General features: G+C 35.9%; 56 protein-coding genes (1 of these 56 only partly in view). 34 read left to right on the forward strand and 22 right to left on the reverse strand.

Features of this window, described 5'->3' with window-relative positions:
* Window positions 1–31: 31 nt before the first annotated feature.
* The 3 genes from ACQ76T_RS00315 (at window position 32) to ACQ76T_RS00325 (ending at window position 2,029) form a co-directional block, all read left to right on the forward strand.
* A complete protein-coding gene (locus ACQ76T_RS00315; protein WP_431341365.1) occupies window positions 32–454 on the forward strand; it encodes a hypothetical protein in 423 nt (140 codons plus the stop codon).
* A gap of 20 nt (window positions 455–474) precedes the next feature.
* Window positions 475–762: a hypothetical protein gene (locus ACQ76T_RS00320; RefSeq protein WP_431341366.1), complete on the forward strand. Its 288-nt coding sequence runs from the start codon at window positions 475–477 to the stop codon at window positions 760–762.
* Window positions 763–994: 232 nt separating this feature from the next.
* Window positions 995–2,029, forward strand: coding sequence for a L,D-transpeptidase (locus tag ACQ76T_RS00325; RefSeq protein WP_431341367.1), 1,035 nt, complete (start codon window positions 995–997; stop codon window positions 2,027–2,029).
* Here ACQ76T_RS00325 and ACQ76T_RS00330 read toward each other — a convergent pair.
* The 3 genes from ACQ76T_RS00330 to ACQ76T_RS00340 all read right to left on the reverse strand — a co-directional run bounded on the left by ACQ76T_RS00330 (window position 2,026) and on the right by ACQ76T_RS00340 (window position 4,638).
* Complete coding sequence (locus ACQ76T_RS00330; RefSeq protein ID WP_431341368.1) at window positions 2,026–2,553, reverse strand: hypothetical protein; 528 nt, start codon at window positions 2,551–2,553, stop codon at window positions 2,026–2,028. The genes ACQ76T_RS00325 and ACQ76T_RS00330 overlap by 4 nt on opposite strands.
* A 3-nt stretch (window positions 2,554–2,556) precedes the next feature.
* Window positions 2,557–3,876: a PDZ domain-containing protein gene (locus tag ACQ76T_RS00335; RefSeq protein ID WP_431341369.1), complete on the reverse strand. Its 1,320-nt coding sequence runs from the start codon at window positions 3,874–3,876 to the stop codon at window positions 2,557–2,559.
* A 123-nt stretch (window positions 3,877–3,999) separates the two neighbouring features.
* Window positions 4,000–4,638, reverse strand: coding sequence for an alpha/beta hydrolase (locus tag ACQ76T_RS00340; protein ID WP_431341370.1), 639 nt, complete (start codon window positions 4,636–4,638; stop codon window positions 4,000–4,002).
* A 247-nt stretch (window positions 4,639–4,885) separates the two neighbouring features.
* Between ACQ76T_RS00340 and ACQ76T_RS00345 the strand changes: the two genes are divergently transcribed.
* Complete coding sequence (locus tag ACQ76T_RS00345) at window positions 4,886–5,317, forward strand: hypothetical protein (protein WP_431341371.1); 432 nt, start codon at window positions 4,886–4,888, stop codon at window positions 5,315–5,317.
* A gap of 48 nt (window positions 5,318–5,365) precedes the next feature.
* On the opposite strand, the gene ACQ76T_RS00350 is transcribed toward ACQ76T_RS00345, so the two are convergent.
* Both ACQ76T_RS00350 and ACQ76T_RS00355 read right to left on the reverse strand, forming a co-directional pair.
* Window positions 5,366–6,004, reverse strand: coding sequence for a response regulator (locus ACQ76T_RS00350; RefSeq protein ID WP_431341372.1), 639 nt, complete (start codon window positions 6,002–6,004; stop codon window positions 5,366–5,368).
* Window positions 5,994–7,967, reverse strand: coding sequence for an ATP-binding protein (locus tag ACQ76T_RS00355; RefSeq protein ID WP_431341373.1), 1,974 nt, complete (start codon window positions 7,965–7,967; stop codon window positions 5,994–5,996). The genes ACQ76T_RS00350 and ACQ76T_RS00355 overlap by 11 nt, the downstream gene beginning before the upstream one ends.
* A gap of 216 nt (window positions 7,968–8,183) precedes the next feature.
* Here ACQ76T_RS00355 and ACQ76T_RS00360 point away from each other — a divergent pair, with 216 nt between their 5' ends.
* Window positions 8,184–8,591 carry a hypothetical protein gene (locus tag ACQ76T_RS00360; RefSeq protein ID WP_431341374.1) on the forward strand — a complete coding sequence of 136 codons (408 nt, stop codon included), beginning with the start codon at window positions 8,184–8,186 and terminating at the stop codon, window positions 8,589–8,591.
* Between the two features lie 74 nt (window positions 8,592–8,665).
* On the opposite strand, the gene tyrS is transcribed toward ACQ76T_RS00360, so the two are convergent.
* Window positions 8,666–9,961: a tyrosine--tRNA ligase gene (gene tyrS / locus ACQ76T_RS00365; protein WP_431341375.1), complete on the reverse strand. Its 1,296-nt coding sequence runs from the start codon at window positions 9,959–9,961 to the stop codon at window positions 8,666–8,668.
* 273 nt (window positions 9,962–10,234) lie between these two features.
* Between tyrS and ACQ76T_RS00370 the strand changes: the two genes are divergently transcribed.
* Window positions 10,235–10,795 (forward strand): RNA polymerase sigma factor, encoded by a 561-nt coding sequence (locus ACQ76T_RS00370; protein ID WP_422691284.1) that lies wholly within the window; start codon window positions 10,235–10,237, stop codon window positions 10,793–10,795.
* Between the two features lie 108 nt (window positions 10,796–10,903).
* On the opposite strand, the gene ACQ76T_RS00375 is transcribed toward ACQ76T_RS00370, so the two are convergent.
* The gene (locus ACQ76T_RS00375; RefSeq protein ID WP_431341376.1) at window positions 10,904–11,536 is read right to left on the reverse strand and encodes a hypothetical protein; all 633 of its coding nucleotides are present in this window, start codon (window positions 11,534–11,536) and stop codon (window positions 10,904–10,906) included.
* Between the two features lie 115 nt (window positions 11,537–11,651).
* Here ACQ76T_RS00375 and lipA point away from each other — a divergent pair, with 115 nt between their 5' ends.
* Window positions 11,652–12,518, forward strand: a complete 867-nt coding sequence (gene lipA / locus ACQ76T_RS00380; protein WP_142013988.1) for a lipoyl synthase — start codon at window positions 11,652–11,654, stop codon at window positions 12,516–12,518.
* A gap of 251 nt (window positions 12,519–12,769) precedes the next feature.
* Here lipA and ACQ76T_RS00385 read toward each other — a convergent pair whose 3' ends face one another.
* Entirely contained in the window at window positions 12,770–13,663 is an 894-nt protein-coding gene (locus ACQ76T_RS00385; protein WP_431341377.1) for an AraC family transcriptional regulator, read from the reverse strand.
* A gap of 183 nt (window positions 13,664–13,846) precedes the next feature.
* On the opposite strand from ACQ76T_RS00385, the gene ACQ76T_RS00390 reads away from it, so the two are divergent.
* Window positions 13,847–15,049, forward strand: coding sequence for an MFS transporter (locus ACQ76T_RS00390; protein ID WP_431341378.1), 1,203 nt, complete (start codon window positions 13,847–13,849; stop codon window positions 15,047–15,049).
* A gap of 85 nt (window positions 15,050–15,134) precedes the next feature.
* Here the strand turns inward: ACQ76T_RS00390 and ACQ76T_RS00395 are convergent, their stop codons facing one another.
* Window positions 15,135–15,515, reverse strand: a complete 381-nt coding sequence (locus ACQ76T_RS00395; protein WP_431341379.1) for an STAS/SEC14 domain-containing protein — start codon at window positions 15,513–15,515, stop codon at window positions 15,135–15,137.
* 116 nt (window positions 15,516–15,631) lie between these two features.
* On the opposite strand from ACQ76T_RS00395, the gene ACQ76T_RS00400 reads away from it, so the two are divergent.
* Window positions 15,632–16,837 carry an NAD(P)/FAD-dependent oxidoreductase gene (locus ACQ76T_RS00400; RefSeq protein ID WP_431341380.1) on the forward strand — a complete coding sequence of 402 codons (1,206 nt, stop codon included), beginning with the start codon at window positions 15,632–15,634 and terminating at the stop codon, window positions 16,835–16,837.
* A 52-nt stretch (window positions 16,838–16,889) separates the two neighbouring features.
* Here the strand turns inward: ACQ76T_RS00400 and ACQ76T_RS00405 are convergent, their stop codons facing one another.
* From ACQ76T_RS00405 to ACQ76T_RS00415, 3 genes are all read right to left on the reverse strand, one after another.
* Window positions 16,890–18,083 (reverse strand): VWA domain-containing protein, encoded by a 1,194-nt coding sequence (locus ACQ76T_RS00405; RefSeq protein WP_431341381.1) that lies wholly within the window; start codon window positions 18,081–18,083, stop codon window positions 16,890–16,892.
* Between the two features lie 18 nt (window positions 18,084–18,101).
* On the reverse strand, window positions 18,102–19,883 hold the full coding sequence (locus ACQ76T_RS00410; RefSeq protein WP_431341382.1) for a mucoidy inhibitor MuiA family protein: 1,782 nt from the start codon (window positions 19,881–19,883) through the stop codon (window positions 18,102–18,104).
* 243 nt (window positions 19,884–20,126) lie between these two features.
* Window positions 20,127–20,801 (reverse strand): SIMPL domain-containing protein, encoded by a 675-nt coding sequence (locus tag ACQ76T_RS00415; RefSeq protein WP_431341383.1) that lies wholly within the window; start codon window positions 20,799–20,801, stop codon window positions 20,127–20,129.
* A gap of 352 nt (window positions 20,802–21,153) precedes the next feature.
* Between ACQ76T_RS00415 and ACQ76T_RS00420 the strand changes: the two genes are divergently transcribed.
* Together ACQ76T_RS00420 and ACQ76T_RS00425 are read left to right on the forward strand one after the other, a co-directional pair.
* Window positions 21,154–22,917, forward strand: a complete 1,764-nt coding sequence (locus ACQ76T_RS00420) for a tetratricopeptide repeat-containing sensor histidine kinase (RefSeq protein WP_431341384.1) — start codon at window positions 21,154–21,156, stop codon at window positions 22,915–22,917.
* A gap of 11 nt (window positions 22,918–22,928) precedes the next feature.
* Window positions 22,929–23,654: a hypothetical protein gene (locus ACQ76T_RS00425; protein WP_431341385.1), complete on the forward strand. Its 726-nt coding sequence runs from the start codon at window positions 22,929–22,931 to the stop codon at window positions 23,652–23,654.
* A gap of 18 nt (window positions 23,655–23,672) precedes the next feature.
* Here ACQ76T_RS00425 and ACQ76T_RS00430 read toward each other — a convergent pair whose 3' ends face one another.
* The 6 genes from ACQ76T_RS00430 to ACQ76T_RS00455 form a co-directional block, all read right to left on the reverse strand.
* Window positions 23,673–24,503, reverse strand: a complete 831-nt coding sequence (locus ACQ76T_RS00430) for a GLPGLI family protein (protein WP_431341386.1) — start codon at window positions 24,501–24,503, stop codon at window positions 23,673–23,675.
* A 10-nt stretch (window positions 24,504–24,513) separates the two neighbouring features.
* Window positions 24,514–24,867, reverse strand: a complete 354-nt coding sequence (locus ACQ76T_RS00435) for a WG repeat-containing protein (protein ID WP_431341387.1) — start codon at window positions 24,865–24,867, stop codon at window positions 24,514–24,516.
* A gap of 10 nt (window positions 24,868–24,877) precedes the next feature.
* Entirely contained in the window at window positions 24,878–27,064 is a 2,187-nt protein-coding gene (locus tag ACQ76T_RS00440; RefSeq protein ID WP_431341388.1) for a peptidase domain-containing ABC transporter, read from the reverse strand.
* Entirely contained in the window at window positions 27,054–28,361 is a 1,308-nt protein-coding gene (locus tag ACQ76T_RS00445; protein WP_431341389.1) for a radical SAM protein, read from the reverse strand. Before ACQ76T_RS00445 ends, ACQ76T_RS00440 begins: the two co-directional genes overlap by 11 nt.
* A 182-nt stretch (window positions 28,362–28,543) precedes the next feature.
* Window positions 28,544–28,798, reverse strand: coding sequence for a hypothetical protein (locus ACQ76T_RS00450; protein WP_431341390.1), 255 nt, complete (start codon window positions 28,796–28,798; stop codon window positions 28,544–28,546).
* Between the two features lie 79 nt (window positions 28,799–28,877).
* Window positions 28,878–29,138, reverse strand: a complete 261-nt coding sequence (locus tag ACQ76T_RS00455) for a hypothetical protein (protein ID WP_431341391.1) — start codon at window positions 29,136–29,138, stop codon at window positions 28,878–28,880.
* Between the two features lie 309 nt (window positions 29,139–29,447).
* Between ACQ76T_RS00455 and ACQ76T_RS00460 the strand changes: the two genes are divergently transcribed.
* From ACQ76T_RS00460 to ACQ76T_RS00470, 3 genes are all read left to right on the forward strand, one after another.
* A complete protein-coding gene (locus ACQ76T_RS00460; RefSeq protein ID WP_431341392.1) occupies window positions 29,448–29,864 on the forward strand; it encodes a DUF6326 family protein in 417 nt (138 codons plus the stop codon).
* Between the two features lie 93 nt (window positions 29,865–29,957).
* The gene (locus ACQ76T_RS00465; protein ID WP_431341393.1) at window positions 29,958–30,692 is read left to right on the forward strand and encodes a LytR/AlgR family response regulator transcription factor; all 735 of its coding nucleotides are present in this window, start codon (window positions 29,958–29,960) and stop codon (window positions 30,690–30,692) included.
* 74 nt (window positions 30,693–30,766) lie between these two features.
* Window positions 30,767–31,309 carry a lipocalin family protein gene (locus ACQ76T_RS00470; RefSeq protein ID WP_431341394.1) on the forward strand — a complete coding sequence of 181 codons (543 nt, stop codon included), beginning with the start codon at window positions 30,767–30,769 and terminating at the stop codon, window positions 31,307–31,309.
* Window positions 31,310–31,403: 94 nt separating this feature from the next.
* Here the strand turns inward: ACQ76T_RS00470 and ACQ76T_RS00475 are convergent, their stop codons facing one another.
* Window positions 31,404–31,880 carry a hypothetical protein gene (locus tag ACQ76T_RS00475; protein ID WP_431341395.1) on the reverse strand — a complete coding sequence of 159 codons (477 nt, stop codon included), beginning with the start codon at window positions 31,878–31,880 and terminating at the stop codon, window positions 31,404–31,406.
* 113 nt (window positions 31,881–31,993) lie between these two features.
* On the opposite strand from ACQ76T_RS00475, the gene ACQ76T_RS00480 reads away from it, so the two are divergent.
* From ACQ76T_RS00480 to ACQ76T_RS00495, 4 genes are all read left to right on the forward strand, one after another.
* The gene (locus ACQ76T_RS00480; protein WP_431341396.1) at window positions 31,994–33,244 is read left to right on the forward strand and encodes a CinA family nicotinamide mononucleotide deamidase-related protein; all 1,251 of its coding nucleotides are present in this window, start codon (window positions 31,994–31,996) and stop codon (window positions 33,242–33,244) included.
* Window positions 33,245–33,623: 379 nt separating this feature from the next.
* Complete coding sequence (locus ACQ76T_RS00485; RefSeq protein ID WP_431341397.1) at window positions 33,624–37,022, forward strand: polysaccharide deacetylase family protein; 3,399 nt, start codon at window positions 33,624–33,626, stop codon at window positions 37,020–37,022.
* Window positions 37,023–37,098: 76 nt separating this feature from the next.
* A complete protein-coding gene (locus tag ACQ76T_RS00490) occupies window positions 37,099–39,156 on the forward strand; it encodes a M13 family metallopeptidase (protein ID WP_431341398.1) in 2,058 nt (685 codons plus the stop codon).
* Window positions 39,157–39,448: 292 nt separating this feature from the next.
* Window positions 39,449–41,548, forward strand: a complete 2,100-nt coding sequence (locus tag ACQ76T_RS00495; RefSeq protein WP_431341399.1) for a M13 family metallopeptidase — start codon at window positions 39,449–39,451, stop codon at window positions 41,546–41,548.
* A 60-nt stretch (window positions 41,549–41,608) separates the two neighbouring features.
* On the opposite strand, the gene ACQ76T_RS00500 is transcribed toward ACQ76T_RS00495, so the two are convergent.
* Window positions 41,609–42,655, reverse strand: coding sequence for a hypothetical protein (locus ACQ76T_RS00500; RefSeq protein WP_431341400.1), 1,047 nt, complete (start codon window positions 42,653–42,655; stop codon window positions 41,609–41,611).
* A 343-nt stretch (window positions 42,656–42,998) separates the two neighbouring features.
* On the opposite strand from ACQ76T_RS00500, the gene ACQ76T_RS00505 reads away from it, so the two are divergent.
* From ACQ76T_RS00505 to ACQ76T_RS00550, 10 genes are all read left to right on the forward strand, one after another.
* Window positions 42,999–43,445 (forward strand): type VI secretion system contractile sheath small subunit, encoded by a 447-nt coding sequence (locus ACQ76T_RS00505; RefSeq protein WP_431341401.1) that lies wholly within the window; start codon window positions 42,999–43,001, stop codon window positions 43,443–43,445.
* Between the two features lie 23 nt (window positions 43,446–43,468).
* Window positions 43,469–44,830 (forward strand): DUF5458 family protein, encoded by a 1,362-nt coding sequence (locus ACQ76T_RS00510; protein ID WP_431341402.1) that lies wholly within the window; start codon window positions 43,469–43,471, stop codon window positions 44,828–44,830.
* Between the two features lie 77 nt (window positions 44,831–44,907).
* A complete protein-coding gene (locus ACQ76T_RS00515; RefSeq protein WP_431341403.1) occupies window positions 44,908–45,369 on the forward strand; it encodes a hypothetical protein in 462 nt (153 codons plus the stop codon).
* Window positions 45,370–45,452: 83 nt separating this feature from the next.
* Window positions 45,453–46,487, forward strand: coding sequence for an A/G-specific adenine glycosylase (mutY, locus tag ACQ76T_RS00520; RefSeq protein ID WP_431341404.1), 1,035 nt, complete (start codon window positions 45,453–45,455; stop codon window positions 46,485–46,487).
* Window positions 46,488–46,531: 44 nt separating this feature from the next.
* Window positions 46,532–47,089 carry a gliding motility lipoprotein GldD gene (gene gldD / locus ACQ76T_RS00525; protein WP_422691313.1) on the forward strand — a complete coding sequence of 186 codons (558 nt, stop codon included), beginning with the start codon at window positions 46,532–46,534 and terminating at the stop codon, window positions 47,087–47,089.
* A 27-nt stretch (window positions 47,090–47,116) separates the two neighbouring features.
* A complete protein-coding gene (locus tag ACQ76T_RS00530) occupies window positions 47,117–48,040 on the forward strand; it encodes a PfkB family carbohydrate kinase (RefSeq protein WP_431341405.1) in 924 nt (307 codons plus the stop codon).
* A gap of 86 nt (window positions 48,041–48,126) precedes the next feature.
* Entirely contained in the window at window positions 48,127–49,494 is a 1,368-nt protein-coding gene (locus ACQ76T_RS00535; RefSeq protein WP_431341406.1) for a peptidylprolyl isomerase, read from the forward strand.
* A 107-nt stretch (window positions 49,495–49,601) separates the two neighbouring features.
* Window positions 49,602–50,102 (forward strand): hypothetical protein, encoded by a 501-nt coding sequence (locus ACQ76T_RS00540; RefSeq protein ID WP_431341407.1) that lies wholly within the window; start codon window positions 49,602–49,604, stop codon window positions 50,100–50,102.
* A 71-nt stretch (window positions 50,103–50,173) separates the two neighbouring features.
* A complete protein-coding gene (locus ACQ76T_RS00545; RefSeq protein ID WP_431341408.1) occupies window positions 50,174–51,163 on the forward strand; it encodes an NAD(P)H-dependent flavin oxidoreductase in 990 nt (329 codons plus the stop codon).
* Between the two features lie 14 nt (window positions 51,164–51,177).
* A complete protein-coding gene (locus ACQ76T_RS00550) occupies window positions 51,178–51,948 on the forward strand; it encodes an alpha/beta fold hydrolase (protein ID WP_431341409.1) in 771 nt (256 codons plus the stop codon).
* Window positions 51,949–52,004: 56 nt separating this feature from the next.
* Here the strand turns inward: ACQ76T_RS00550 and ACQ76T_RS00555 are convergent, their stop codons facing one another.
* On the reverse strand, window positions 52,005–52,625 hold the full coding sequence (locus ACQ76T_RS00555; protein ID WP_431341410.1) for an HD domain-containing protein: 621 nt from the start codon (window positions 52,623–52,625) through the stop codon (window positions 52,005–52,007).
* Window positions 52,626–52,649: 24 nt separating this feature from the next.
* The gene (locus tag ACQ76T_RS00560; RefSeq protein ID WP_431341411.1) at window positions 52,650–52,949 is read right to left on the reverse strand and encodes a rhodanese-like domain-containing protein; all 300 of its coding nucleotides are present in this window, start codon (window positions 52,947–52,949) and stop codon (window positions 52,650–52,652) included.
* A gap of 170 nt (window positions 52,950–53,119) precedes the next feature.
* Between ACQ76T_RS00560 and queG the strand changes: the two genes are divergently transcribed.
* The 6 genes from queG to ACQ76T_RS00590 all read left to right on the forward strand — a co-directional run.
* Window positions 53,120–54,064, forward strand: coding sequence for a tRNA epoxyqueuosine(34) reductase QueG (gene queG, locus ACQ76T_RS00565; protein ID WP_431341412.1), 945 nt, complete (start codon window positions 53,120–53,122; stop codon window positions 54,062–54,064).
* A gap of 353 nt (window positions 54,065–54,417) precedes the next feature.
* Window positions 54,418–55,101 carry a TIGR02117 family protein gene (locus ACQ76T_RS00570; protein ID WP_431341413.1) on the forward strand — a complete coding sequence of 228 codons (684 nt, stop codon included), beginning with the start codon at window positions 54,418–54,420 and terminating at the stop codon, window positions 55,099–55,101.
* Complete coding sequence (locus ACQ76T_RS00575) at window positions 55,102–55,749, forward strand: murein L,D-transpeptidase catalytic domain-containing protein (protein WP_431341414.1); 648 nt, start codon at window positions 55,102–55,104, stop codon at window positions 55,747–55,749. It abuts the gene before it with no gap.
* A 78-nt stretch (window positions 55,750–55,827) separates the two neighbouring features.
* Window positions 55,828–56,280 (forward strand): SRPBCC family protein, encoded by a 453-nt coding sequence (locus ACQ76T_RS00580; RefSeq protein ID WP_431341415.1) that lies wholly within the window; start codon window positions 55,828–55,830, stop codon window positions 56,278–56,280.
* A gap of 452 nt (window positions 56,281–56,732) precedes the next feature.
* Window positions 56,733–57,065: a hypothetical protein gene (locus ACQ76T_RS00585; protein ID WP_431341416.1), complete on the forward strand. Its 333-nt coding sequence runs from the start codon at window positions 56,733–56,735 to the stop codon at window positions 57,063–57,065.
* A gap of 60 nt (window positions 57,066–57,125) precedes the next feature.
* Window positions 57,126–57,671, forward strand: the 5' portion of a protein-coding gene (locus ACQ76T_RS00590) for an efflux RND transporter periplasmic adaptor subunit (RefSeq protein ID WP_431341417.1). Its footprint extends 543 nt past the window's final position; 546 of the gene's 1,089 nt are visible here — the first part of the coding sequence; its start codon is at window positions 57,126–57,128; the stop codon falls past the right edge of the window.

The following is a 57,671-nucleotide window of genomic DNA, read 5'->3' on the forward strand; positions in this document are numbered from 1 at the left end:
ATTAGTATTTTAGCTAGTAAACATAAGTGCCATGTCAAAAAGAAAATTTATTTTACTTTCAATATTAAAGACCAGCCTGCTATCTGTTTGTCTGTCTACTATTTTCCTGATTATATTCTTAGAGACGACCAGAAAGGTAAGGGCAGATATGTATGATCAGCCGGCAAGATGCGATATGAGTGGATTGGCGTATGTAGTGACACTATTTTGGCTGTTGTTTCTCAGTCTATTGTCTTTTAGCAGTCTTTTTTCTCTTCTGCCCAGGTTTCAAGGGAAAATAAGCCGTGCATTATGTTGGTTGTTTCTGCCTGTAGCTGCCTTATTATATTTATCTTTTACAGGTGGGATAATGAATGGAAAAGACATTGTATTTTATCTGATTCTCAACTTACCCTGGTTCTCACTTTGGCTGTTTTTTTATTACAGGTTCAATGTTCGTTATCCACGAGCTTAATCTCAGGATTTTAATCATTCATGAAAACACAATTCAAAAATTGGACGCTCTTCTTTGTTGCAGGCAGCATAGCAATTATTGCAGGACTTCTTGTTTCTATTATTCTAATGAATGGAGTTTCTGCTCCGGATGCTTTGTTCGGGATGTATATTTTGATGAGCCTACTTCCTCTCCTTTTGATTGTCGTTATAGACCGTATTCTCGTCTGGAAATTTGGAAATAAGCCGGTGAATAAAATTCAGTTTTCACTAGTGGCCTTTGCAGCCTTTTTATGGATGATAAGATTTGTGATGGATGTGATAGAGTGATTTGAAAATTTGATTCTAATAACGAACCTTTTAATTCACATGCAAATAACAGAAAGGTTTATGAAAGAGTCTTTTACTTTTCCCTTTAAAACCTATAAAAATTTATCATAATTCCGGTTTTTACCGTAGAAATAATTCCGTTTTTTTACGGTATTTTAGTGAATGCCTTTTGGGATTCAATTTTAGGTCTGATATTTGTACTGGGTAGCCAAACTAAATGATCGATTTATTTATGAAGAACATATCTGTGAAAAAAAACTTTCTATACGCACTTGTGTGCGCCGTTTTCCTGGTTTCCTGTAAAAAGGAAATAGAAAAAATTAACGATACTTTTAAAGATACCGTTACCACTTCCGACGTACCGGAAGCAGAAAAAGATTCTGTGAAAAAAGACTCTGTGCCTGTGGTAAAAAAAGAATCTGAACCTCCGGTAATGCAGGAGAATGGTTTTTATAATGCATTCGTTATTCCCAAAGATAAAAAGACAAGAGATTCTGTATATTCAATATTCAGTAAAAAATATAACGAGCAGGAACGTACTGCTATCTTAGCATTAAACAGATTAGATTCTAAAAGCAAATGGAATGCTGATACTCTTGTTGTTCCGGCCAAAATAGATACTACACTAATGTCTTATTCTCCGTTTCCTATGCAATTGGATATATTGAGCGGAGTGAAGAAGTTTGTCATATTTTCCTATCCTATACAAGCCTATGGTGTATATTCTAACGGGAGTCTTGTAAAGTGGGGACCTACAAGTATGGGGAAAAAGACAGCCCAGACAACCAGAGGTCTTACTTTTGCTAACTGGAAAAAGAAACTGTCTATTTCAACGGTTAGCAGCGAGTGGAAGTTACCTTATAACTTTAATATTCATAATATAGGTGGTATTGGATGGCATGAATATACACTTCCGGGATATCCTGCCTCTCATTCCTGCTTAAGGCTTCTTAGAAAAGATGCACAATGGCTGTATTCTTACGCAGATACGTGGATACTGAATCCGGGAGGAGCTACAACAAAGGCCAGAGGAACTGCCGTAATGGTATTTGGAGATTATAAATGGGGAGGAAGAAGACCTTGGAAGAAGCTTTTGGATGACCCTAATGCGAACAATATATCTGTTGAGGAGCTTACCAAATTATTAGAGCCGGACGTACCCAAAATGTTGAAAGAACAGGCTAACAGAGAAAAAGTAGCAGATTCTATCAAAACCGCAAGAGCGATGGCTACCCCTGCAGCGAGTGAAAAGCCTTTAGAACCTTAATTCATTATCTTTTCAAACTGTAAAGTAGATTCTTCTGCAAATCGTCTCAATTTAAGCATTTCTTCTTTCCCTTTATGTTGCCCGAACCGAGCAGCGATATAGGTAAGAAGAATTAGAAATAACATTACAAAAGAAGCGCTCAGTGCCCAAGGGTACTCGGCGCTTTTTATTTGCTTCTCTACGTAGTACATGGTAAAGAAAGTCATCCATAGAATAGAAAAAGAAAAGTAGAGGAACATAAAAAATGTCCATACTGCAGAGCTGGGGCCAAAAACACCTCTTATTACGGTATGCTCATCCTCAATTTCTGTACGCAATGCAAGGCGAGGCTTCCAATAGCTGTCATAGGTTGTTGCTACCCAGATGGTGGCTACTTCTTTATTGATATTACCTGCAAATTCATCTGTGTGCTCAGCAAAGTATTTTTTCAGATTTTCTGCATACTCTTCTTTGGTAAGATGAGTAAACATTTTGAATCTTGGTCTCGTTCTTATTCTGTCTAAGGTGGTTTCTTCGGTATTCATACGCTATTCTTGATAAGGAATCGGATCTTCTAAAGTAAAACGTAAGGTAAGCTCTTGGCCATTTCTTTGAATAAGCATACTAATTGTTCTTCCTTCATTGGATCTCATAAGTTCTACAATTTTTTCCAGGGTCATATCGGCCGTTCTATCTCCATTGATGCTGATGATTTTGTCATCTTTTTGCAGTCCGGCTTTATCAGCGGGTGAATCTTTTCTTACGCCTGCAATGGAAAATATAGGCTTTAAACTGAATTTGTACTGAAAATTATCTTTATATATTTCCGAAACGACAGCCGTTGACTTTTGGGTTTCAATTTTTATCTTGTCCTGTGCCCATTCCAGCCCGTCTTGTTTGAAATCTAATCCACTCATATTAAAATGAAAAGGATCGTTGAAATATTTGTTCTTTTTCAGGTATAACTTTTTATTGGGATAATCAAAAACTGCGGTAAAACGTTTCATAATTTCTCCACCTATGGAGCCTTTTCTGTCTTTCACCAAAGTAACGTGCTGTATAGAAAACTCATCAGGCATAGCAGTAAGCGGTTTTTCAAACTTGAAGCTTCCAAGATAAAAACTATGAATTCTGCTTCTTTTACCATAAATATCTCCATTGAATCCCCGCCCGAGAAAATCATCAATATTGGGTCTGTTATACACAAAATTTTTAATGAGAGTAGGGAAGAGCCATATTGCATCACTGTTTCCAAGGTCAATCAGCAGTTTAGAATCTTTCTTTTCTGAGGTCATTTCTACGTCAGCATGGAGATAAGGTTTGTCTCTTTCAATGGTGATGGGAAATTCCTCATACCTCCTTAATTTCTTTGTTAAAGGCTCAATATTCTCATAAACAGTTATTTTCTTGGTTACATAATCTATAAAGATGGGATGATCTTTGAAAAAATGATATCCAATTACTCCATTTACCGGAATACCTACATGGGGCGAAATATTAAAATTTTCATCAATAATAATATAGAGCGACATGGAGGTATTAACGATTCCATCTCCTATTTTTCCCAAATTACGGTCCGATTTCAGACCATCAATGTCCAAACTTCCTCCAAGACCTGAAAATTTGATTTTTTCGACATTTCCCAATTTGAGCTCCTTATTTTCAAGACTGAAAAGAATAGTTTCCGACACCCCGGAATCCAGTAGAAAAGTAAGATCGATACCGTTGACGTTAATCGGAATAAAGATAAGATTGTTGATATACTGAAAAGGAATAACCGCTTTTTTAGTGTTGATTAACTCAAAAGAATTCTGAGCATTAATGAAAATGCTTACCAATAATCCCAATAAAAGAAACTTGAATTTCATTTATTGAATTTACTGAATTTATCTGTATTGTGATAAAAAAAACATTCCAAATGCAGGAATGTTTGTATAAACTACAACAAAGTAGTGTTAATCGTTGAATGGATCGGAAAATATAATCTCGTGTTATTTTGAGAAAAATTCCATCAGATCCATATAATTTTTCTGGTTTACCCCATGTCCGCTCATATATTCTCTGAATGTGAAATAACAGCTAAGGTCATAAAGAAGATCTGCCGCTTTTCTTCCCCATTCAAGTGGAATAACAGCATCATCTGTACCATGAGAAATAAAGAATCTTAATTTTTCAAGCTTCTTTTTATCTTTTACGATACCATCCAGAATCTTATCTTCAGGATATGTACTTAGACAGGCTACATAATTAAAAAGATCAGGATATTTCAAGGCTAAAGCATAACAAAGTATTCCTCCCTGGCTGAATCCACACAAATGAGCTCTGCTTTCAGTCAGCCCATAATGGTTGATCAGTTTCAGGATACTTTCCAACACCGCATTCAGTGATTCTTTGGCCTGAGGGACATCGATGAAATTTTCAGGATCATTGAAGTTGATATCATACCATGAATATCCTTCAAACTGAGTATCTCTTGGTGCTCTGAAACTGATGATAAGCCAGTCGGTTGGAAGAGTTTCCCTGAAGCTGAAAAGATCCTGCTCATTGCTGCCATAGCCGTGAAGCATAAAAAGAACAGGAGTAGCGGGGGTAATATTTTCCGGCTCCCTTACTAAATAATCTAAATTCATACAGCAAATATAATTAATAAATTACATTGTAAATCAACTTTTATTATGCATGTAACGAACTTTCAAAACAGCCTTGTAGATATTTAACGAATGATTATTTGTGGTGTATTATTGAACTTTACAGATTAGTTTTTCTTTTTGCTGATTTGATATTGTTTGTAAATCTTTATTGGAAAATTTTCATAAAAATTATTTTTATATTAATAAAAAACTTATATTTGAAACATTAAAAAATCTATTTGGAGAAATGAAGCAATTTTACAATTCAAAAAGTTTACTTAGACTTTCTTTTTTATTCGTTTTATTATTTTCTGTAATCACCGTCTTAAATTCTTGTAAAAAAGATGACGATGATGAATTTCAGGATCATGTAGTACAATTCGAAGTGAAAACCAGCACCGGCGGAAAGATCATCAGTGTTGTAACTCAGGTAGGTACTACCCAAAATACAATCTACAATACAACGGCAACTCCTGTAACTTCGCCATGGACAAGTGGTGAGTTTTTCGTAAACTCCAGCCAGGCGCAGCTTAATCTGGATGCTAATGCAAATATGCCAGATGCTACTTCTGAATTGACCATCAATCTTTACATAGATGGTGAAGTAGCGAGAACAGTGAAGAAGGTAGGTAAAGGAGTATTGACTGCTTCTCTTGATTACAGCTTCTTAGAACCATAAAATATTGAATACCGATATACATAAAAACCGCTTTTACAGCGGTTTTTTTTATTCTTCAATCATACGTTGCTGTACAGCTATGTTGATAAGTTCTGTGGAATTTTTAGCCTGAAACTTCTGAAGTAAATTCTTGCGGTGGGTATCTACTGTCAGCGGACTTAGAAAAAGCTCTTCTGCAATGTTGTTGCTTGTTTTTCCCTGGGCTACCAGTTGAAGGATCTGTTTTTCCCTTTTAGTAAGTCGTGGAATAGGAAGAGTAACCGGAGATGGGCGGCTGATGATCAGCTTTGTTTCATTGCAGAAAACAATGTCTCCGGAAAGAGCTCCTTTGATGCAGATGACAAGCTCTTCAATAGAGGTGTTTTTGAGAAGATATCCGCTTGCTCCGTTTTGGATGGCCTGCATGATGATACTTCTTTCGGAGCGGTTGCTGAACATAATGACAGCGGTGTCTGGCGATGCTGTTTTAATTTCACGGCAAAGTTCTGTACCATTAGCATCTGGTAAGGTGATATCCAGAAGGATGATGTCAACTGTATTTGATCTTATAAAACTTAAGGTTTCCAACCCGGAAGTAAAGCTTTCTGAGACATTGAAAAACGGCTGGCTGTTCAACATCATTCTAAGGCCTTCAATGACAATAGGATGGTCGTCTACAATGACAATGTTTATTTTTTTATTCTCCATAGATATTCAGTTCTATATTGATTGTTGTGCCCTGGCTGTCGGAACTGACCTCCATTTTTCCTTTCAGGTAATTGACACGGTTTCTTAAATTATAAAGACCCATACTTTTAGAAGTTTTCTCGATATCCTTTTTAAATCCTTTTCCGTTATCTTCGATGGTTATGAGGAAATTTTTTCCAGACTGGGAGCATTGTAATAAAATATTGTCAGCGTGTGAGTGTTTTACAGCATTAGCTAACAACTCCTGTACAATTCTATAAATATTCAGCTGAATGTTTAAAGGCAATTTCTTTTCGATGTCAATAGCTTGAAAATCAATTTCGAGATCTTTTCGGATATAAAATTCGCAGAGATCATGTAGAGCCGTTTCCAAACCAAAGTTAAGCAAAGACTCTGGCATTAAATTTCTTGCTACATGGCGAAGTTCACCGACTGAGCGATCCAATTGCCCCAGAATTTTATAAAATTCCTGATCTTTTTCAGGCTGTAAATGATTGGCAGACCACGTTGAAAAGTTGATTTTTACTCCGGCAAGCATGCCTCCCAAACCATCGTGAAGATCTCTTGCAATACGCTCTCTTTCTCTTTCTTCACCGTCAAGAATAGCTTTTGTGAGTGATAATTCTTCTTTCTGCTTAATTTCATTGAGCTTTTGCTCATTTATTTTTTTGTTTTTTCTGAAAATGACGAAAAGAAAAGCCAGAAGGCACAAAGCCGATAATAAGACAAGACCCATTCCCCATAAATACGAGTTCTTTTTGTTTACCTCAAGGTCTTTTTGATTTTTTTCAGCATTTAAGAGAGCAATCTTTTTTTCTTTTTCTGCCGTGTTGAACTTAGATTCAAGTTTATTGATTTCAAGCTTTACATTTTCTGTATTCAGGCTGTCATTGAGTTTAGAATATTTTTTTTCCCATACCAGAGCTTCTTTGGGATTACCCATCTCTTCCTGTAGCGACGATAATTGTTTATAGATGGTTTTCCTGTTATTAAGATCCAGAGCAAGGGATTTTTCTGTTAAAATATCTTCCAATGCATTTTTTGCATCATTATACTTTTTTAGTTTTCTCAGAATATCATATTTATTAAAATAAAACATTTGAGCGAGAAGATTCTGATTGAATTTTTTTGCATAAAACAACCCTTTTTCAATAGATGGTAATGCCTCGGCATTTTTTTGTTTGGTAATAAAATAAAGCGTTTTACTATAATAAAAGAAGGAATTGACGGAAGCTTCAGGATAAGGATGAATCAGGAGTTCAGCTTTATCCAGAAACCTTTTTGCTTCATCTCCTTTAGCCTGATAACAGAAGTTGTTGGAAGAATTCAGATAGGTGAAAAATAACTCTGGAGAATGAGGGTATCGTTTCTCAAGAATCTCCAGTGCTTTGGTATTGTAATCTTCTGCTTTTTTAAATTCAGCATTATAAGTAAGAATAATGGCAAACTGTGTGTATAAGAATCCAAGATTTCTGCTATTCTCATATTTTTTGGCCAGCGGTATACTTTTTTCAAGAATTATTTTTACCAAAAAAGGATAGCCTTCCTTATCTTTTTGAGTGACCCCATAGCTGTACCATGACGAAGCCTGAAGAAGATCAGATTCTTCATTTTTAAATTTTGATAGCGATTGTATTGCTTTCTGATATAATTTTCCTGCCTTCTCTTTATTTCTGTCCAGATGATATTGTGCTTCATAGAAATTATATTTTGCAGAAAGAAAAGCATCTCCTTTGATCAATTTCTGTCCATTTTCCAGATATGTTTTGCTTAGCAAAGAATCAATATTTCTGTAATAATTGGACAAGAGAAAAGTGGCATTGGCTTTTGCAATATTACTTGCATGACCCTTAACAACATTTTGTAAACTGTCCAGATAAGGTTTTTCATTAAGAGGAATCACTTGCTGTGATCGTAAACTGAAAGATAAAAATAGGCTTAGCAGGATAAATAATCTCTTCATTAGGCGTTGGTACTGTAAAATATTCTTTTTAACCGCTCAATTTAATTAAAAAAAATAGTATAAAAAATACCTGAATATAGGTAGAAAAAATTACCTGTTTTTGAGGATTGATAGACATTCATGGCACGCATAGCTTTGCAGTTATCAAACCATTGTTCATAGAATATTCAATATAGTAACTAAAATTTAAACAAAAAGATTATGAAAAAAATGAAAATGAATCAACTGTTAAGAGGTGCATTCGTAGCCGTAATGTCAGCAATGCTTATAGGATTTGTTGCTTCATGCAGTAAAGATGATGACGACGATAACCATGTAAACGGTGCTAGTAAAAGCCATAAAGTTGTTTTTAAAGCAATCGCTTCTTCGGGAAGTAATATAAGTGTAGCGGCTTACGGGATTGATGGTGAAGTAACTACAGCAACCAGCCTAAGTGGAACAACATGGACCAGCCCTGAAATAACATCAGCACCTGGAGCCTATAACGCCAATGCTGCAGTAAATGCAACCGGACCCAATGCTTCCTCTACGTTGAAAGTTCAGGTTTGGGTAGACGGAGAACTGAAAAAAGAAGGAACCTCAAGCGGTCAGTATTTGTCAGCTTCTGCAGGTTATACATTTTAATATCAAATTATTTTAGGAAACAAACCGGCGCTGAGATTTATCTCAGCGCCGGTTTATTATAGAGTATCTAAAACTTAGATTACTTTCACAATAAAATAACTTTTCTTACCTTTTTGAAGCAATAGGAATTTGCTGTCAATAAGATCTGTTTCATTGGCTGTAAAAGTATCATTTACTTTTTGCTTGTTTACAGAAATTGAATTTCCCTTGATTTCTCTCTGTGCTTCGCTCTTAGACTTCAGAAATCCAGACTTTTCGGAAAGAAGATCAATAATACTTACTCCCAATACATCCGCTTTCGCTACTTCTTTTTGAGGAACACCATCAAAAACTTCAAGGAAAATCTCTTCATCCAGGCTTACCAGATCTTCAGCTGTAGAACGACCGAAAAGAATTTCAGAAGCTTTCAGTGCTTTTTCATATTCTTCTCTGCCATGTACCCAAACCGTTACCTCTTCAGCCAGCTTCTTTTGAAGTTTTCTTTCGTGAGGAGCAGTTTTGTGCTCTTCAATTAAAGCTTCAATTTCTTCTTTTCCTAAGAAAGTATAAAATTTAATAAATCTTTCAGCGTCTTCATCAGTAGCATTCAGCCAGAACTGATAGAATTTATAGGGTGAAGTTTTCTTTTTATCCAACCAATAGTTTTCTCCGCTTTCGGACTTACCGAATTTCGAACCATCAGCTTTTGTAATCAATGGAACCGTTAAAGCAAAAGCTTCTCCCTGAGCTTTTCTACGGATCAATTCTGTTCCTGTAGTAATATTTCCCCACTGGTCAGAACCACCCATTTGAAGCTTTACATTATTATTCTGATATAAATGAAGGAAATCATACCCTTGAATCAACTGGTACGTAAATTCTGTAAAACTCATCCCGTCTGCTCCCGATTCTCCTGAAAATCTTTTCTTTACAGAATCTTTGGCCATCATATAATTAACAGTGATGTTCTTTCCGACATTTTTCGCAAAATCAAGGAAAGAAATATTCTTCATCCAGTCATAATTGTTAACCAGTTCAGCTTTATTAGGCTCATTACCGTCAAAATTTAAAAACTTTGAAAGCTGGTTCTTTAAACAATCTACATAATGTAAAAGAGTATCTTCATCCAAAAGATTTCTTTCTGCTGATTTTCCGGATGGATCTCCAATCATTCCTGTTGCTCCTCCTACCAAAGCGATAGGCTTATGACCATGCTGCTGGAAATGAGCAAGGATTTTTATCTGAATGAGACTTCCGATATGTAAAGAATCCGCCGTTGGATCAAAACCAATATATGCAGTAGTTACCTCTTTATTCAGTTGTTCATCGGTTCCTGGCATCATATCGGCAAACAGACCACGCCATTTCAGTTCTTCTATAAAGGAATTCATTGATTTTTTTACTTTAAAATTTTATGATGCAAAGATAATAAATTCAGAAGTATGAAAGGCAAAATAGCTGAGAAAGCGAAGATCGTAAAGGAATAAAACAATGAAAATCGAACAGAAAAATGGATCCTGATATCTTTTCAACTTCAATACAATATTAGGGATATTCAAAAATATTCTTCCTTTATGAAGCCGGTTGAATATCCGAAATTTTCCATATTTTCATACATACGGCTTTTTTGCTTTTTAGCTTCAAATAATCTATATTTGTTATTAATGAACGACGAACAGCTATTCCTGCTCATCCAAAAGGCTAAAGATAAAGATCAGAAGGCCCAGACTAAACTCATCAATATTTTTTGGGTGGATGTTTTCTCTTTTGTCATGAAAAAAGTAAGAGATGAAAATGATGCAGACGAAATCACTGTGAATGTTTTTTCTAAAGTATTATCAAAGCTGGATATGTTCGACCCACATTTTCAGTTTAAAACCTGGATACTTACCATTGCTCAAAATACAGTTATTGATTTCTGGAGGAAAAAGAGCCGCGAAAATGAAGACTCCATTGAAAATTTGGACGAAGTTAAAAATCAGTATGCAAAATCTCCTGAAGAACTTCTGATCTCTGAAGAAGAACAAAAGAAAATTATCAAGACCATAGAATCTCTGGATGCCAACTATCAGGACATTATCAAACTGAGATTTTTTGAAGAAAAAAGCATCAAAGAAATTGCTGAAGAGCTGGGGATTTCCGTTGCCAATACCAAAGTAAGAGTAATGCGTGCCAAAAAAGTCCTTGCCGAATTATTGAAAAATAACGAATTCGAGGACAATTAAAAAATTTAAACAGAACTAATCGTAAATATAAAAGAACGGATGAAGGTCCGTTCTTTTTTGTATATTTTATATTGGTTTTGTCCAGTACATTAATCGTTTATCTGTATTTTAAAAATAAACCTCTTCTTTGGTTTTCGGAAGAACAACCTTTCGCTGCTTATCCTGATTTCTGTTTTGAAGATTGATTTTTACACCTTTCATGATGTAAGTTTCTTTCAGATATTTACCATATTCAGCGGTATTTTCAACGTCTTTTTTGTAATTCATCTGTCCTGTGGAAAGGTTAAAATCAGTTTCTTTCCAGTAATCTCCAGGTCTTCCTGCAGATGAAGAAGTACCGATTAATTCAAAATGGCCGTTCTGAAATCTATATTTATCAGTAACATCCCATTTCCAGCTGCTTCCACCCGCCTGAATAATGGTAAGAATTCCCTTCTGAATTTCAGTACTCTGGTAGGGGTCGCCCATCATACCACCTGCGTTACTTTCCATCACTGCATTTCTGGATTTTTCTAATAAAGTCCATTTTGTTCCCACTTTTTTCAAAATCTGAATCTCACGTATTTTACCCAGTTCTCCCTCATCTTTTGTGGTATATATAATGACTTTTTCAGGAATTTTATCACCATCCAGATCCCCATCTATGGTTTCAAGAATGCTGGAACCCGCTGGCTGAAACTGTTTCTGGGCCCAGCATAATGTACCGGCTCCTACAGTTAAAAGGAAAAATATTTTTTTCATAAAAATAATTTGAATAGATAAATATACAATGAAATTCTGAATTATCAGTTTCATCAATATTTGTGGTTGATGGTTTCCATTAAAAATTCCTTAACTTTGAACTTCAATTTTAGAAATGGAAAATTCAGTTCAAGACACTACCGTTCAAAAACCAAAATGGATCCGCGTAAAACTTCCTACCGGAAAGAATTACAGAGAGCTGAGAACATTGGTTGATAAATATAAATTAAATACAATCTGCCAAAGCGGAAGCTGCCCCAATATGGGAGAGTGCTGGGGAGAAGGTACGGCAACGTTCATGATCCTTGGGAATATCTGTACAAGAAGCTGCGGTTTCTGTGGCGTAAAAACAGGAAAACCATTGGATGTCAACTGGGATGAACCTGAGAAAGTAGCGCGTTCAATCAAATTAATGAAAATTAAGCACGCTGTTCTTACTTCTGTAGACCGTGATGATTTGAAAGATATGGGATCTATCCTTTGGGGTGAAACCGTAAATGCTGTAAGAAGAATTTCTCCGGGAACAACGATGGAAACTCTGATTCCAGATTTCCAGGGACTTACTAAACACCTTGACAGATTGGTAGAAGTAGCTCCGGAAGTAATTTCTCACAACATGGAAACAGTAAAACGTTTAACCAGAGAAGTAAGAATTCAGGCAAAATATGAAAGAAGCCTTGAAGTACTAAGATATCTGAAAGAAGCTGGACAAAGAAGAACAAAAACAGGAGTAATGCTTGGATTGGGAGAAACCAAAGATGAGGTTTTCCAAACCATCGAAGACATCAGAAATGCAAATGTAGATGTAATCACTCTTGGACAGTACCTTCAACCGACCAAGAAACATCTTCCTGTAAAAAAATTCATCACTCCGGAAGAATTTGATGAGTTTGGAGATTTTGCAAGAAGCTTAGGTTTCAGACACGTTGAAAGTTCGCCTTTAGTAAGAAGTTCTTACCACGCAGAGAAACACATTCATTAAAATACAAACCGTTCAGCAATGAGCGGTTTTTTGTTTTTTTAGGTAGAAGGGGTTAGGTAGCAGATGGTAGGGAAGAGTTTATAGGATTAGGAATTGGGCTTGATAGGAATAGTTTTATAATAGCGGCTTCCATCATTCCCCTCCCTTGGAGGGGTGGCAAAAATTCTTTGAATTTTTGACGGGGTGGTCTATACAACACTCATCAATGTATCAATAGAAGAAGACTTTAGTACGCTCCCATCAAAGCTCGCTTAGTATTTTGTATCCTTTATAATCACTCCAATCCGCCCATTAATCTCGATAGGCCTGAAATGTTTTTTCTTAAATTCAGACGGCGTTTCATGGGTGTGTTGCTTGAAGAGTTTATTAAAATAAGACAAACTTTCAAATCCAACCTGAAAACAGACTTCTGTTACCGAATAATCTTTCAGTAGGAAAATCTTAGCCTGATTGATTCTATAATTATTCACAAAATCAGTGAAAGTCATATTGGTTTGTTTTTTAAAATAGCGACAAAAAGCCGGAGTGCTTAGTCCTACAATTTTTGCGATATCATTCACATTAGGTTTTTTGTCATAATGATCATGAATGTAATCGTAAATCGTTCCCATTCTGATCTTGTCATTCAGAAACCATTTGATTCTTGTATCTTCTTTGTTGAGTTCCTTTACTTCTGTAGAGTCAGCGAGGATCTGTAGAATTTCAATGAGCCCCATCAGCGATTCAAAAGAGGTTTTATCCTTGATCAGTTGAAGTTTTCCAATCACAATATTTTTAGTCTCACCAAAAAAAGAAAGCCCCAGATAGGATTTTTCTAATAGATTTTTAATGTTATTGAACTCTGGAACAGGCAGGATAATATCCTGAAGAAAATTTTCCCGCATCTGTACTACCAGTTGCTTGCATTCGGTTTGAATACCATAATCAAAATTAAGATGAGGAACATTGGCTCCAATTAACAGGAGATCGCTGTCTGTAAAGGCGGAAATATCTTTTCCCACATGTCGGATTCCGTTCGTGGCCTCTACGTACACAAGCTCTATTTCAGGATGATAATGCCAGAAAAAACAGTTTTTAAGTGAAGGGGAGAAAAGTTTAAAAGATTTGCCGTTTTCAAATTCAATATTTTCTTTTTGAATTTTCATCTTGTTCTGTTTTGATTATTTATTGATTTAAAATTAAATAAAAAGGTTAATATAGAGCAAATTTTTATCATTCAAAGAGAAGTAAAATTCAATCTTTCTTTCGAATTTTGCACTTTCAAAATGATAGATGGTGAAACCATTCTCAAACTTTCAAAATTAATTCAATAAAAGAACTCAGATATAATGAAGATTGATAAAAGAATAATACCGCTGGCAATTGGCGGTTTAGGAATAGGAACCACAGAGTTTACCGTTATGGGTCTGCTTCCTGATATTGCAAAAACATTGCAGATCACCATTCCGCAGGCCGGACATTTAATTTCTGCTTATGCCATGGGGGTTGTGATCGGAGCACCCATTCTGATTGGTTATTCTGTAAAATTTCCACCTAAAAAGGTTTTAATCGCTTTTATGCTATTGTTTACCTTATTCAATGGGCTTTCTGCGATTGCTCCAAACTATACAACGATGCTGATCATCAGATTTATGTCAGGATTGCCTCATGGTGCGTTTTTCGGAGTTGGAACAGTGGTTGCAGCTAAAATGGCGGGCAAAGGAAAAGAAGCGTTTTACATATCGATGATGTTTACCGGTCTTACCGTAGCCAATCTGGTCATGGTTCCTCTGGTAACCTATATCGGTCATGCTTATCACTGGAGGTGGTATTTTGCCATTGTAGCTGTCATTGGTGTTTTCGCTTTATTGTTTTTAAAATTATGGCTTCCTAATATGGAATCTAATCAGAATACCCATTTCCTGGAAGAATTGAAATTCCTTAAAAATAAACAGTCGTGGCTGGTTCTTGCCATTACAGCCATTGGATTTGGAGGGCTTTTCACCTGGTTGAGTTACATCACTCCTTTGATGACGGTTGTTGCAGGAATCCAAAGTAGCCAGATGGCCTATGTAATGGTACTTGCCGGAGCAGGAATGGTAGTGGGGAATCTTGCCGGAGGATTTATTTCAGACAAACTGGGTCCTGAGAAAACCTGCGCATTATTGATTTTTCTGATGATGATATCTTTGGGCGGAGTATTTTTCCTTTCTGAGCATCAGAATATAGCATTTATACTCACTTTCATGTGTGGAGCTTTATCTATGTCTATTGCGGCACCTATCAATATTATGATGATGAAAGCAGCTCCTAAAAGCGAAATGATGGCGGCGGCTTTTATGCAGGCAGGCTTTAATATTGCAAATGCTATGGGAGCTTTTTTGGGAGGAATTCCTTTGGAGTATGGGCTTCCCTTTAATTATCCTTCGTTGGTAGGAGTAGGGATGACTTTCATTGGAGTTGTGATCAGTATACGATATATGTACCTGTATGGTTCCAATACCTCTGAGGCCGAGGAAACTGCAACAGAATGTATTTCATGTGACAAGTAAAAGGATTTAATAATTGCCTTTAAAAAATATACAAACAGCCTGTTTCAAATAAAGAAACAGGCTGTTTATATAAATAAAATTAGGTTTATGCCTCTACCTCATCGCCATTTTTACACCAGTAAAGGGCATTATATAAATTTTCTTTGGGGAAAGATTTAAATTCTCCCGGCATCAGAACACTGAAAATACTGGTAAAGTTCTGTATACCCTCTTTATCCGTAACTATTGCGGCACGATTCCAATTGGCTAGGTTCTTCAGACCTAAAAGCAGATCTTCAAGCCAGGCTCCCATGGTAAAATTATCCAGATCCGTATCCAAATACAATAAGTAATTCAGCTCACCGAACTGGTCTACTTTTTCTTTTACGCGGGGAATTACCAATTTTTCAAAATCCGCTTTCGTCACTTCTCCGGTTGCATTGAATGCAGCTACATTCTCCGGTGCTTCTGGAATAATCGTTATCATAATAAATATTTTTTAAGGTGGTTTGATTTTTTAAACTAACAATAACTACACCATAAGTTGATAATAAGTTGTTAAAAAAGGTATAAATATTGTTATTTTTAATATAAAATACTCATATGGATCTTAAATCAAACGAACCATTCTGGCTTTTGAAAAATGGATTAATGACTTCATATCCTTCCCTGAAATCCAATGAAGAATGTGATGTACTTATTGTAGGAGGCGGAATTACAGGAAGCCTTATCGCTCATCAGATGATAGAAGACGGTTATAGTGTCATTCTTATTGATAAGCGGGAGCTTTGCAACGGAAGTACCTCGGCTACTACCTCAATGTTGCAGTACGAAATAGATATTCCCTTATACCAATTAACAGAAATGATAGGGAGAAAAGGTGCTGTTGAAAGTTATAAAGCCTGTAGTGATGCTATTGACAGAATAGAGAAACTGTCTAAGAAAATAAGATCCAATGCTGGTTTTAAAAGGAAAAAATCACTCTATTTCGCATCTAAAAAGAAAGATGTAAAAGGGCTGAAAGAAGAATATGAGGCCAGAAAAAGTTCCGGCTTTAATGTGAAATGGTTGTCTGAAACTCAGATTTTAAAGGATTTCGGATTTGAAAATACCTATGGCGGAATTTTATCACAACAGGGAGCAAGTATCGATGCGTTCCACTTTGCGCATGAATTGTGTGAGTATAACGTAAAGAAAGGTCTGAAAATATTTGATAAAACTGAAATGATAAATGTTGAATATCGCAGAGGTTTTAATGAAGTTTTTGTGAACAGTGGTTTTAAGATTCGGGCCAAAAAAATTATGTACTGTGTAGGATATGAAAGTAAAAATCTGATCAAAGAGGATTTTGTAGACCTGAAAAGTACCTTCGCCATTGTCTCTGAAATAGAGCAGGAAACCTTCAAAAATATAGCAAGTACTTTGGTCTGGAATACAGACGATCCTTATCTCTATATGCGGACTACCGATGATGGAAGACTTTTGATAGGCGGTGGAGATGAAGATTTTTATGATGCAAAAAAACGGGATGCATTATTGGATAAAAAGGAAAAAGAAATTGTAAAAACCTTAAAGAAAATAAAACCGGATTACCATTTTTATACAGACTTTGTATGGGCAGGGACATTTGGAGAGACGAAAGATGGACTTCCTTATATCGGGGAACATAAAAAGTTTAAAAATTCGTATTTCGTGTTGGGCTTTGGCGGTAACGGGATTACTTTTTCAGTAACGGGAATGGAAATGGCTTCTCTGTTTATGAAAAACAAAAAACACTTGTTATCCCCCTATTTTAAATTTGGAAGATAACACTGACACTAATGAATTAACAAAAAAAAGCGGGTTTTATCCCGCTTTCATATTATAAATTATATCCGTTCTTTTTAGCCAATTCTACAATAGAACTTTCTATTGCTTTTCCAAGATCATCGGAGTTTGCCGTACCTCTTTTCTTCATTTCCCCATCAATGTAAGTTTGGCGCTTTCTGGACAATTCTTCAATTTCTTTTTGAATTTTGTTCCGTTCTGCAGATTTTGTGGCAATTGCTTTTTTTATTTCTTCCTTACTTTTCCCTTTCAGTTCGGAAGGAAGTTCACTTTCTTGGATGGAAGCTATAAATCCGGCATCTTTTTCAGCTTTGTCTACCAGATCCCAATGCTCGTTTTTGTAAGCATTCTTTTTAGATTTGGAAACCGTTCTTTCCACAAGATTGGAAACCGATTGAGAGGCTGCATTTTTATCCTGAGCCATTTGTTTCATCTTATATTCAGAGCCGTGATTGCCGTAGTAGATATAAGTGTCATTCAACTTGGCGTTACATTCCGAGATTCTGATATCATAAGGAGTTTCAATGTAGATTACTTTTTTATCGCTGTCGATATTAAAATATTTTCCGCCACCTGTTGTTGCTCCATTTTGCCAGAAACTTTGGATTCCTTCTTCACGGCTTCCACAGAAAATAGTATTAGTGTAAATGTTTTTATTCTTTGCTTTTGAAATTACATCCTTATAATCTATTCTTCCTTGGTTAAAAGGTTCATTGCCGGCAATGTAGATCAGTTTCATGCTTTTTTCATTACCATCCCAGTTGAGGTTGTTAGCGGCATCACGTATCACGGCACCACAATATTCACTTCCGCCGTTGGTTCTTAAAGCAAATAGCTTTTCAGAAACAAGATCGAGATCCTGGGTAAGGGGAGTAACCTGGCGAATGTAGTTTTCATCAGTGATTCCGTCATTACCATATTCATAAAGAGCAATTTCAACTTGTGGAGCTTTGCCATTGTATTGTAAGGTGGTTAAAGTATTCACAATATTCCAGAGTCTTGATTTTGCCTGATCAATCAGCCCGTCCATACTGTTGGAAGTATCAAGTAAAAGAGCAACCTGAATTTTGTTATCCTTTGTAGCCGTAATGGTTGGAACCGTGGAAGCATTTTGTACAGAAATTCTGTCATGGCCTACATCCGTTTTCGAACATCGATTATCGGAGAGAGTTCCGGAGCTTAGGAAAGCTACTCCTGCTGTGAGAGCTAAGATTTTTAAAGTGGTCATATTATTATTTTTTATAGGTTATCTGCTGTAATATTGAATTTGCATTTCTTTAGGATACTTTACTTCATAAGAGAAGCTGATCTTTTCCGAATTTCCGGAGCCCATCTTTTTGTTCCAGAGAATACTTCCGGTTTTTCCGTCGTAATCACCACCGCCAAGGTCAAGTGTTTTTACGGTGATTTTCGCGTTTTCACTGAGAGGAAGCTGATCCATAACTTCCAGCTCAATATTCTCCTTGGTATTGTTTCTGATGCTGATCTGATAAGATTCTGTTTCCCATTTGTTGGAACTGATTCCTCTTTGAGAGGTTTTATCTTCCAGTTTTATCCTTTTTACTGTAATTCTTTCGTCTACGCCAAGTGAAATAGGAAATTCATCTTTAATGTAATTACTGGTGATATGAGTTTTTCCGATATAATTATCTTCAAAGTAAATATTGGCTTCTCCATTAATCAGGTTGAGGTTTTGCCAGTTTTTCACGAAAGCCATCAGGAAGACCTGATTGTTGAGTTTCGGAACCGTGTGGTATTTGTAAGTGGCATCCAACTGTTTCTTGTCGAGAATAACATATTGCTCTTTTTCCTGACTTACAATATCCTGATTATAATTAAGCTCATAAATTACATTCATCTGGTTATCGGAAACTGTTGCCACAGGAATTTGGCTTGGTTTTGCTCTTGCATCGTCTCTCATCTGATAAGAATTGACTTCTTTGGCAGCTGCTTTTATTTTGTAATTTGCTAGTTCCTCCTGAGGATTGTAAGCATTATATTCAGCCACATAAAGAGGAGAGAGAATAGGTCTGTCCTGATGATAGGAAGGTCTGTAAGTAGAAACAAAAAGCTCAATATTTTTCCAGTCTTGACCTGTTTTCTGATAAATTTTCCCTTTATAAACCATTTCTAAAGGTTTTTTCACAGATTCTGCACGCAGATCATAAGAAGGAATCCAGCCCGCGTCCGATACCACATAACTTACTCCCAGGTTCAGATTGGTTTCATGGTCTGCAAGAATTTCAAGTAAAAGCTGTTTCTGATTGTTATTTTTATAGGTTTGTTCTTCTGCCGATTGATTATTAAGGCTCGCGAGATTTTCATCCAAAATATTTTTCTGTTCATTGAGAAGGAAGAGCTGATTTCCTATCTCCAACATTCTTTTTCTGTAAAAGTCAGTAAGCTTGATAAGCTGTTCCTGAGGTGTTGAGTGATGGCTGGTTGAAATTTTTAAATTATCATTAATAATATTCTGTTCACCTGCTAAATTCTTGATCTGTATGTTCAACAGATCTGTTTGTCGCTGAATTTTTTTCCTTTCATTCTCTGTTTGAATGGTATTCTGTTCCTCCGGCGACCTATGAATTTGAATAGTGAGCTGGTTAAGCTGTCTTTGCATTTGCTGTTTCTCATCATTCAGTTTTGAGGTATTTTCTTTGTTGGATGAGTTACTGATCTGTATATCAAGCAAACTGATTTGTCTTTGCAGTCTTTTTATTGCATTATCAAGTTTTCTTTCGTTATCAGATAAATCATTTCCTTTCACAAAATTGCTCACAGGAGTAATGGAGAGGAGCGTTGTATTTTTTTCAAGATTGATTTTATACGTATTTTCATCCAGAGTATTGGGCAGATTAATTATTCTGACCATGTTTCTGCCCTTTTGGAGATTCACATGGGTATTTCCGTAGACTTTGGCTCCCTGAAGATATACAGTGGCTTGCTTTACCTCAATTTCTTTCCGGATCTCCTGTGCTTTCAGTAAAGAGATCGAAAATGTAATCAATATGAAAAGATAATGTTTCATCGTTTATTATTTTAAATTCCTGAAGTAAAATTATTCGTATTTAAGGCTGAAAATGAGGAGACTTGGTGAATCGGAACTTTCACTTGGTGAACCTTTAGATTGAAAAATAAAAGGATACTTCTGAGTGAATGTATTCTGTGTATATGTTTTATGATCAGTTGTTCATGCTGTTTTTATAGGTTGGTTATTATAAAAAAAGACCACCTCAAACTGAGGTAGCCTTTCTATTTAAATCTGTTATTGTTATAGGATTTCGTATCGTGTTTTGATGCTGTATTTTAATTTGATGTTTTCAATATTATCAAATGAATAATCTACGGACCCATCTGCAGCTTCCATTTGAACATTGCTCATTCTGCTTTTGTAGGCAACGGGCATTACCATATCACTTGTATAGTCTTCTATTTCTACAATTTCAATGGCATTTCCTGTCTTTTTACCCATACTTTCCAACAGATAATCGGCTTTTTCTTTGGCTGCTTTCAAAGCATTGATCTTTACTGTCTTTCTGAAATCTGCAATCTTAGTGTTTTTTACCTCCGCAATGTTCAGGTTGCTTACCCATTTTTGGTTAAGATCTTCAAATATCTTACTGATGTTCGATTTTGTACTGGCTTTAAACTGATAACTTTTGGTGAATTTTGCTGTTTTCGAATATATATTCTGATACATCGATTTGAATTTAATGTCTTCGTTTTTTACTCCGGCATTTTTTAAAGCTTCGAACAGCTTCTTTTCATTATCAGCCAGATCATTTTTGTTGTCTGCTTTTATTCCGATGCTGAAGATAATTTCATCCGGTTCTATTTCCATTTCGGCAACTCCTGTTACTTCTATTGCATTCTTTTTAACTTCCTGAGCGTTTACAAAGCTTCCTAATGTTAAAATTCCGATTAATAAAAAATGTTTTAATTTCATAATTTCCTGTTTTAAATTTTTAATTCTGATGTAAAATTAGGCAGATCTGAAGCCGGAAATCAGGAGACTTGGTGAATCGGAACTTTCACTTGGTGAATTAGCAGTTAGGTTTATTTTAATCACTGATAATAGACAGATATAAGAATGATTCCATCTTTAATCAATAAAATAGGTAAATAGAGAAAGATAAAAGCTTTTTTATATTAAAAACAGTAACAACAAGATATACAGATGGTTTCAGTACTGAAACTTGGTGAAATAAGGTTTTGACTTGGTAAAGAATGAAAGACTATACATAAACTTTTAGTTACTTTGCACTAAAGATCTGAAATTCATGAAGCTAGTTTTAAAAATGCTGTTTATAATACTGCTGGCAATGAGCAATTGGCTTATTGCACAGGATAGTACGCGTGCTTCTAAAGCGCTTAAATCTGTTTCAAAACTGAAAAAAGCAGTAGACAGAAATGATAATAAAGGCGTAGCTGATGTGTATGTTGGAATGGCCAATGACTACTACAATCAGGGAAATTATGCTAAAAGTGAAGAATATCTGATTAAAGCCAGAAATATTTATCAAACCCTGAATGATAAGAAAAATCTTGAAACAACTACCCGTAAACTGGCCCAATCACAGGAAAAACAAAATAAAATAACACCTGCCATCAGCAATTACAGCATGGCAGCCCAGATGAGCTATAGCGAAAAAAGCAAAACTGAAAATACCAATGACGTGACCAGGCTTTCTTCTCCTGCTCCAGAAGTGAAGGAAGAGGCTATTCAGAGTAATATCAATCTTAAAAAAAGAGAAAATGAGCAAGCAGGTTTGGCGGAAAGTTATAGTCAGCTGGCCGATGTTAATATACAACAGAAAGATGTTTCCAAAGCGGAGGAAAATCTGAATAATGCTTACAAGATTTCTAAAAAAGAAGCTCCACAGCAGGCATTGGCCATCAATCAGAAGCTTGCGGATCTGTATGTTGAAAACAAAAAATTTGATAAAGCCATTGAAGCCAAAAAGACCCTACTGAAGGAAGATTTTGTGAAAGAAAATTCACAGGAAAAGGTCAATCAGATTCAGGAGCTGGCCGATATTTACATCAAAAATAATGATCCAGGGGAAGCCGTTAATTTATTAAAAAATGCCTACGGAATTGCGCTGGAAAAAGGACATACACTGGAAGCCCAGAGAAGTGTAAAAAAACTGGACAGTCTATATACGATCTCCGGAAATACAGATGCCTCGGTACAGTTATACAGAGATTTTCTGGGAAAATTGCCCAATCTCGTGTCTAAAGATAGAAGTCTGATCGATAATAAAATTCTGGAAGATACAGAGCAGCGAATTTCACAACTGGAAAAGGAAAAAGAACTGAAAGACGAGCTCATCCGAAAGAAAAATGTTTTCAACTACAGTCTGATAGGAGTTTTAATTGTACTGACAGGTTTGGTTCTCTTTATCTTCAGAACATTGAAAAAAGTGCAGATCAAGAATAAAAAAATTGCGCTCCAATCGCTTCGGAGAGAGATGAATCCGCATTTTATCTTTAACAGTTTGAATAGTGTGAATCATTTTATAGCGACCAATAATGAACTGGAAGCCAATCAGTATCTTACGAAGTTTTCCAAACTGATGCGTGGCGTTATGGAGAATTCTACAGAAGATTTTATTCCTTTTCAGCAGGAACTGGACCTTCTTCAGAATTATCTCGCCTTGGAAAAAACACGTTTTGCTGATAAATTTGATTATGAAATTGAGGTAGATGAAAATCTCAATCTGCAAAGCCAGATGGTTCCCGGAATGCTTATACAGCCGTTTTTGGAAAATGCTATTTGGCACGGACTCCGCTACAGAACGGAAAAGGGATTGTTGAAGTTAATGTTTGAGAAAAGTGATCAACATCTTAAAATTACTATTGAAGACAACGGAATAGGAATTGAAGAAAGCAAGAAACAGAAAACCCAGCATCAAAAAACGAGGGAAGGACGAGGAATGAAAAATACGCTTGAAAGAATTCAACTGTTGAACGATCTTTATAAAAAAGGGATCAACTGTTCTGTAAAAGATAAGGAAAACAGCAAAGGAGTGCTGGTTGTGATCACCATAAATCTTCTGTAAAAACTGATACAATGAATAGAAACGTATTGCTATTGATTTTAGTGAGTTCCCTTCTGTCCGGTTTTTTATCCGCTCAGGAAATGGATCGCAGCCGTCTGAACTCTATTTTGAAAAGTTTAGAACTTGATGCTGTCAGAATTAAAGAAGAGCTTTGCGTTGAAAAGAAAATACCAAATAAGGAGAATCGCTATATTGTTGTGATTCCAGTTTTGGTGGGAAAGGCAGAAGATGAATATAATTTTACGGTACAGAATTATATACTGATCACCGATGAGAAAGGTGTGATTGAAAATAAATATTTGGATCCCACAGAGCTTATTTCTGATGCCGTAGCTTTAAGACCTTTTACAATTGACACTGGCTTATATACGATCAGTACGAATATTCATGCATTTGGAGTAAAAACTACTTTTGTTGGAAGCAGCCGTATTTTCCCATACGAGTCTGAGAGGATTTCTATGTATTATCCGGAAGGAAAATCGTTGAAGAAAGTTCTGGATCAGTTTGAAATGGGAATGAATAGTGGAGAATGGGACGGGAAATGTAAGGGTGAGTTTAAAGACAACCACTCTTATATTATAGTGAACCCGCCCAAAATGAATACCTTTTCTGATCTTACGATTAAAACGGTTTCCGTTACAACTGTAAATAAAGAAGTAAAAGAAGACTGCGAAAATAAGGAGACTTCAAGTACAAGTTTTAAAACCTTACAGTTCAGAAACGGAAAGTACCAGTAGTTGATATCTCAACGTAGATTATTTATTATATGGAAAAGACTTGTCCAGTTCTATAGGATTATAGTACTGAAGAATATATTCCTGTTCTTCTTTTACGAGCTTGGCAAGTTCTTCCGGTTTATATTTTACACCATTGTATTCAAAAGATGATATTTTATTATTGCTAAACTCCTGTTTGATGTCGTTCAGAGGGTTGTTGAAGTATTCCATTGCTTTTTTTATCACCGTTTTTTCATCAGTGGGAATGGGTTTGTCTCCATATCTTACTTCCAGAACATTGGACGTGTCATAGGTTGATTTCAGGTTGATATTTTTGACGAGTTTAAACTTAAAATTGTCTTTAGTATCTTTTATTTCCACAATAAGTCCCGGTAATCCCTGAAACTTGTAAGGTCCCTGATTGAAAGGAATATCTTTGGTAAACCATGCTACCCATTCACGTCCTCCATAGTGGGTTGTAGCTTTTTGTAAATTCAGACCATTTTCCTGTTTTATTTCCTTTTCAAGATTCCATTCAACGTGATCATTGGTTGTGTAGGAATAAATATCATCTCCCACCAGTATATAATTGATGTTTTTCTCAGAATTCTTTTTTCTGGTGACAGGAATTTGGGTCGTCCAGGTTCTGTCCTGAGAACGATATACCTGATTTAAGGAATCTTTCTCCAAAAACTTATAATCATAATATTTTACCTGATCAGGGTTAATGTCAAGTACCATAAACTGTTTTTTATAATTGTTTTCTGAAGCATCCGGTTTATAATTCAGTTCATAGATGTATCTGTGAGTTTGCGAATGGATAAGGACGGTACTTAAAATGAATAGGATATGGATGATTTTGATTCTCATATTTCAATGGTTACTTGATGTATTTTTTATATAAAGAAGAAAAATTGTTTTTGATGTAGCTCAGTTCATATTGGGGAGGAATGATCTCGATTCCAGAACTGTTGATAAATCCATATGACCCTGATATATTTTTTACCATCGCCAGATCTTCAGAATACTCTCCGAAGGTATTAATTTTTGAATAAACCGGCTGAACGATGATTTTTCCTCCTGTATCCATAATTCCATAGGTTCCGGAAATGGTTTTTGTAAGTCTCCAGTCTTTATTTATTTTACTGATATCATTTCTCTTAGACAATTTCACCTGTGAAAAAGAAAAAGTGAATACAAATAAACATAGAAGGGTAATAAGTTTAGCTTTCATAGTGTTGGTTTTAGGTTGTTAACTGTAGCTGGTTTGATATTAATTTGGAATATTCAGACTGTTTGTAGAGCAGTTCATTATGGGTTCCTATCTCTGCAATCTCACCATTTTTCAATACAATGATCTGATCAGCATTTTTAATTGTGCTAAGCCTGTGCGCGATGATGATAGAGGTTCTGTCCTTAAGATAGGTATCCAAATTAGAAATTATTTTATTTTCATTAATAGAATCCAAGGAAGAGGTTGCTTCATCAAAGAAAATAAAATCGGGATCTTTATAAATTGCTCTGGCAATAAGTAGACGCTGTTTTTCTCCACCGCTCAGAGAAATCCCTATTTCACCTATTTTGGTGTAATGTTTCATGGGCAGGCTTTCTACTTTTTCATAAAGTTCAGCAATCTTGAGGGCAAGATTTAATCTTTCAAGGTCTGGGTTTTCGGTAGACATGGTTATATTTTCAAGAATGGTTCCGCTGAAAAGATATCCTTCCTGTAGAATTGCCCCACATATCTGTCGCCAATCTTTTATATTAACATCTTTAATGTTATTGTTTTCAATATAAATATCTCCGCTGGTAGGGTAGTAGAACCCAAGCAATAATTTCAATAACGTTGATTTTCCACTTCCACTTTCTCCTACAATAGCTGTGGTGGTATTTCTTTTAATGGTAAGATTAATATTTTTCAGAACGTCAAGCTCTGAATTGACATCATATTTGAAATTGACTCCTTTCAGTGTTATCTGGTCTACGGAATCAATCGTGTTATAGCTTACATTCTCTTTGATCTCGTTTTCTTTATTGTAAATATCCGTAAGTCTGTCGTGGGCCAGTTTGGTATTCTGAAAATTTTGAGTGTAATCTGTTAATTGCTGTAATGGAGCAGAAAGCTGACCCAATACATAACTGATCATCATCATTAGACCCAAGGTAATCTGTGACTCTATCACAAGATATGAAGTATACCCTATAAGGCTGATATCTCTTATTTTTGAGATAAATAAGTGGCCATCGTTCATATAAAAATTGATGTAAGCCAGCTTGGTCTTTAAGGTCTTTAATTTATTTTCAGAATTCATCCAGTTGGAAAGTCTGGATTGTTCCGCACTGTTGATCTTAATATCTGTAATACCCATGATCAGCTCATAAATCGTATTTCTGTTGGCCGATTCCAGAGCAAATAAAGAATAATCAATCTGCTTTTTCTTTTTAAAAAACAGAAGGATGTAAGCAAAAGAAATGATGCTGAACAACACAAAAACTAAAAATATTTTGTAATTCTGATAAATCAGCAGTAGGGAAAATACAATGATATTCAAAATACTGGTAGCTACTCCAATCAAACTGTAGGTGATGAAGTAATTTATTTTATGCTGGTCACTCAGTCCTTCTATCAGATCAGATTTAAACTTCGAATCGTGATAGCTTATAGGAAGTTTCAGAATTTTCAGAAAATAGAACTTGTTGAAGTCAATATTCAGTTCCAGACTTATTTTGGTATTGATTACCTCCGAAAGACTTTGTGAAAGCAAAAAACTGACGGCAAATACAAACTGAAGCAAAAGTAATTTGACGACGATATGCATATCTTTAGACAGAATACCTTTGTCTATATTTTCCTTCAGAAGAAGAGGCATTGCCCAATTAGCGGCTAAAGTAACGAGCGTAAGAAAAACGGAGAAATAAAACTTTTTCCTGTTCTTTTTTAAAATCTTTTTGACATTAGCGATAATTGGACTTTTTTGCTTTTCCTCTTTTTTATTGATTAATTCTATATTTTCAAAATCTTCTGACGGTTCAAATACAATTGCAATTCCTGCCGAACCACTCAACCATTTCTCACTGAAATCTTCCAGAGAAAGACTTACTCTTCCGAATCCCGGATCTATAATGTCAATGACTTTTTTGCCGACATTCTCAAGAATGATGAAGTGCCCATGTTTTAAATACAAGATCGAAGGAAGAGGCATCTCATAAATGTCTTCCAGTGTAATGTTTACCGTAGCACAGTTGAAACCGTTATTTTTCAGAAAAAGGCGGAGATCTTTGATGGAGATCCCCAGTTTTGAAACCGTAAGATTTTTTTTAATTTCTCTTAAAGTATGTTTTTTACCATAGAATGCACAAATCATTTGAAGACATGCGGGTCCACAGTCATTAGCTTCAAGTTGATGTGTGAATTTAATTTTACGCTTCATGGAAGAATAGCTTTTCCAGACGGTTCATGATTACTTCGTCTTTCTTTTCATTATCGTAGCCCATTTGGCATTTGTCAAGTCCTTTGGCTTCCAGGTTGATCTGGTGGCAGCCTCCTCCGCATAATGGAAGTATTCTACAATTTTGGCAGGCTTTAGACTGAATTTTTAACTCTTCCCAGGTAAGAATTTTTTCGTTCCATTCAATTTCTCCTTCGTCATTCAGTTCCCCGTATTTATTATCCTTTGTAAAATCTCTTGCAGTACATTTGTAAACATCACCGTTGTAATTGATAACGGCTTCGTTCTTTTTATCCGCATAGCAAGGATTGGCAAGACCTTCCAGAAGTTCTATTTCTTCTCCTTTAGGAATAAGATTATGTTTTTGATAAAGCTCCATTACTTCTTTTACCTTATCATCAATATTATTTACTTCTATATCCTGCCATACCTGATGAAAACTGATGCTCAGATAGCTTCTGTCTTCCTCATTAAGGTCAATAAGATCGTTTACAATTTCCTTCGTAGAATCAATATTTTCAGCGGTATAATTAATTCTTATAAGAACACTTATTTTTTCTCTGAGTAATCTCTTTATAGAATCAATAATCTTATCATAAGATCCTTCTTCTTTTTGGGCCACTCTCACTTTATTATGCTCTTCTCTTCCTCCATCCAATGTAATCTGGAAAAACTTACTGTCATTGTCGTAGGTAAGGTGGTTCACCATTTTATCATTAAGAAGATAAGCATTGGTTGTAAAAGAAATAGTAAAGTTGATGTGAGAATAATCTTGGTATTTGGTTCTGTAATGATTGATGATAGGCTCGGTAACCTTGCTGTAGTACATCAAAGGTTCTCCACCGAAAAATGAAAGATCGAATGAGTTGAGGTTTTGATTTTTTTCTAATGTCTTATCAATAAACTTGATGATCTTGTTGACCCCTACATTGCTCATCTTGGAACCTACAATGTGAGATTCATAGCAATACCAGCACTTGAAATTACAATTCATCGTCGGGTTAATGATAAGTCGGTATGTTTTATCAGAATAATCAACCTCTTTACTTCTCTGGATAACTTCCTGAAGCTCATTACGATTATGGTCAACAATGGCATTGATATCTAATAGATTTTGATAGATAGATGGGTGGTTTTTTTCCAGATCAAGAATTGGAAGCTTAAAATAGCCTTCTAAATCTCTCTTGATGACGATACATTTATCCTCTTTTGAATTGTATACTGCTGAAATAGTATCACTTAATGGAATGATAGAATTATACTTACTGAATTTATACATAATTTCTCTTTATATTATTGTTGGATTCGGGTTTGGATTGAATGTGATATATTTTGAACTACGGGTGTAGTTATCACATTGTTAGTCAGAATAAAATCTTCCTCAGCATCCAAAAGATTTTTTTCAATAACCTTTAAGAAATTTGGATAGTTTTTTATCTGGCATATTAGTTTTTTTATTTCTTATAAAATTCCTGTAGAAGGACTCAGAACGGTACATTTTCTCCCATTGCTGGAGTTGTCGCAACTGCTGTTGGAGCAGCGGGAATCATTAACGGATCCCTGGCAGGCAGAACTTCCGTTCACACATTGGTTGCCATTAACGACTATAAAATCTCCGGCCATTAAATTTTCATTGATTTTCGATAAATAAAGAGATTCACTGTCACTGGAGATCATCTTTTCTTCAATCATTTTTAAAAATTTTGATTTTTCCATGTTATAATTTGTTTTTAGTGTTTATAAAAAAGTAAGAATTACTATAACTGATTTTGATTTCTTTTAAAAAATTAAGTTGTTATGATATACCTGTTGAAGGGGTTAATACGGTACACTTTCTTCCATTAATAGAATTATCACAGTTTCCGTTAGAACATCTGGAGTCATTTATAGATCCGTTACAAGCAGAACTTCCGTTGATACATCTGCTGTCGTTTACACCAATGAAGCCTCCTTGGCTTTGCTCAGAAAAATTAGTAAGAATTAATGATTCTTGACTGTTATCTGTTAAATTGCGCTCTAGTTTTTCGATAAAGTTTGAAAATTTTGTATTTTTCATAGTGATTGGTTTTAAATGTTATGATTATAGTAATTCTTATCACTAATGTAAGAAAAATAGTATTATTCACCCTCTGGAGTGTTAATTTGTATTGATTTTAAATAAACTGTCACTTTATTGAGAATTATTAAAAATCGCCACATGTTGATCTTTAGGATTCTAAAAATTTGGTCCTATTGCAAAAACATGTAACAATTTTTATAAAGCAGTTGTCTTACAAGATGAAAACTTACAACATAATGATTCACACATCATCAATGTTAGAAAGACAGAGATCATCATATTCGTAAACATTTATGTATTAAAACCATGAAAAATACTACTAAACTGGAGGATATTAAAGTCAATGTGAAAATTATATTGGCCGGCCTTTGGGCCTCCGTTACCCTGTGCTATCTGTACGGGGACTATTTTGAACTTTATACACCCGGAAAAGCCTGGGGACTTGTAGAAGGAGACAACTTACTGAATTCTCCGATGAAACTTTTTACAGCCTCCGCAGTTCTTGCCATTCCTGCTGTTATGGTATTTCTTTCACTTATTCTGAAACCTGCGCTTAACAGAATACTTAATATCGTTTTCGGAATATTTTTTACAGCAATAATGTTACTTGTGGGAATTTCATCCTTTTCGGACTGGTATTTGTTTTATACCTTCCTAGCTGCATTGGAATGCATCATCACAATTCTTATTATACACTATGCCTGGAATTGGAAGAAAATATAAATTTCAGGGAGTTGGAGGTTTTACTATGAGATTGTAGAAACGATCAAATATTCTTAATTTGCAGCCACAATATGCAGCCTAATACCTGTCTCAATGAAAATAAAAGCCGTAATCGTAGATGACGAACTCATCGCAAGAGAAGTTCTCAGAAGTTATCTTACCAAATACTGTCCGCAGGTAGAAATTCTCGGAGAGGCAGAAAATATTAAAGAAGCAGCTCCTTTAATTGCTGAAAAACAGCCACAGTTGGTCTTTCTGGATGTGGAAATGCCTTTTGGAAATGCTTTTGACGTATTAGAAGCTACCAAAGATTTCTCCTATGAAACCATTTTTATTACCGCTTTTTCACAATATTCGCTGCAGGCATTAAATAAATCTGCAAGCTATTATATTTTAAAACCGATAGATATTCAGGAATTGATTCTCGCGGTAAATAAAGTGGCTGAAAGTCTGGAGAAAAAAGAAGAGCTCAACCGGAATAAAATTCTACTCGAAAATTTAAAATTAAAACCGGAAAAACAACAGCTTATTCTTCCTACTTTACAGGGCTTTGATGTCGTGAAAACCGAAGATATTCTAAGACTTCAGGCGGATGGAAACTTTACACAAGTTTATCTTACAGATGGTTCAAAGAAAATGGTCTGCCGTTTTTTGAAACATTTTGATGATCTTTTGGAAAGTCCTTTCGTGAGAGTTCACCGCTCTCATATCATCAATACCGCATTTGTAAAATCCTATCATAAAAGTGGCACCGTCATGTTGGCTGACGATACGGAAATTGAGGTTTCCGGAAGTTTTAAAGACAACTTTCTGAAAAATTTTTCGTAGAAATTATCTCGCCTCAATAGAGCAAAGGCATTATTTTTGAAGCTTTTATAAACATTACACCAAAAAATTCTGTTATGAAAACTCTTCACAAAATTATACTTCCGGTCTCTTTGGGAGCATTGGGACTTATTCTGTTCAATTCTTACTCTGTCCGAATTCCCAGAGGAGCAACAGCAGTGAAGAATTTTGATGCCCAAAAATATCTGGGTAAATGGTACGAAATTGCCCGTTTCGATTATCGATTTGAAAAAAATATGAATAATGTCACTGCAGAATATTCAGAAAATCCGGATGGGAGCATTCAGGTAAAAAATAAAGGATACGATTATCTTAAAAAAGTCTGGAGTGAATCTATTGGAGAAGCTCAATTCGTAAAAGATAAAACAGAAGCCAGGCTGAAAGTGTCGTTTTTCAAACCAATCTGGGCAGGGTATAATGTCATTGATATTGATGAAGATTACCAATATGCTCTTGTTGCAGGAAGCAGCCTGAAATACTTGTGGATCCTATCCCGAACAACTGATATTCCGGAAAGTATGAGACAGCGCTTCCTGGAAAAAGCCAGAAAAATAGGCTATAATACCAATGAACTGATCTGGATAGGGCATGATAAATAAGGAATAAAAAATAGAAAGTGAAGAAAATGTGTTGACGATTTGCTGTTGAGCCGGCAGGTCGGTGTTTCACATTTTCTTCACCTGTATTAGCTTGTTAGCTTCCAATATATTCCTTCCATTCTTCAAAACGATAATCAATGACCTTTTTCATCAGATCGTAATTTTCGTAGGTGTCTTCAATATGATAGAAAGTTTCGTATTCGTAGTCATTTTCTTCTGCTTTTGCATCAAAAATATTGACGAAATCATCAGCAAATGAGCTGTATTTATTTCCAAAATCGGTGTCATCTGCATAATAGTCTTTTGCAAAACTGTTCCCGAGATCATTCAGATCATACTCTGAGAATTTTCCGTCACAGCAATCCATTACAAATTCTGCACCTGTTATTTCTCTTCGCTTCACAAGCTCAATTCCTTCCTTTGCATCTTCTTTCAGTTCTTCAGAAATCATATCATGGTTGATACACCAGTTCAGGAACATCCCGGTATGAGTTGCTCCGTTTTTCTGAGGAAGTCCTTCAGGAAAATCACCACCATAATGCCATGAAGCATCATCATATTTAGACATCATCTTTAATTATAGTTTTAAACAATTTTTGTCAAAAATAGAAAAAATCATTTTATGTTGCCGCAGCCACCGATTTTTCCGTCATTTGCAGAGAATTTTTTTCAACAAATTGATATATGGAAAAAGCTGTTCTGATCACCATTGGTGACGAAATCCTTTCTGGAAACACGATAGATACCAACTCTAATTTTATTGCCTCCGAACTGAAGAATATCGGGATAAAAGTTTCACAAATTTTTACCATTTCTGACGAAATTGAAACCATTAAAAATACGTTGAGCACCGCCTTTGAATTAGGTGATCTGATTATCACTACAGGAGGGCTGGGACCAACCCGGGACGACAAAACTAAAAAAGCCCTGGCTGAGTTTTTTAATGATGAAATTGCCTTGGATGAGGTGACCTTCAATCATCTTAAAAACTATATGGAAAGAAGAGGGCGTGCAGATATTTTAGAAAGAAATAAAGAGCAGGCATTTGTTCCTACAAAATCAGTCGTTTTTCAAAACCATTATGGAACAGCACCTTGTATGATGATGGAGCTGGATGGAAAACTGTGTTATAGTTTACCTGGCGTTCCGTATGAAGTAAAACCATTAATCAAAGACCAGATTATTCCTTACCTGCAGGAAAAATTCAACCTTCAGTATATCCATACGAGAATTATATCTGTGGTAGGAATTCCGGAGAGCATTCTTGCTGATACTATTGAAGATTGGGAACTTGCCCTTCCTGAAAATTTGGCCCTTTCTTACCTTCCGATAGGAACCAGAGTAAAGCTAAGGCTTACAGCGTCCGGGGAGAATGAAGAAACGTTGAAAAAGCAGGTTGAGGATGAAATTCAGAAAGTACTTCCTTTATTGGGTGACCATGTGATTGCTGTATCAGAGGACAAAATAGAAAATATTCTTGCTGAAATTCTTACAGAAAGAAAACTGACGGTTTCTACGGCAGAAAGCTGTACGGGTGGAGAGTTGGCTAAAATGCTGACATCGGTTTCAGGAAGTTCAAAATATTTCCTTGGCGGAATAGTGCCTTATGCCACAGAAAAAAAGATCAAAATCTTGAATGTTTCAAAAGAAACGGTAGACCAGTTTACCGTTGTCAGTGAGCAGGTGGCCCGGGAAATGGCAAAAGGCTGTCAGGAACTGTTTGATACGGATATTTCTCTTTCTACAACAGGCGTTGCAGGGCCCGGGAGAGGAGAAGATGGTAAAGAAGTGGGAACGGTTTTTTATACTATAAGAATCAAAGATAAAGAAGTAACATCTACATTGTATATGCCGCATCTTGAAAGACTGGATTTTATGAGTTTTGTTTCTCAGAAGGTTATTCAGGATCTTGTATCATTGCTGGTAGCAGTATAGATTTTTATAGCATAAAAGAGACAGTTTTTAACGCAAAGAGAAGATTTATGTCGTCCTATTTAAGGAAAGCAAAGAAAGAATCAACAAGTTGATTTGATGAAGCGTGTAGCTTTGCGTAGCAGATGTATCTGCCTTTGCTCTCTAAAATATCCAATATTATATTTTTTAAAACTTTGCGCTTAAAAATAAGCTATACCTTATTATTTACAAATTCGGAAAAAGTCACAGGAGTTTTTACACTTTTGTGACTTTTTTACTTATATTAAAAAATTGTAGATAAGTTATTTACCTTAATATTTTGTTTTTTTAATTTTTTTTTAATTAATTTTAGAGTGCTTTTTCACACTTTTTGAAAACCATTCATTAAAATTTTAAAATCGTGGAAAATTCCAAACAGATTTTTCAGACCAACAGTAAAAAACGCTGGAAAAGTGTCAAGTGGGGCAGCCGTTTCTTTATCTTTATGGGAGCCTTGCTTTTTCTTGCTTTAGGTTTGATGATGACCCTGGACAGAAGTCCAAAAATTCCTTTTAAGGAAGACTATAAAGCAGTAATTACCGCCAACAAACCTTATCTTCAGGAAAATAGAATTTCTAAAGAATATAAAGGATTCAGAAGTTTTATTTCTGAAAAAAATATCCATACCAACCTTGCCAAGATAGAAAAGGCAAGAGAAGAAAGATATAAAAATCAAAACAGAAATTGGGCACAGTTTCCGGGAGGAATTCGCTCCGCATTTTATGTAGCCTGGGATGCTCAATCTTTAATGTCTTTAAAGAGAAATATCAGACATGTCAATCTGGTTTTCCCGGAATGGTTTTTTATTGATCCTAAAACAGGAGATTTGAAAACCAACGTAGACCCGGAAGGCTATAAAATAATCAAAAGAACAGGGGTTGCCGCAATGCCGATGTTGAGTAATAACTCAGACAGAGAGTTCCGGTCTGAAGGATTGGTAAAAGTGCTTAATGATCCTAAAAGAAGAACTGCTCTTATTCAAAAAATAACCCAACAGTGTAAAAGATACCACTTCAAAGGAATTAATATTGACTTTGAGGACATGAACCTGAATTCTGATGATAATCTGATTGCTTTTATGAAAGAGCTTTCAGAGACTTTTAAACAAAATCAGCTTCTGGTTACTATGGATATTATGACGGATAATGATGATTATAACATCCCAAGATTAGATCCATATGTAGACTATTTTGTACTAATGGCTTACGACGAGTATTCCGCTGGAAGTGATGCTGGTCCTGTTTCTTCACAGAAATGGATAGAAGCACAGGCCGGTAAAATGGTTAAGCAAACTTCCCCTCACAAGATTATTCTTGGGTTGGGAGCATATGGCTATGACTGGAGCTCCAATAAAGAGGACAATACCTCTGTAACGTATATGCAGGCCATTACAAAAGCTAATGCCAGTAAAGCAGTAATTGATTTTAATGACAATACTTTTAATCTGAACTATTCTTACACAGATTCCAAAAACCTTACTCATACAGTGTTTTTCAATGATGCAGCATCTATCTTCAACACAATGCGATTCTCTTCAGAGTATCCGTTGGCAGGAACTGCACTTTGGAGACTGGGAAGTGAGGACAGCAGAGTCTGGAATTTCTATGACAAAGATCTTACCTCTGCAGGGGTTTCTAAACTTAATTTGAAAAATCTGCAAAATGTAAAAGGGCAGACCATGGTAGATTATATCGGTGACGGTGAAGTGCTGGACGTACTGAATACTCCTCATGATGGAAAAATTGCCATAGAAATTGATCCGAAAGAGAAAATCATTACAGACGAAAACTATATTACGTATCCAAGTTCATATGAAGTAAAAAAATACGGAAGTGCTCCACAAAAAGAACTTGTCCTGACTTTTGATGATGGCCCGGATGAAACCTATACCCCTCAGGTATTGGATATCTTATCAAAATATCATGTTCCGGCAGCTTTCTTTTTAATAGGGTTAAATGCAGAAAAAAATCTTCCGCTTGTTAAAAGAATCTATCGCGAAGGACATGAAATAGGAAATCATACCTTTACTCATGAAAATGTTGCAAAAGTAAGCCCACAAAGAGCTTTGCTTGAAATGAAACTGACAAGACTTTTGATTGAATGTATCACAGGGCACAGTACCATTTTGTTCCGTGCTCCTTATAATGCCGATTCTGAGCCTACAACTTCCGAAGAGATTATTCCGGTAGCTTTGGCCAGACAGCAAAACTATCTGGATATTGGTGAAAGTATTGACCCTGAAGACTGGCAGCCAGGAGTGAAAGCAGATGAAATTGTAAAGCGGGTTATGGCAGGGATCAAGATGCAGAGAGGAAACATCATTCTTCTTCATGATGCTGGTGGAGATACAAGAGAAGAAACTATAAAAGCATTAAAAATTTTAATTCCGACATTACAGAAACAGGGATATCATTTTACCAACCTCAGAACCCTTCTTCATAAAAGTAAAAGTGAGCTGATGCCTGAAGTTCCCAAAACGAGATCTTATTATGTGATGCAGTTGAATTTGGTATTAGCCACCGTGATTTATGGAATAAGCCACTTTCTAGTAGCTCTATTTACAATTTTTATTGGTTTAGGATTAATCAGACTATTACTGATGGCATACTGGGCATTTAAAGAAAAAAGAAAAGAAAATAAACTGAGTGAGTTTCCTGTTTTGGAATCGTATCCTAAAGTTTCCATCATTGTTCCCGCTTACAATGAAGAAGTGAATATTGTATCTTCTTTACAAAATCTCCTGAAGCAGACTTACCCTAATTTCAACATCATTATGGTAGACGACGGAAGCAAAGATTCTACCTATGAAAAAGCACAAGAAGCGTTCCCGAATCACCCGGACCTTAAAATATTCACCAAGGCAAACGGAGGGAAAGCCACAGCCTTGAATTTCGGTATTTCACAAACGGATGCAGAATATGTAGTGTGTATAGATGCTGATACCAAACTACAGCAGGATGCTGTAAAATATCTGATTGCGAGATTTTTAAATGCTTCTCCAGAAGAAAAAATTGCAGCAGTGGCAGGAAATGTGAAAGTTGGAAACAAAGTAAACTGGCTTACAAAATGGCAGGCTATAGAATATACTACTAGTCAGAATTTTGACAGACTGGCTTATGCAAACATTAATGCAATCACTGTAATTCCGGGTGCTATCGGAGCATTTAAAAAAAGTGTAATTAATGAAGTAGGAGGATATTCCTCAGATACGTTAGCTGAAGATTGTGATATTACCGTAAAAATCCTGAAAGAAGGATATACCGTAGCCAACGAAAATAAAGCGGTTGCTGTGACGGAAGCTCCCGAATCAGTAAAACAGTTTTTAAAACAACGTTTCCGATGGACATACGGAATTATGCAGATGTTCTGGAAACAGAGACAGACGTTCCTTAACCCCAGATATAAAGGACTGGGAATTTGGGCAATGCCGAATATTTTATTATTCCAATACATTATTCCATTTTTCTCGCCATTGGCAGATGTGATTATGCTTTTTGGAATTCTGTCCGGAAACGGCAGCAAAATATTCTCCTATTATCTGATCTTCTTATTGGTGGACGCTTCTTTAGCATTAATCGCATTTATTATGCAGCGTGAGAAACTCATCAATCTGCTGTATATCATTCCGCAGAGATTCGGGTACAGATGGCTGATGTATATTGTATTATTTAAAAGTTTAAGAAAAGCATTGAAAGGCGAAATGCAGTCCTGGGGCTTCCTGAAAAGAACAGGAAATGTAAAAGAGATAGCAACTTCTTAATATTTGTTTAAATTTGTTTTATCGAAAAGTAACAAATAGTTAATTCATCATACATATTATATAAATTGTTATCATAATGAAAAAAATAACGCTTTCTTTGTTTTTAATAGCAGGGATCTGCACTCAGAATACTATGAGCGCACAAGCAAAATCGGTGAAAACCGCAGTTAACAACACAGACAAAGGCTTAGACCTTAGCTTGATGGACACTTCAGTGCGTCCACAGGATGATTTTTATAACTATGTGAGCGGAACTTGGATGAAAACCGCTAAAATCCCATCCGACAAGCCAACTTGGGGAAGTTTTAACAAGTTAGGAGAAGATACGGATAACAATTCCATGACGATCCTGAACTCTCTTTTAAAGGATAAATTTGCTGACGGAAGCGAAGGTAAAAAAATCCAGGATCTATATGCAACGTATATGGATATGAATAAGAGAAATGCTGATGGTATCAAACCTATCCAGGATCACCTGAATAAAATTGACGCCATCAAAAACATGACGGATCTTCAGAACTATCTTACTTCAGTAACAAAAGAAGGTGAAAATATCTTCTACGGTTGGGGAGTATACGCAGATTTAAAGGATTCAAACATGAATGCTGTTTACTTAGGTGAAGCATCTCTAGGTTTAGGAAGAGATTATTATCAGAAAGTAAACGATAAAAATACAGAAGCTATTGCTGAATATCAGAAATATGTAGCTTCAATGTTAAAAGAATTAGGATACAAAAATGCTGACGAAGCAGCAAAAGGTATCGTTAATTATGAAAAGAGCATTGCTCAGACTTTATTGACCAACGAACAAAGTAGAGATAATACCCTTCAGTATAACCCTCAGACTATGGCTGAGCTTTCTACTCTGGTAAAAGGAGTGGATCTTCCTTCATATCTTAAAAAAGTAGGAGTAAATACAGACAGAGTAATTATTGGAGAACTAGGTTTCTACAAAAACTTTGATAAATTAGTAAACACTCAGAATCTTCCGGTGATTAAGGATTACCTTAAATTCCACATGATCAACGGAAGTGCTTCTTACTTAAGCGAAAAGTTAGGAGACATGAAATTTGCTTTCTTCGGAAAATACCTGAGAGGTCAGCAGGAACAAAGAGCTCTTAACAAAAGAGGATATGAGTTGATCAACAGAAACTTAGGAGAAGCTTTCGGAAAACTGTATGTTGAGAAATATTTCCCAGCAGAAGCTAAAGCTCAGATGGTGGAATTGATCGATTACTTAAAGAAAAGCTTTGCAGTTCACATCAACAACCTGGCTTGGATGTCTGCTACCACTAAGGAAAAAGCAATGCAGAAGCTGAACAAGTTTACAGTAAAAGTTGCATATCCTGATAAATGGAAAGATTATTCTAAATTGGTCATTCTTCCTGAAGATAAAGGAGGTTCATTATACAAAAACCTTCAGAATATTGGTGAATGGCAGTATAACAAAGATTTGGCAAAAATCGGGAAACCGGTTGATAAAACAGAATGGGGAATGACTCCACAAACGGTAAATGCTTACTACAATCCGGTATTTAACGAAATCGTATTCCCTGCAGCAATCCTTCAGCCGCCATTCTTCAACCCTAAAGCTGATGCCGCAGTAAACTTTGGAGGAATTGGTGCTGTTATCGGTCACGAAATGAGCCACGGATTTGATGATTCAGGGGCGCAGTTTGATGCAGATGGTAACCTTGTAGACTGGTGGACTCCGGAAGATAAAGCTAACTTCGAAAAAGCAACAAAAGCTCTTGCTTCACAATATGACAAATATGAGCCTGTAAAAGGAACATTCGTAAACGGAACTTTCACAAACGGTGAGAACATTGCCGATTTAGGGGGAGTAAACATCGCATACGATGCTCTTCAAATGTATTTAAAAGATAAAGGAAATCCTGGAAAAATCAGCGGATTCTCCCAAGATCAGAGATTCTTCCTAAGCTGGGCAACCGTTTGGAGAACTTTATCAAGCGAAAAATATATGATCAATCAGGTTAAGACAGACCCGCACTCCCCTGGATATTTCAGAAGTTTCGGTCCGTTAATCAACGTTGATGCTTTCTACAAAGCATTTGATGTGAAAAAAGGAGACAAATTATACAAAGCTCCGGAAGACAGAATCAAAATCTGGTAACAATAACAACCGCTCAGCAATGAGCGGTTTTGTTTTTTAAGGGGTAGGTGACAGGTAGTAGGTTTTAGGGATTGTGAGACTGAGCCGAAGGGATAATATTTATAACAACGGTCTCCATCATTCCCCTTCCTCGGAGGGGTGGTAAAAATTCAAAGAATTTTTGACGGGGTGGTTCCATGCATAATAACGTCGAACATTAAACATTAAACACTCATATATCAATTATCATTCATTACATATCATTAAAGTTTGTATATTTGGTAAGTTTGTGTAAAATCAAAAATTATCTTTAATGAAAAAGCTAAATATTGGAATACTGGCCTTATCAGGTATAGTATTTCTCAATTCGTGTGGAGCAGCAAAGACTGCAGGGACAGATACTAAGACTGAGGCTGCAAAGGTAGCCGTTGAAAAACCGGTGAAAGAAGAAGTAAAAGAGGAGGGGATCAATTTATCTTATATGGATACCAATGTCCGTCCGCAGGATGACTTTTTTAGCTACGTGAACGGAAATTGGGTGAAAAACACTCAGATTCCTTCGGATAAAGCCAATTGGGGATCTTTCAATGCCTTGAGAGAAAATGTAGATGATGCTTCATTAGATATCCTGAACAAAATTCTTACAGAATCATATCCTGCAGGTTCAGAAGGACAGAAAATCCAAAACCTGTATGCTTCATTTATGGACACTGCAAAGAGAAATGCAGAAGGACTGGCTCCAATTAAAGGAGATCTTGCAAAAGTAGATGCTATAAAAAACGTTAACGATCTTCAGAAATATCTTTTAGATGCTACCAAATTAGGAGATAATTCTTTCTATGGCTGGAGAGTGGGAGCAGATATGAAAAACTCTCAGATGAATGCTGTTTACCTTGGAGGTCCGGATCTTGGTTTAGGAAGAGACTATTATCAGAAGGTAAACGAAGCCAATACTAAAACATTGGCGGAATATCAGACTTATGTCGGTAAACTGTTTGGTGTTTTAGGATACAAAAATTCAGCACAGGCAGCACAGAATGTTGTTACTTTTGAAAAGCAACTGGCAAATTATTTATTAACTCTTGAGCAGAATAGAGATGCCAATTTAAGATACAATCCTAAAAATGTATCCGAACTTTCAGGGCTTGTTAAAAACATTGATCTTGCAAAATATCTGAAAGACGCTGGTGTCAATACAGACAGAGTTATTATCGGAGAACTGAAATATTACCAGAATATGGATCAGTTCATCACTCAGAAAAACCTTCCGTTATTAAAAGATTATCTGAAATATCATATTATCAACGGAAATGCAAGCAATCTGGATGACAGCTTAGAGCAAATCAGATTCGATTTCTATGCTAAATATTTACAGGGTCAGAAAGAACAGCGTCCAATGAACAAAAGAGGACTTACTCTTGTAAACGGTGTTCTTGGAGAAGCTTTTGGTAAATTATATGTAGACCAATATTTTACGCCTGAGGCTAAAAAGCAAATGGAAACTTATATAGATTACATTTTAAAATCATTTAAAAGCCACATTGCCAATATAGATTGGATGTCTCCTGAAACAAAAGTAAAAGCTCAGGAAAAATTATCCAAATTTACCGTGAAAATTGCTTACCCGGATAAATGGAAAGATTACAGCCAACTGAAAGTAGAATCTCCAAAACAAGGAGCAACACTATACTCTAACCTTCAGAATGTTGCGGCGTGGCAATATCAGAGAAGTTTAGATAAAGTAGGAAAGCCTGTTGATAAAACAGAATGGGGAATGTCTCCACAAACGGTAAACGCCTACTACAGCGGATCAAACAACGAGATTGTATTCCCTGCGGCGATTCTTCAACCTCCTTTCTATAATCCTAAGGCTGATGCAGCTGTTAACTTCGGAGGTATTGGTGCCGTTATCGGACACGAAATCTCTCACGGATTTGATGACAGTGGTTCCCGTTTCGATGGAGATGGTAACCTGAACAACTGGTGGACAGATGGAGACCGTAAGAACTTTGATGCTAAAGTAGCTCAGCTGGCTGCTCAATACAGTGCTTACGAGCCTGTAAAAGGAAGTTTTGTAAACGGAAAATTCACAAGTGGTGAAAATATTGGTGACTTAGGGGGAGTAGCTGTTGCGTATGACGCGCTTCAAATGTATTTAAAAGACAAAGGAAACCCTGGAAAAATCAGCGGATTCACTCAGGATCAAAGATTCTTTATGAGCTGGGCAACTGTTTGGAGAACCAAGGCAACCGATCAGTATATGATCAATCAGGTGAAAACAGATCCACACTCTCCGGGAATGTTCAGAGCATTCGGTCCGTTGGTTAATCAGGATTCTTTCATCAAAGCATTCGATATCAAACAAGGTGATAAACTATACAAAGCACCTCAGGATAGAATAAAAATCTGGTAATTGTACCCGAAAATTGTTAGAAAAGAAAGAATCCGTCTCAATGCGAGGCGGATTCTCTTTTTAATATTCTTTTTTATAATTCTTAAGAACAAACTTGATCCCGGTTTCTATAATATCTCCCATCGTTTTACAATATTTGAAATTGACATCATAAGTGAGTTTTTGTAAAGCTGTTCTTAATTCTATGACGTTGGTCTCTGGCGCAATATTGTCTTTTTTCATAATAGAAATGAGTTCTTCGAATCTGTTTTGGCTGCTGGTCACTCTTTTGACGATCTGTGAACGTACTTCCTTACGGTACTGCTCTATGGAGCTCGGTTTTAGTTTTTCCAGGACCATATTCACCATTTGATTGTTTTCCTTAAAATACTGGGGAAGATAGACTTTCAAATTCCCCTCATAACTTTGCTGGTCAAAATCTATGGGGCGGATTCGGTAAATAACCTGGTCGAAATCATGGATGGGAATCACCACGTAATTATAAGAACGCATATCACCAAGGAGCCCTATGAGACAACGTTCATTGAATTTCACAAACTCCTTAGAAATCTGTGCCTTTTCCAATTCCGTACAGTTAAACATATGTTTCTGAATAAAAACATCTCCTGGAATTCCTAAAATATGTTCCTCAATCAACGTATTTTTGTAAACCAGAAAGTTAATTCGGTTGGGAGAAAGCAGATCTTCGAGTTCCAGTCCGAATATTCGGGAAGCATCCGCCTGTTTAATATAAAAATAGGTATAATTGTCATTAAGTATATTTCTCACCCGAACCCGAAAAGGTTTAGAATTTCCGAAAGTACAAAAGTCGATCGTATCCACTTTCAGATAAGGTAAGGTAGCGATATCCCCGTCAGAATGCAGAAGAGTATAGATTTTATTGAGATTGGCTTCTATTTCCTTAAACTCATGTTCAGAATATAATACCCCAAGCCACAAAGTATCTTTTCCGTCTTTATCCAGAATACTTACACTGTCACTGAATCTTAGAAGATCTTCATACAGAAACTTTATCTGCGTCGTTCTGTTATATTTTTCCAAGTATTGCTGTAGTGCCTCTGAAACTGGAAATATGGGCTTTCTAAATGCTATTTTTACATCTTTCATGACGCTTTTTACTTTGTTTAAATATAAAAAATATTTTTTGTAAGGCCTGAAGAACTCCTATTTTAGTAGTCATGGGAAAAGTGTACGACGCACAAAAATTTATTTATTTTTTTCTTGAATTACTTTATTTATTTTTTCATAGCTTAGTGATATCATAAGATTTTGATTTTATGTTAAATAAGGAGAGGAAAATTTAAATAATTCAAGAAAAATCTTGACAAAATTTTGTATGTTACAGTTTTTTTTTAAATTTAAACATTGGATTGGTAATTTATTCGATTCGTCTGTAAATTACTCAAAGACAGATCCAAACCAAAATAGTAAATCTCAAAATAATAATAATATGGCAATGTTTAATTATGGTGTTGGCGGCAACGAGGTAAAAGTAGACGCTAATGAAGCTATTCAGGAAATACAGGAAAATAAATCACTGATAGTAAGCCAGCTTACAACAGATGAATCTTATACCCCTGAAATTGTAACAGGATTGAAAACCGTGGAAGATGTTTTCAAACATTTCCAACCTTCTGTATCTGTACAGCACGAATCAGAAGACGGAGCAATGGTGGAAGAAGAATTCCGTTTTCAGAACCTTGGTGATTTTACCCCGAAAAGCCTTACTCAGAAGTCAGATTATCTGCAGCAATTGAGCATGGAACAGGAACAGTACAATAAAATAGTACGTCAGCTGAAAACAAATAAAATTCTACGCAATATGTTGGAGAACGAGCAAACAAGAGCAGCGTTCATCGAAGTATTGAAAGATGTAGCACAAGAACTTGAAAAATAATTAAAGACACTTACACTTAAATCATGGATAGCAAATTACAGGCACAAGAAAGTCAGCAGCAGGGGCAGCAGCAACATTCCGGCCAGCCGAAAGGCAACCCGCTTGCAGAGCTCAATAAAATGGGAGGTTTTGGCTTTGTTGAATCCGTTGTAGACGGTATCGCCAATATGAACCCGACAAGAAAAGCAAGAAAGGAAATCTTCCTGAATGATAGCAATAAGTCAGATGAAAGAAAAGAACTTCTTCAGAAGATCAACCTTTGGGTAAGCCTTCTGGAAGGAAATGAATCTGCAGATAAAATGGCCGATACGTGCAAAGCAAAAGCACAACAGGCTGATCAGAATCTAAAAACAAACCTGAAAAATACACTGGATGCCGTTCGTATGTTGGAAACCAACTATAGAACAGTAGCTCAATTCTACAAAAATACAGAATTGGATAAAGTGGATAACGTAAGCATTGTGAATGCAAGTATTGATCAGGTTTCAGACCTTGATAATCCTTTATTCATCGATGCAATCTCAGAAGAATTCAAAAATTACTACGACCGTCTTGACCTTAGAGATAACTACTCAATCCTTGCGATTCCTGGATACTTAGGATCTAATAAAGTGATCGAGAAATGGGCTAAAATCTGTAACGAAAACAAAGTAATGATGGTTACAGACTTCGCCAACCTTGATAAGCCGGATGATGTGGTAGATTTATTCCACTCTGCCAACCTTACCGGAGGCGAACTTCACAGAAGTAACGTTATTATGACGTGTAACTGGCTGGTAGGTCGTGGAAAAGCTGAAGAAGTTGGAGAAGAAGAGAATGTAGAACTTCCACCTTCCACTTCATTAGCAGGTAAAATTCACAAAACCCTGATGTCTCAGGTAGCAGCAGGTAAAAAGCATGGTAACATCAACGAAGTTGACGCTGTAAAATTCGAATTGAAGAAAAGCGAAATTTCTCAATTGGAAAAAATGGGTCTTGTACCTATGGTAAATGAGTACGGGAAAATAATGGCTTTCTCTGCAAAGACATTATTTACAGGAGACAATATCGGTCTTCAGACGTATTCCGTAGTTCGTGTATTCGACTATGTAACCAAAGTATTGCTTGACTTCCTGAACAGAAGAGCCTTCGAAAACTGGAATGCCAAAAACGAAGACGATTTGAGAAGACAGATCGTTACCTTCCTTGATAATATCAAAGGACCGGACAAATTAATTGAAAAATTCAAAATTGTTCGTTTCGAACAGGATAGAGTGAACAAAGACAGAGTATGGCTGGATATCCGTATGACGCCTTATTTCCCAACAAAAAGTTTCGTTATTAAACTAGACGGACACAAAGGAGATGATGGTAACGAATGGGATGCAGAATATGCTCAGGAGTAAAATAAACCTACTTTAAATAATAAAAACCGATGCATTATACATCGGTTTTTTTTCAACCAACACCTATGAAATTGAATATGAATAAAAAACTTATCATAAGCTTACCTGCTTTATTGATGGTACTTCTGGTAAGTTGTGAAAAAAAATACCAAAGCCCTGGCCACTATGAAAACGATCTGTTTTCCGATGAACGACAGGAAGGGAAGGCTTATATTATGAATAAAGAGGAATGCTTTGATGGGAGTGAACTTGTTGTCGCAAGCTCAACGGTAAAATTGGCAGATAGCTCTAAAGATCGTGGAAAATCATTTTTCCTGTATAAAGTAAGCTCAGGAAAAGTCTTAAAAACGGTCAGAGATTCCACAGTAGAAATACCTATGATGTTTTTGTCTCAGTACAAGTTAAAGATTCAAAATAACGACTCCATGTATGTTTATCTGAAAAAGCTGGAAGGGTACCGATTTATTGCAAAAGACAGAAATCTTAAATATCAGTGGCTAAAAGCAGCTCCTGTATATTCTGTGAAAGCTGATAAATAAATTTTATCTTTGCAGGCAGAATATGTTTCAAAGCCGTGTCAAATGAATTTGAAGCATATCATTAAAAAGATAAACAAAAATTTTTGGAGAAGGACATCAGGAGTTCAGATTTTTTGCACATAGGCAATAATATTCTGGATTGGTATAAAAACAATGCAAGAGATCTGCCTTTCAGACAGACAAAAGATCCGTACAAGATCTGGATCTGTGAAATTGTATTTCAACAGACAAGGATCAACCAGGGTCTTAATCATTACAATAATTTTATTGAGCGTTTTCCGGATGTGAAAACATTGGCAGAAGCTGAAGAGAATGAAGTTTTACTGTATTGGAAAGGATTGGGCTACTATTCAAGAGCCATTAATATCCATAAAGCTGCCCAGCAAATCATGAATGATTATAAAGGTGCCTTTCCTGATCAGTATGAAGAAATTTTACAACTGAAAGGAGTAGGGAAGTATACTGCAGCAGCTATTTCAAGTATTTGTTTCGATGGAAAAATACCTGCAGTTGACGGAAATTTCTACCGCGTTCTGAGCCGTATTTTTGCCGATGATTTTGATATTTCGAATTCTAAAGCATTTACCTATTTTTCTGAATTGGCAAAACTGGTAATGCCGGAGAATGTGGGAGATTTTAATCAGGCGATGATGGATATTGGTTCAGAAATCTGCAAACCCAAAAATCCGCTTTGTGGAGAATGTCCCGTAAATAAAGATTGCCTTGCTTTCTCGATGCAGAATATCTCCAATTATCCTGTGAAAACAAAAAAAGTGAAGGCAGAAGACCTTGCTTTGACCTATTATTTTGTGCACAGAAACGGAAAATTTTTGATCCGCCAACGAAAAGAAGACTTTATCTGGAAGAAATTATTTGAATTTCCCAACGCCATTTCTAAGGATATGGAAACATGCATTACAGGTTCTAAAACCATTAATCATAAACTGACCCACAAAAACCTAAGCATTGAAATCTTTAATGTTAATGTAGATTCTGAAGTGGTTTGGAATGATTTTGTTGCTGAAAATCAATACCTGATCACAGATGTGGAAGGTTCTCATGAAAAATCCTTTCCCAAGCCATTGGAAAATTACATCCAAAACTCTCTGAAAGACTGAAATTTGTCTTCCGAAATCTGAAATCTAATTTGTACTTTTGCAAAATGATAAAAAAAGTCATTTTTATTTTTGTATCACTGCTTTTAATTTCATGTGGAAAAGATCCTGTTCCAAAACCTTATGGAGAACTGCGTCTTGAGTACCCCGCACCGAAATACCAGAAGTTTGTAAACGATTGTGCCTATACCTTTGAATATTCGGACTTTGCCAATATTACCCCGGCAAAGAAGCCTTGTTGGTTCTATCTGAATTATCCTAAAATGAAGGCGAAGATTTTCGTTACCTATTACCCGATACAGAATGACTTTGCACAACACATTAAGGAGGCCGAAAAAATGGTATATGAACATACCATAAAAGCCAGTTCTATAGATACAAAATCCTTCGAATACCCTGAAAAAAAGGTATACGGAAACTTCTATGAGCTGAAAGGGCAGAGTGCTTCCAATCTTCAGTTTTACATTACAGACAGTACGAAACATTTCGTAACTGCTTATCTATACTTTAATTCGAGACCGAAACCGGACTCTCTGGCTCCTGCAGTGAATTATATCAAAAATGATATGAAACATCTGTTGGATTCCTTTGAATGGAAAAAATAATTACTTTTAATATACATTGAAAAATATATGAAACTTTTAGTTGTAGGAAGTGTTGCATTTGATGCAATTGAAACACCATTTGGTAAAACGGACAAAATTTTGGGAGGTGCAGCCACTTATATTGGGATCACTTCATCTATTTTAGGCGTTAAATCCGGTATCGTTTCTGTAGTAGGAGGAGACTTTCCACAGGAGCACCTTGATATGTTTACAAACAGAGAGGTAAATATTGAAGGAATTGAAATCGTGAAAGAAGGAAAAACATTCTTCTGGTCAGGAAAATACCACAATGATCTGAATACAAGAGATACGTTAGCTACTGAGGTGAACGTATTGGAAAATTTTGATCCGAAAATTCCGGACTCAATGCAGGATGCCGAAATTTTATTACTTGGAAACCTACACCCGGGTGTTCAGTTATCTGTATTGGAAAAAATGAACAACCGCCCTAAACTTGTTATCCTTGATACCATGAACTTCTGGATGGATTCTGCTTGGGATATTTTGATGGACATGATTGCTAAAACAGACGTTATTACCATCAACGATGAGGAAGCAAGACAACTTTCAGGAGAATATTCTTTAGTAAAAGCTGCTAAAAAAATCCATACAATGGGACCTGAGTACGTGATCATCAAAAAAGGAGAACACGGAGCTTTACTTTTCCATGACAATAAAGTATTTGCGATCCCGGCTCTTCCATTGGAAGATGTTTTTGACCCAACAGGTGCTGGAGATACTTTCGCAGGAGGTTTTGCGGCTTATCTTGCCAAAAAAGGTAAAATTGATTTCGAAACCATGAAATCTGCACTTATCGTTGGTTCTGCAATGGCTTCATTTACTGTTGAGAAATTTGGAACTGAAAGAATTGAAGAAGTAAATGAATCTGATATGTTCAACAGATTGAGACAATTTAAAGAATTAACAACATTTGATGTTGAACTGCAGTAAATAAGTCTTTTTAAGAAATATTTATAATAAAAAATTGAGTAAAATTCGTTAAGAATTCTAAATTTGCAACTTGTTAAAATAGTAAAATGACAAATAAACTAAAAATCACTTTTCTCCTTGGGATTTTCATCATGATGTTTTCTTCCAATATGATGAATGCCCAGCTAAAACCAGGAGATTTAGTGGATGGTATTGCTGCTGTTATAGGTAATGAGATCGTTTTGGAATCTGATGTAACCGAGCAGATGAATTATGGGAAACAGCAGGGAGCAAATAATACAGACAAATGTGAGTTCCTTGAAAACCTGATCAACAATAAGCTTCTTGTATACGAAGCAAAAAAAGATACATTAATTGAAAACCGTTCTGCTGCCATTAAAGAACAGGCTAATGCAAAATACCGTCAGTTGCTTTCTCAATTTCCGGATGAAAAAACATTGCTTGCTGCTTATAAGTTCAGAAACTCTTATGAGATGAAGAACGCTATCGAAAAAATTGATACCGATCAGTACTACGGACAGGCAAAATATCAGAGAATTACAGATAAGGCAGATGTAACGCCAAATGAGGTGACAGACTTTTACAACATGTACAAGATGCAGTTACCGCAGGTAAAGGATGAAGTTACTTTAGCCCAGATCATGATTTACCCTTCTTTAACGGAAGCTCATAAGCAGGATCTTATCAAGAGACTGAAAAAGATCAAACAGGATATTCTTGGCGGGGAAACGTTTGAAAGCCAGGCAAGAATCTATTCTGAAGATGAAGGATCTGCTTCCAACGGAGGTTTGTATAAAAATATCAACAAAGGACAAATGGTAAAACCATTCGAAGCTGCTGCGTTAAACCTTCAGGAAAATGAAATTTCAGAACCTATTGAATCTGAATTCGGATACCATATCATTCAGTTACTGAAGAGATCAGGTAAAGTATATGATGCGAGACACATTTTGTTAAAGGCTACTCCTACAGATGAGGAACTTAAGACTGCAAAAATAAAGCTCGACAGTATCAGAGGATTAATCCTTGATGGTAAAATGACATTTAAAGATGCGGCTTTCAAGTTTTCAGATGACAAAAGAACCAAGTTCAATGCAGGAATTGTTCCTGGAGCAGACGGTTCTGATAAAATTGAAAGAGAAAGTATCCCTGGGACAATCAGCTACGAATTGGCTGGTTTGAATAAAGGAGACATCACTACCGCTTTTGAAGATGATGATAACAGAAGAAAAGTTGTTAAGATTCTTAAAATGGAAGATGTGATTCCTGCTCACCAGATTACTTTGGAAACAGATTTCAGCCGAATCAAGCAGATGGCGCTGAATAAAAAGAAAAATGAAATGATTGAAAAGTTTGTCAACTCTAAATTACCAACCACTTTCATTTCCATAGATGGGCGTTACAGTACCTGTGATTTCAAAGCTAATTGGAAAAAAGACTCTATCAAAAAATAATATCAAAAACCTTCAGAATTTCTGAAGGTTTTTTGTTTGATGAAAGTATACTGAAATTTTAGTAATGCTCATATACTGTATTGTATATCTTTACAAAAATTTTGAAAATGGATTTTACTTATTATCTTAATGAATTTCGTTTGTCGGCTTCAGAGATATCAGGAGAAGAGTTGGATAAGGATCATCTTAAGATCACCATTGATGTTGTACTGGGATCCGTTGCTCTTAAAATTCATAAGCCTCACTGGTATGGCAATTCAAAAACAACAGAAGGGGAAACAGGGCGGATTTTCTTTTCAATATGGCTTAATGATAAGACGATAGAAGAAGGACGGATTTACTATAATATTCATGCATTAAAACTGCGTGAGCTAAAACAATATAAAATTGCCAGCCGGGATTTTGCAGAGAATTTTAGAACCCTATTTTCAAAATATCAAAAATATTGGCCGAATGTGAGCGTTAACTATGGTCCGCTTACTTTAATGCAGGGATGGATAGAGCTGAAAAATGAAACCCTGCAGAAAGATATGGGTACACTGATTCAACAGTTTGTGAACCTCAGTTCTATCATTGATCAGGTTCTGGAAAAATATAAAAAACATTGATTTTTAATCTGCCTGTATATTTTTTAATCAGTACAAGAGCCTGATAATACTTGTTTTTAGTATTTTTACATATGAGTAATTTTATAGATTTCAATGCTGCAAAAAAACTTCATGATATGCAGACTAGCCAAAATAGAATTTCAGAACTTTTTAATATTAAATACCCCATTATACAGGCCGGAATGATCTGGCATTCAGGATGGAGATTGGCTTCTGCTGTTTCCAACTGTGGTGGATTAGGGTTAATTGGTGCAGGAAGCATGTATCCGGATATTTTAAGAGAAAATATCCAAAAGTGTAAGCAGGCAACAGACAAACCTTTCGGGGTAAATGTTCCTATGTTATATCCTAATTTGGAGGAAATTATTCAGATTATCCTTGAAGAAGGAGTGAAGATTGTTTTTACTTCAGCAGGTAATCCTAAAACCTATACCGAAACTCTTCAAAAAGAAGGAATAAAAGTTGCCCACGTCGTTTCTTCTACCAAATTTGCTGTGAAATGTGAAGATGCAGGAGTTGATGCTATTGTTGCTGAAGGCTTTGAAGCTGGCGGGCACAACGGAAGAGACGAAACAACAACTTTCTGCCTTATTCCTAACGTAAAAAGACATATATCCAAACCGTTAATTGCTGCAGGAGGAATCGCTTTAGGGTCACAGATGAAAGCAGCTATGATCTTAGGGGCAGACGGAGTACAGATCGGGTCGCGTTTTGCCGCCACTACAGAAGCCAGCGCCCATGAAAACTGGAAAAATAAGATCGTAGAATTGCAGGAAGGAGATACACATCTTACTTTAAAAGAATTGGCTCCTGTAAGAATGGTGAAAAATAAATTCTTCAATGAACTGGAAGAAATTTATCAGACAGGACGCAATAAAGAAGCCTTAATTTCATCATTGGGAAGGGCTAGAGCAAAAAAAGGAATGTTTGAAGGAGATATGGAAGATGGTGAATTAGAAATAGGACAGGTTTCTGCCCTGATTAATGATATCCTTCCGGTTGAAGCTGTTTTCAATCAGTTATTGAAAGAATTTGAAGAAGTGAAAATGCCCCAATTTTAATATAATTTTATTCGATGGAAGGGAGAATAATTGATGTAAAGAACAAGAAATTATATATAGAATACAACAATTCATTAGAAGATAGGCCTACCCTGGTTTTTTTGCATGATTCATTAGGCTCAGTACAGCTTTGGAGAGAACTGCCCGCAAAACTGGCTGAAATCACACAATGCAATACCCTTGTTTATGATCGGTTGGGATATGGAAAGTCATATCCGATGCCTACTCACGAGAGACCGGTAAATTATATGGAACTGGAAGCCGATATATTGAATGATCTTTTAACGGAGTTAAATATCAACAAAGCTATTCTCTTCGGGCACAGTGACGGTGGAACAATAGCCCTTATTATGGCAGCCAAATATCCTGAGAGAGTGAATGCCGTAATTTGCGAAGCCGGGCATATTTTTGTGGAAGAGGTAACATTGAAAGGAGTTTATGACGCCTGGGAAGCTTATAAAACAACGAATCTTCCGGAACGTCTGCAAAAATATCACGGTGATAAAGTGGAAACGCTCTTCAGAGCCTGGACCGAAACCTGGACCCGTGATGATTACAGAAGCTGGAATATAGAATATCTCCTTAAGAATATTACTTCACCATTACTATTTATTCAGGGGGAAGCTGATGAGTATGGTACTCTGGATCAGGTTGAAAAAACCGTTACGCAGGTGAGTGGAAATACAGAAAAATATATCATTCCAAAAGTAGGACATACTCCTCATAAGGAAGTTCCAGAGCTCGTACTGGAAAAAACCAAAGAATTTATAGGTATATATTTTTAATATAAGATATGATGAAAGACACTTTTGAAAGGTGTCTTTTTTTGATATAAAAACTATTACAATAATCGAAGTTCGGCGGCAATATTTTTCTTTGCCTGTTCTTCATATTGATCTTTAAAATATTCAGTTTTAAAAATATTTTCAAGCTCCAGGAAATGTTTGAGGACTTTTTTTCTTCCAGGTTTATAAAGCAGATCCGGATAAATGGAGTATTCTTTTCTTATATTTTGAATGTAATGTGAATAAATAGTCCAATCTTTCCCCAAAATAGAAAGATCAGCATCCAATAGATAATTAATATCGTTAGTGTCCGATTTATGATGGTATTTTGTAGCAAGAATTTCTTCTGAAATCAAAGTGATCTCATTGGTAGCCAATCCAAGTTCTTTAAGTCTTTTTTCAGCCGTTAAAGCACTCCTCTCCTCATTAGATTTAGACGTTGCATCATAAATAATATCGTGATAGAATACAGCGAAAGAAATTGCCGGAAAATTAATAATCTGATCTTTCACTTCTTCCAACTCTGCAAACATACTGCTCAGATGGAGAAGATTATGATAGTGTCTGCCTTTTTCAGCATACTTTGTTTCAATTTCCTTCCATAAAGAGAAAATGAAAGCCTGGTTTTCAGTAAAGGGCGAACAAAGCTGTACAAAACGATCTTTTAAATTCATCATGAAAAAGTATAAAAAAAGGAACTTTTAAAAAGTTCCTCTGTTTGCTTCAAGTGTATCTTTCAGTTCAGCCCAGCCACCGCCGTTATAGCCGTCCTTTAATCCCTGAGAAGTAAGGTATTCTAAAGCTTTTCCACTTCTGTTTCCACTTCTGCAGAATAAGATTACCGGTTTCTCGATAGATAAAATCTCTTCCTGTCTGTCTTCTACTTCACCAAGAGGAATATTCTTAGCACCTTCTATATTTCCGTCCATTTCAAGCTCCATTGGCTCACGAACGTCAATCAATTCATAGTTTCCAGATTGTATTACTTCTATTAAAGACATAGTTGTTTATTTTAAACATTAAATTATGAACCAAATTACGTAATTTTTTTTTGAAAAAAATCTTAATGAAGGCATAAATTTTAAGAAAAGAAACAGCATAGAAGTTATGTATGAAAATAATTGTACCCTGAAAGATTCGTAAAATAATCTTAGTTTTGCAGTGTGAAATTATGAATGCAAATGCCGAAAAATATTCTCAACTTATAAAAGCCAAAGCAAAAAGTTTTGGTTTTCAGAACTGTGGTATTTCAAAGGCTGATTTTTTAGAGGAAGAAGCACCCCGCCTTGAACGATGGCTGAAGAACAACTTCAACGGACAAATGGGATATATGGAAAATCATTTCGACAAAAGACTTGATCCAAGACTTCTGGTTGAAGGTTCAAAATCTGTTATTTCACTTTCTTATAATTACTTTCCTGAAGAAAAAATATCCATACTGGAGAACTATAAAATATCCAAATACGCTTACGCAGAAGATTATCACGAGGTGATCAAAGAAATTCTCCGTGAGATGGTTGCCGAACTGCAGGAAGAAATTGGAGAGTTCGGTTTCAGAGTCTTTGTAGATTCAGCGCCCGTTCTAGAAAGAGCCTGGGCTCGAAAGTCAGGAATAGGATGGGTAGGGAAAAATGCCAACCTTATTACAAAGCAAAATGGCTCTTTTTATTTTCTGGCTGAAATTATCTGTGAGCTTGAACTCGTTCCCGATCATGAAACCACAGACCATTGCGGAACCTGTAGAAAATGTGTTGATGCATGTCCTACAGATGCTATCGTTTCAGAAAAGATTATTGATGGCAGCAAATGCATTTCCTATGCAACCATAGAGCTTAAGGACGAAATTCCGGCCCATTTTAAAGATAAGATGGAAGATTGGATGTTTGGATGTGATATCTGCCAGGACGTGTGCCCATGGAACCGTTTTTCAGCACCCAATAAACAAAGCCGTTTTAAGCCTAACGAAGCATTGAAAAACTTCAAAAAAGGAGAATGGAAAGAACTTACCCAAGAAATTTTCTCAGAGATCTTCAGAAAATCACCTGTGAAAAGAACCAAATTTGCAGGTCTGAAACGTAATATTGAATTTTTACAGAAATCTTCAGACTTACTTTAGGCTCAACTTTTGGTGACAATTCCTTCTTTGGAATTTTTCTCATTTCCAAACTAAAGCAGATAGACGACCATTCCTTCAACTTTTTGCTGTAAGGAGGTAAAGATTTTTTTCAATAAGTTACTTGAAAAGCCTTTCCTAAAAAGAAAAATTGATTTTCAGGAGATCAAATCTCACCGAAAATCAACGTTTTTTTTGTATTCTTTTTGGAGCAGTTTTTACTCTTACTTTAAATCTTTTCTGGGATTTGGTATTTTTACGCATATTTGTGAATATTTCGTAATTAAATTTAACGATTTTTTCGATTAAAACAAATACTTTTACAAAAAAGTGTAGATTAAATTTTATTAAAAAACATGACGGTGAAAATTATTTTAATGTATGTTCTCAAAACGATAGGAATCATTTTGGGATTAGTTCTTATCTATGTGCTGCTGGGGCTTGGATTGCCCTTTATTTCTGTTTCTGCCAAAGATGACGGACAAAAGAAAGAAATACCTATTTATATTTATACCAATGGAGTGCATACAGATATCGTAATGCCTGTGAAAAACGATCTTCAGGATTGGAGCCTTAAAATTCCTTTTGCGAATACAAAATCTAAAAGAACAGACTATCATTATATCGGAATAGGATGGGGAGATAAAGGTTTCTACCTGGATACACCAACCTGGGCTGACCTAAAATTATCTACAGCACTGAAAGCTGCATTTTGGCTAAGCGATTCAGCAATGCACTGTACATACTATACTACCATGAAGGAAGGCGAAGATTGTAAAATGATCATGATAAGCAAAGGACAGTACGAAAATCTTGTGAAATACATAGAAAACAAATTCGACAGAGACGAAAACGGAAATTTCATTCTTATTCCTACCAATGCGGTATACAGTGACAATGATGCTTTCTATGATGCTCAGGGTACTTACAGCTTTATGTATACCTGCAATACATGGTCTAATAATGCTTTAAAAGCTGCCGGACAGAAAGCTGCTCTTTGGACACCAACAGATTTTGGAATTTTTCAACACTATAAATAAATGAAGTATGTTTTTTTGCTATGTGCGTTTACTTTCATTTTTTCCTGTAGTAAGGAAAGAAAAGGAAATATAGTAAGAGAAATGGTTATTTCAGATGAGGTTGAAAAGAAGCCTGAAACAGATTTACTTAGACTCGAAGCAAAAGCTGAAGAAGCCTTGAAATTCTGTCAATCCCAGAACTTGAATTCAGATTTCTGTATTCTGATTGATATGAGCCTTCACTCGGGCGTTAACCGTTTTTTTATCTGGGATTTTAAAAAGAATACTGTTTCCGGGAAATATCTGGTGGGACATGGCTGTGGAACCCATTCATGGAGTAAAGATGATTCTAGAGATAATCCTGGGTTCAGTAATGATGATGGCAGTCATCTGTCATCCCTTGGAAAATACAAATTGCAGGGAAGAGGTTACAGCGATTGGGGCATTCATGTGAAATATCTGATGCATGGGCTTGAAGAGACCAACAGCAATGCCTTGAAGAGGTTTATTGTGTTTCATTCCTGGGATCAGATGAGCGATAAGGAAGTCTTTCCAAAAGGATCTCCTGAAGGCTGGGGCTGTCCTACAATTTCTAATAACGCGATGCGGGAGATTGACCCAGTGATTCAGAAGGCTGGAAAACCCGTTTTAATGTGGATCTATAATTAATGACGACATGTTAATCTATAATCGTAATTTTGATGTGAAAAATTAAACACATTCGTTTTTGAATATAAAACAATTCGTATGAAACACCAACTTGTAAGGGAGCAGCAGCTGGGCTGTGATATAGAAACAGCATGGAAATTTTTCTCTTCAGCCAACAATCTGTCAGAGATCACTCCAAAAGATATGGGTTTTATCGTTTTAACAGAAATGAAGGATGATGAAATCTATGAAGGAATGCTGATTGATTACTATGTTTCCCCGTTGTTCGGAATTAAAATGAAATGGCAGACCGAAATTACTCACGTAGATTTTCAGAAAAGCTTTATCGATTTTCAAAGAAAAGGTCCATATAAATTATGGAACCATCATCATGAATTTATTCCCAATGAAGAAGGGGTATTAATGAAAGATACAATTGATTATGAGCTTCCGATGGGCTTTCTGGGTGAAATAGCTCACAATCTCTTTGTCAGAAAGAAACTGGAACATATTTTTGATTACCGCTTCAGAGTACTCCGTAAATTATTTTAGCTATTCAATTTTAATCATTCAATAGAAACGGGCTTTAGTCCGTTTAAAAATGATATCCAAGATTCCTTGGCTTTAGCCAAAACTTTTAAGATTCTAATTAGATTCCTGCGGAATGACAAACTGAGTGGATAAGTATTGATAACTATCTGCTTAATGTGTGAAATCTGTGAGGAAATCATTCAATAGAAATGGACTTTAGCCCGTTAATAATAAACCAAAATTCATCTGGCTTTAGCCAAAACCTAATGCCATTTTTCATTCAGAATTTTAGAAGTTGGAGTCCTGACTTCGCGTTCTATTTATCATTCCACAGAATCCAAATTTCAATTAGTAGAATTATTCACCCATTCTTTAAATTTTTTTAACAGTCAAAGGGCTAGAACTCCATTAAAAATCCCTAGTTTTGCAGAATTATCGTTTTTTTACTAAAAAACTAATATGTTCTGTTTGACATGGCAGGTCTGAGGTCATTTTTCTTATTTTATATCCTACTGGTTTTTTCTCTATTCAATTCGAATTGGGCAGAAGAATCGTTGCAGGATATTCCACATGTTCCTCATGTAAATAATATCTACCTGCTGGATGTCTACGAAGAGGCGGATATGAACACCCATGCATTGCCTGCAGCCTCTAAAATTGTAAAACATTCTGTTCGTAAAGATGAACTCGCAGTGGGCGATTTCTCTCGGATTCTAAGAGTTATTCCTAAAATTACCCTTCCGGAGATTGCTTTATCCATTATTTGCGGAGTTAAATCTTTTCTTCATCTCCTCCAATTGTTTTAGCGGTAAATTTCTGAAAACCAAATTATTTTAACGGAAATTTTATAACCTAAACATTTAAAAATGTATTTTAAAAACGTAATAATTTGCAGTATTGCAATATTATTCGCTGTGTCATGCAGTAAAGACAACAAAAAAAACAATCAGAAAGATAAAGAAGTTCCGGTACTGGAAATCAAAGAAAAAGATACGCTGGTCAGCAACCAGTTTGTTACTGATATTCAGGCTAAGAAAAACGTAGAAATGCGGTCCAGGATTGGAGGGATTATCCAGCATATCTATGTGAATGAGGGACAGTTCGTACATCAGGGACAAGCTCTCTTTAAAATTAACGATGCTGAACTTCAGATGGAACTTCTTAAAGCCAATGCTGCGCTGAAACAGGCCCAGGCCGATGTACGAATTGCAGAAGTGGAACTGAAACAGATCCAGAGCCTTCATGCCAAAAAGTTTGTGGCCAACAACGAACTTGAAATGGTAAAAGCAAAACTGTCATCGGCACAGGCTAAACAATCCTTTGCTGATGCAGAGAAGAAAGCTGTTCTTCAGAAAGTAAGCTTTACAAAGATCACCGCACCTTTCGATGGTGTCATTGATGTGATTCCTCTT

It is taken from the genome of Chryseobacterium sp. JK1 (genome assembly GCF_050632815.1).
Classification (GTDB): Bacteria; Bacteroidota; Bacteroidia; order Flavobacteriales; family Weeksellaceae; genus Chryseobacterium.

Coding starts and splice junctions, on each gene's coding strand:
- ACQ76T_RS00315 (WP_431341365.1), top strand. CDS start 32: ATGTCAAAAAGAAAATTTATTTTACTTTCAATATTAAAGACCAGCCTG.
- ACQ76T_RS00320 (WP_431341366.1), top strand. CDS start 475: ATGAAAACACAATTCAAAAATTGGACGCTCTTCTTTGTTGCAGGCAGC.
- ACQ76T_RS00325 (WP_431341367.1), top strand. CDS start 995: ATGAAGAACATATCTGTGAAAAAAAACTTTCTATACGCACTTGTGTGC.
- ACQ76T_RS00330 (WP_431341368.1), bottom strand. CDS start 2,553: ATGAATACCGAAGAAACCACCTTAGACAGAATAAGAACGAGACCAAGA.
- ACQ76T_RS00335 (WP_431341369.1), bottom strand. CDS start 3,876: ATGAAATTCAAGTTTCTTTTATTGGGATTATTGGTAAGCATTTTCATT.
- ACQ76T_RS00340 (WP_431341370.1), bottom strand. CDS start 4,638: ATGAATTTAGATTATTTAGTAAGGGAGCCGGAAAATATTACCCCCGCT.
- ACQ76T_RS00345 (WP_431341371.1), top strand. CDS start 4,886: ATGAAGCAATTTTACAATTCAAAAAGTTTACTTAGACTTTCTTTTTTA.
- ACQ76T_RS00350 (WP_431341372.1), bottom strand. CDS start 6,004: ATGGAGAATAAAAAAATAAACATTGTCATTGTAGACGACCATCCTATT.
- ACQ76T_RS00355 (WP_431341373.1), bottom strand. CDS start 7,967: ATGAAGAGATTATTTATCCTGCTAAGCCTATTTTTATCTTTCAGTTTA.
- ACQ76T_RS00360 (WP_431341374.1), top strand. CDS start 8,184: ATGAATCAACTGTTAAGAGGTGCATTCGTAGCCGTAATGTCAGCAATG.
- tyrS (WP_431341375.1), bottom strand. CDS start 9,961: ATGAATTCCTTTATAGAAGAACTGAAATGGCGTGGTCTGTTTGCCGAT.
- ACQ76T_RS00370 (WP_422691284.1), top strand. CDS start 10,235: ATGAACGACGAACAGCTATTCCTGCTCATCCAAAAGGCTAAAGATAAA.
- ACQ76T_RS00375 (WP_431341376.1), bottom strand. CDS start 11,536: ATGAAAAAAATATTTTTCCTTTTAACTGTAGGAGCCGGTACATTATGC.
- lipA (WP_142013988.1), top strand. CDS start 11,652: ATGGAAAATTCAGTTCAAGACACTACCGTTCAAAAACCAAAATGGATC.
- ACQ76T_RS00385 (WP_431341377.1), bottom strand. CDS start 13,663: ATGAAAATTCAAAAAGAAAATATTGAATTTGAAAACGGCAAATCTTTT.
- ACQ76T_RS00390 (WP_431341378.1), top strand. CDS start 13,847: ATGAAGATTGATAAAAGAATAATACCGCTGGCAATTGGCGGTTTAGGA.
- ACQ76T_RS00395 (WP_431341379.1), bottom strand. CDS start 15,515: ATGATAACGATTATTCCAGAAGCACCGGAGAATGTAGCTGCATTCAAT.
- ACQ76T_RS00400 (WP_431341380.1), top strand. CDS start 15,632: ATGGATCTTAAATCAAACGAACCATTCTGGCTTTTGAAAAATGGATTA.
- ACQ76T_RS00405 (WP_431341381.1), bottom strand. CDS start 18,083: ATGACCACTTTAAAAATCTTAGCTCTCACAGCAGGAGTAGCTTTCCTA.
- ACQ76T_RS00410 (WP_431341382.1), bottom strand. CDS start 19,883: ATGAAACATTATCTTTTCATATTGATTACATTTTCGATCTCTTTACTG.
- ACQ76T_RS00415 (WP_431341383.1), bottom strand. CDS start 20,801: ATGAAATTAAAACATTTTTTATTAATCGGAATTTTAACATTAGGAAGC.
- ACQ76T_RS00420 (WP_431341384.1), top strand. CDS start 21,154: ATGCTGTTTATAATACTGCTGGCAATGAGCAATTGGCTTATTGCACAG.
- ACQ76T_RS00425 (WP_431341385.1), top strand. CDS start 22,929: ATGAATAGAAACGTATTGCTATTGATTTTAGTGAGTTCCCTTCTGTCC.
- ACQ76T_RS00430 (WP_431341386.1), bottom strand. CDS start 24,503: ATGAGAATCAAAATCATCCATATCCTATTCATTTTAAGTACCGTCCTT.
- ACQ76T_RS00435 (WP_431341387.1), bottom strand. CDS start 24,867: ATGAAAGCTAAACTTATTACCCTTCTATGTTTATTTGTATTCACTTTT.
- ACQ76T_RS00440 (WP_431341388.1), bottom strand. CDS start 27,064: ATGAAGCGTAAAATTAAATTCACACATCAACTTGAAGCTAATGACTGT.
- ACQ76T_RS00445 (WP_431341389.1), bottom strand. CDS start 28,361: ATGTATAAATTCAGTAAGTATAATTCTATCATTCCATTAAGTGATACT.
- ACQ76T_RS00450 (WP_431341390.1), bottom strand. CDS start 28,798: ATGGAAAAATCAAAATTTTTAAAAATGATTGAAGAAAAGATGATCTCC.
- ACQ76T_RS00455 (WP_431341391.1), bottom strand. CDS start 29,138: ATGAAAAATACAAAATTTTCAAACTTTATCGAAAAACTAGAGCGCAAT.
- ACQ76T_RS00460 (WP_431341392.1), top strand. CDS start 29,448: ATGAAAAATACTACTAAACTGGAGGATATTAAAGTCAATGTGAAAATT.
- ACQ76T_RS00465 (WP_431341393.1), top strand. CDS start 29,958: ATGAAAATAAAAGCCGTAATCGTAGATGACGAACTCATCGCAAGAGAA.
- ACQ76T_RS00470 (WP_431341394.1), top strand. CDS start 30,767: ATGAAAACTCTTCACAAAATTATACTTCCGGTCTCTTTGGGAGCATTG.
- ACQ76T_RS00475 (WP_431341395.1), bottom strand. CDS start 31,880: ATGATGTCTAAATATGATGATGCTTCATGGCATTATGGTGGTGATTTT.
- ACQ76T_RS00480 (WP_431341396.1), top strand. CDS start 31,994: ATGGAAAAAGCTGTTCTGATCACCATTGGTGACGAAATCCTTTCTGGA.
- ACQ76T_RS00490 (WP_431341398.1), top strand. CDS start 37,099: ATGAAAAAAATAACGCTTTCTTTGTTTTTAATAGCAGGGATCTGCACT.
- ACQ76T_RS00495 (WP_431341399.1), top strand. CDS start 39,449: ATGAAAAAGCTAAATATTGGAATACTGGCCTTATCAGGTATAGTATTT.
- ACQ76T_RS00500 (WP_431341400.1), bottom strand. CDS start 42,655: ATGAAAGATGTAAAAATAGCATTTAGAAAGCCCATATTTCCAGTTTCA.
- ACQ76T_RS00505 (WP_431341401.1), top strand. CDS start 42,999: ATGGCAATGTTTAATTATGGTGTTGGCGGCAACGAGGTAAAAGTAGAC.
- ACQ76T_RS00510 (WP_431341402.1), top strand. CDS start 43,469: ATGGATAGCAAATTACAGGCACAAGAAAGTCAGCAGCAGGGGCAGCAG.
- ACQ76T_RS00515 (WP_431341403.1), top strand. CDS start 44,908: ATGAATAAAAAACTTATCATAAGCTTACCTGCTTTATTGATGGTACTT.
- gldD (WP_422691313.1), top strand. CDS start 46,532: ATGATAAAAAAAGTCATTTTTATTTTTGTATCACTGCTTTTAATTTCA.
- ACQ76T_RS00530 (WP_431341405.1), top strand. CDS start 47,117: ATGAAACTTTTAGTTGTAGGAAGTGTTGCATTTGATGCAATTGAAACA.
- ACQ76T_RS00535 (WP_431341406.1), top strand. CDS start 48,127: ATGACAAATAAACTAAAAATCACTTTTCTCCTTGGGATTTTCATCATG.
- ACQ76T_RS00540 (WP_431341407.1), top strand. CDS start 49,602: ATGGATTTTACTTATTATCTTAATGAATTTCGTTTGTCGGCTTCAGAG.
- ACQ76T_RS00545 (WP_431341408.1), top strand. CDS start 50,174: ATGAGTAATTTTATAGATTTCAATGCTGCAAAAAAACTTCATGATATG.
- ACQ76T_RS00550 (WP_431341409.1), top strand. CDS start 51,178: ATGGAAGGGAGAATAATTGATGTAAAGAACAAGAAATTATATATAGAA.
- ACQ76T_RS00555 (WP_431341410.1), bottom strand. CDS start 52,625: ATGATGAATTTAAAAGATCGTTTTGTACAGCTTTGTTCGCCCTTTACT.
- ACQ76T_RS00560 (WP_431341411.1), bottom strand. CDS start 52,949: ATGTCTTTAATAGAAGTAATACAATCTGGAAACTATGAATTGATTGAC.
- queG (WP_431341412.1), top strand. CDS start 53,120: ATGAATGCAAATGCCGAAAAATATTCTCAACTTATAAAAGCCAAAGCA.
- ACQ76T_RS00570 (WP_431341413.1), top strand. CDS start 54,418: ATGACGGTGAAAATTATTTTAATGTATGTTCTCAAAACGATAGGAATC.
- ACQ76T_RS00575 (WP_431341414.1), top strand. CDS start 55,102: ATGAAGTATGTTTTTTTGCTATGTGCGTTTACTTTCATTTTTTCCTGT.
- ACQ76T_RS00580 (WP_431341415.1), top strand. CDS start 55,828: ATGAAACACCAACTTGTAAGGGAGCAGCAGCTGGGCTGTGATATAGAA.
- ACQ76T_RS00585 (WP_431341416.1), top strand. CDS start 56,733: ATGGCAGGTCTGAGGTCATTTTTCTTATTTTATATCCTACTGGTTTTT.